Here is a 57671-nt window from a genome sequence, read left to right as displayed (position 1 = left end):
TGGGTTACCCGGCAGAAACATTAGGCGACCTGGAAGGAATCTTGACGCCGGGAACGGTCTCGGAGAAGAACAGCTACCGAATCAACGGTCCTTTAAATAATCAGTTCGAGGTATTAAACGGCAAGAAATCGGAAATCGTCAAGGTGCTCAAAGCCGAAACGTTCATTGCGGTACCCGCAACCTACGGCGAGACGCTGGTCGTATCTGACCGCTTGTACGAGGATGCGTTGCAGGCACAACAGAATCAGGAGTACGGTTATGCGGCATACCATACGTTTTACGTACAGGATTGGAAGAATACAGGGGATGTATCCAGAGCGATTCTGGATCGTCTCAACGAGAATGAGGACTACAGTTATTATGTAAAATCATTGTATATGGATTGGAAAAGCGCCCAGCAGCAGAACGGCATTCTGCTTATGGTTAGCGGCCTGGTCGGCATTGTGTTCTTCACCTTCGCGGCAAGCTTTGTTTATTTCCGGCTGTATGCGGATCTTGCTCGGGACGAACAGCAGTATCGCATGATTGCTAAGGTCGGCCTCAGTAAAAAAGAGCTTGGCACCATCATTACCAAACAGCTTGTCATTATGTTCTTTTTGCCGATGCTTATCGCACTCATTCATAGCGGCGTTGCCTTCGTAGCCTTGCAGCAGCTGGTAGACTTCTCAATTGTTGGGCACAGTTTGAAGATCTTTATCTTCTTCCTGAGCATACAGGTCATATATTTCTTTATTACTCGGTGGCGTTATCTGGACCGACTCAACAAAATCATTCAGTAAAAATCGCTATTTCTTCGTTGAAAAGTGCCAAAACGGGTATGTTATTACAAGAAGCACTTACAACGAGAAGTGGGGGCGATTCCATTATGAATGATCACAGCATGTTAAAGACGGGTGCAGTAGAGACTGAAGAGATTACCCCGGATATTCTATCCTTGCGTACTGTTATGGTGAACGTACAGATGATCGGTACGCCGGGGACGGGCGACTGGGTACTGATTGATACGGGACTCGGAAATTTTGAAGGGTCCATTGTAGAAGAAGCTGAGAAAAGATTCGGAAAGCCGCCGGTTTGCATTGTGCTCACCCATGGCCATTTCGACCATGTCGGGAATGTGAAGGAATTGGCGGACCGCTGGAGCGTACCTGTCTACGCTCATCGGGATGAACTCCCATTCCTTACGGGAAAAGAAGACTATCCACCAGGAGATCCAAGCGTAGGCGGCGGATTAATGGCCCGCGTTGCCCCGATGTATCCGAACAAAGCCATCGATCTGGGCTCCAGGATACAACCGCTGCCGGAGGACGGCAGCGTGCCTGGGCTTCCCGAGTTCAAATGGCTGCCGACACCGGGCCATAGCCCCGGCCATATTTCTCTGTTCCGCGAAAGGGACCGGGTCCTCATAGCTGGAGATGCGGTCATTACGGTGAAGCAAGAGTCGGCGCAAGCCGTCATCGGACAGGAGAAGGAGCTGCATGGTCCGCCGATGTATTTTACCCCGGATTGGGATCTTGCGCGGGAGTCTGTTCGCCGCCTGTCAAGCTTGAATCCCGGAGTTCTGATCACGGGACACGGAGTTTCGATGCGGGGTGAGGAGCTTACGGCTTCACTCGAACGGTTAGCTCGGGACTTTGACCGTTTGGCCGTTCCCGAGCAAGGTCGGTATGTGGATGAGGAACCAAATTGAATGAGAACGGATCAATCATCCGTTTCATGATATGAACGTTTTATAGGCTGAACGAGACACCGTGAGGGCGATGACCTCGCGGTGTTTTTGTTATATGATGAATATTCAATATGGAAATGATTAACGGAATTATGCGAAAATGAAGGAGACAATAGCAAGTTTTTTTGTAAAATAATGAACTTGCGTGAAGGTTAGTCAGGCATTTCGATACTATTAACAGATCATGGGGTGTGGCGGCTTGATGGAAACGAAACAGAATGTGAGATTGATGGACAAATCGGACCTTGGAGCATGCTCCGAGCTGATGCTCAAGGTCTTTAGCGGCGAACCCTGGTTCGATCAGTGGGACTCCGTGCAGCATGTGCAGCAATATCTCGGGGAATTTATGGACAATCCGGTATTCCTGGGATTTGTTATAGAACAGGATGGTAAGATACTGGGAGCTTCTTTTGGTCATACGAAGAGCTGGTATAGCGGTAAGGAATACTGTATCCAGGAGTATTATATCGATACCGATCTGCAGGGCGGCGGACTAGGTTCGGCATTAATGCATGGCATAAAGGAGTATTTGAAATCGATTAACATTCATTGCATGGTGCTGCTTACGGAAAAGGATCTTCCGGCGGAAAATTTTTATCGGAAACACGGTTTTGAAGAGAAGAAGGATATTATTTTTATGGCCAGCAGGTTTTAGTCGGCGGGATTTATATTGAAAATAGGGGAGCTGTCTTGATGTCGGTGCGTGTTCTTAACTAACCAAATTGTATAGGACTCTGGCTTGTGTTTTGGCAAAAACCCACTTTTTGTGAGGTTTATTTGTCATGGCGCGATGGCCCTACAGTCCACCTGGTTAAGAACACAACAGCCATCCCTTATATATTGACTGTACAGCCGTGCCCCGGGCACGGCTTCCCGCTTGGGGGACAGAAGGTGGACGATGGTTCATGGACTTCTGTCCTTTTTTTATTACTGCAGCACATATGGGGTTACGTGTGTTCTTTTCCAGGGGCAATGCAACTTATGATTATTCTACGATCGAGGATTTGAAAAAGCGTGGCTGTCCGGTATGTGCCAATCCTACGTTCACAAGGCTGGCTAAGAAAACGATCTGACTTATCTTTGTGGAAACAATCGAGGGGAGGTTATAATAGGGGGACAGAGGAAGGGGAGGGCTATGAAAGTATTAGTATTGGCTGAGAAGCCGTCCGTTGCAAAGGAAATTGCCAGAGTAATGGGCAGCCGCGAGAAGCAGAAGAATTATTTTGAAGGACCGAAATATATTGTGACCTGGGCGCTTGGACATCTGGTAGGACTTGCCGAACCCGAGGACTATGATAAGAAGTACCAGACTTGGGTTCTGGAGGATTTGCCGATCCTCCCGGATAACACAAGGCTTAAGGTGCTGAAGGAAACAAGCCACCAGTTCAAGACGGTTCAGCATCTGATGAAGCGCCCGGACGTCGGTGAGATGATTATTGCCACCGATGCAGCCCGTGAAGGGGAGCTGCTTGCACGCTGGATCCTCAAAATGGCGAAGTGGAACAAGCCGTTCAAGCGGCTGTGGATTTCTTCCCAGACGGATAAGGCGATCAAGGAAGGTTTTGCATCACTCAAGCCGGGGCAGCAGTTCGACCGGCTGTATGAGTCCGCACGCTGCCGGGCGGAAGCGGATTGGATGGTTGGACTGAATGTGACGCGTGCGCTGACGACCAAATTTAATGCACAGCTGTCGGCAGGCCGGGTTCAGACGCCAACGCTCGGGATGATCATGGACCGGGAGAAGGAAATCGTAAATTTCCGCTCTCAGGAATATGAGACGCTGCAGGCGGATCTTGGGAATTTTGAGGTTTCGTGGCGTCCGGCCGGCGGAGACGGTCGTCTATTCGAAAAGGATAAGGCGGCCAAGCTGAAGCAGAAGCTGGAGGGCAGCACCGGTAAAATCGTCAGCGTGAAAAAGAGCGAGAAAACCGAGCCGCATCCGCTGGCCTATGATTTGACCGAATTACAGCGGGATGCCAACCGCCGATTCGGGTTCTCGGCCAAGCAGACCTCGAACGTGCTGCAGCGCCTGTATGAGCAGCATAAGCTAGTCACCTATCCGCGTACGGACAGCCGTTACCTGACATCCGATATGGTCGGAACGTTGAAGGAGAGGCTGTCGAGCATCGCGATCGGGCCCTATGCCTCCATTGCACGTCCGCTGCTGCGCAAGAATATATCGCCGGGCAAACGGCTCGTGGATGACAGCAAGGTTACGGACCACCATGCCATCATTCCGACCGAACAGACCGTGCTGCTGAATCAACTGTCGGTGGATGAGCGCAAGCTGTACGATCTTATCGTACGCCGGTTCATCAGTTTGTTCTATCCTCCTGCCCGCTACGATAACGTATCGGTTACCGTTCAGATTGAGGGGGAGCAGCTCTACGCGAAAGGGACTACGATCAAGGACAGCGGCTGGCGCGAGGTTTACGGCGGCGATTATGATGATGACGCTGACGACGAGCAGGACGATGTTCAGGGCCAGTCTTCAGGCAAGCTCCTGCCGGAGCTGCGAGAAGGAGAGTCGGTGAAGGTGGTCCGCTGCGTGCTGAAACCGGGACGCACCCAGCCGCCGAAGCGTTATAACGAGGCGGCGCTGCTTTCCCAGATGGAGAAGCACGGCCTTGGAACCCCTGCGACTCGGGCTGATATCATCGAGAAGCTGGTTAGCTCGGATACAATCGAACGGCAGGGGCAAACCCTCCATCCGACAGGCAAAGGCAAGCAGCTGATCGAGCTTGTCGCTCCAGAACTTAGAACACCGGAGCTCACGGCACGCTGGGAGGCCGAGCTCGAACGGATCGCGAAGGGGCAAGGCAAGCCGGAACCGTTCTTGCGTGGAATCCGGGACATGACCAAGAAGCTGGTCACGGATGTGAAGGGAAGCGAAGCGGAGTACAAACCGCATAATGTCTCGAACAGCCACTGTCCGGATTGCGGGACAAGACTGCTGGAGAAGAAGACCAAGCGCGGCAAGCTGCTTGTCTGCCCGAGTGACGATTGCGGATACAAGCGTTCAGGCGAGAAGCGTCTGTCCAATCGCCGCTGTCCGCAGTGCCACAAGAAGATGGAGATGAAAGAAGGCAAGGCGGGGCTGTTCGTGCAGTGCCTGGGCTGCGGCATTACGGAAACGCTGAAGAAGGATGCCAAGCATGTGAACAAACGCGAGGAGCGGAAGCTCGTTCAGCAATATAGCAAACAGGAGTCGATCGGTTCGAACCTGGGTGACCTGTTAAAGGCGGCCCTTGAGCAGAAGGGGAAGGAATAATCTGCATAAGGCATCTCCCAATTGCTTGAAAAGCGATTTTCTTGCCGTCGCTAGCATAACCTCGGGTAGAATGGCTCATTCTACGGACAGGGGGTGATTTGCATGCCGAATCATAAAGCAAGAAAAAGCGAAAACCAGCAGAACAAATCAAGCATTCTTGAGGAGAGCAAGACCCTCAAACCGAAAAAGGCTGCAGACTATGTTCCGAGCCTGAATGAAATATCCAAGAATGAATCATAAGTTTTGAGTAGTGGTTGAGCATGGCCTGGTTGTCATTATGCCGGACACGGGTTCGTTGGAATTATGACGTCGGCCGTGTCCTAATAATGGCATTGATCGATGGGCATGATCTAAGATTACTTAGCCGGCATTGTCTTCATTAGCCTGCGGTTTTATAATAGCGGTAGAACGTAAAGCGAATGGCTGATTGGGGAAGATCGATCAGTTGGAATGGGGGTGCGTGAACCAACGTGAGACCTGCACTGATCGTTTGGTTTATTTTTATCAATGCGGTAGCCTACCTGGTCATGTCGGAGGATAAGCGGCGTGCCCGAATGGGGCGGGATCGGGTTCCGGAGAGAACGCTGTTTCTGCTGGCTGCCATAGGCGGGGCCTTGGGGGTATGGATTGCCATGTACCGCAAGCGTCATAAAACGAGGCATTTATCATTTAAACTGGGCGTGCCGCTGTTGTTAGTCGTGAATGTCGCGCTCTACACGTACTTCTGGGGATAAGTCTGTTTAATTTGAACTACATAGGAATATCTCAGCGAGTCAGCAAGCTCGTTTCATATCGGTATGAAGTGGTTTAATAATAAGTAGTAGGTCTTTTAACTGTAGTAGGTCTCTTAACTATAGAAAGAGGTGGCCTGTATGCTTTTTACTAAAATTCTTCTAGCTTACGACGGCTCCAAAGCAGCGAATAAAGCGCTCGGAGGTGCGGTTGAACTTGCCAAGGTAACGCCGGGAGCTATGCTGGATGTCATTCATGCTTACGATTTTCCGCGTTTCTTCGTTGGGGAAGGGCTTGCCCCGATTCCAGCTTCACTTAATAAAGATGTCTACGATCTTGCTGTGCAGACGACAGAGGAAATCCGCGAGCGGATTGAGAAGTCAGGCGTCACCGGCCAAGTGGAGATGATCCAGGGGCCTCCGGCTGAAGTCATTCTGGAGTATGCGAATCAGAACGGCAATGACCTGATTATCATCGGCAGCCGCGGTCTTGGCGGCATCCGCGAGTTCGTACTGGGCAGCGTCAGCCATAATGTAGTGCAGCATGCAAAGATTCCGGTACTTGTAGTAAAATAAATTGTTGGGACGCTTAGGCGTCCCTTTTTTATAGAGATAAGAAAGTTTAACGTCAGAGGCTCCCTATTCTTAACTCGGAGAATAAACTTCCGTTAAAGCCATTTTCAGAGAAAGTACGTCGAGGACATATTTCTTTTAACAGCGGTTCGTGAGGAGGGTAGGTGCTTTGTTGTTAGAGGAGGTTCGTATGGAAATTTATGTTCTAATTATATTAGTTGTACTGGTCGGTCTTATGGTCTCCAGCCGAATGACGGCGATGGAGAAGCGAATGAAACAGCAGCAGAACACGTTAAATCAAATCGCAAACCAACTAGGAATACCCGAGCCGCCGGTTCATGATCATGTCAGACAGCTGCTGGCCGACGGGCAGGATATTAAAGCGATTAAAATTGTAAGGGAAGAATTAGGATTGTCTTTGGTTGAAGCCAAACAATATGTAGATACAATCAAGTATGGCGAGCAGTAAACTATGCTTTTTTCAGTGAACAGGGCGTGATGGGAAAGGCAGTTTCTTTCGGTTATAGATGAGGTGTTGCATTCTCCAGGGTAAGTTCCCAACGCCCGCCGCGGTATTCAATCTTGTGCAGCCCGGTATTTGCCGCCGGGAAGAACGGGTTCTTATTACTCCATGCCATATCCTTCATCATATGGTAAATGATATTGATAACCCCGCCGTGAGTGACAACCAACACATTCTCATGATCGTTAACTGCAAGCTGATCCTGGCATAACCTCGTGAAGGTTTTCTTAATCCGCGCAAAATTCTCCCGGGGGCTCTCACCGCCAGGGTATCTTTCGTCCATCCGTAAGCTGGAAAAATACAACCCGGGAAATTTTTCTTCCGCTAAAGAGTTGGGTATTCCAGCAAGCAGACCGTTATTCATTTCCCTCCAACCCTCAGAGTTACGAAATGGGAGGCCAAGCTTATCGGCAATGATGGCAGCAGTCTGATAGGCTCTCTGCAGATCGCTGCACACGATCCGGTGGATATTAAAATCATGTTTGTATTCGTTCAAGTATTGCCCCAGCTTCTCCGCTTGCCTGATCCCTTCGTCTATGAGCCCGCGCTGACTCCACCCTCCACGGTCCCCTTCTTCATCTTGACCATGCCTTACAAGATAGATCGTCATCGGTTCCTCCTAAGAAATAGATTCTGTTTGCGCGTTCAAATATAAATGTCGGACAATAAGATTTCGACATCCGCCCTCATCTTCCTTGTAAGTAATTACAATTAAAGAGCAGAATACGGTCTTATTTTATTCTGCGATAATACTTTTCCCTTACCCTCTATGCAGCAGCAAAAAAACTCGTTGAATATGCTCCAGCGGAGCGGACGAATCGTGGATGGAGAAGCGCCAGCGTTCGCCTTTAAACACGGGAAACAACCCTGTATTGTTCAATCCAGTTTCCCGTGTTTAACAGCGATCGGAATCACGATGCGTCAGCGCAGCGACCGCCAGTGCTCCACATGCACAGCTTGTCATCTTCGACAGATGCCCACCCCAATCTCCAAGAAGTTTTTGCTGCTGTATGCTGACTCCCTAGATACGAACATTAATTTTTCAGTAAATCCGATTGTTCGTGTTTAGGTTGACATTTGGTGTCAGAAATTGATAAACTGAGGATGTTGAGGTTCAAAACAACTTATAAAGCGTGATTGATGAAATTTAATATTTCTCGTATAAAGCCGGGGATATGGCCCGGAAGTCTCTACCCGGAAACCGTAAATTTTCGGACTACGAGGGAATACAAACGGTGCGGCTACGACGGGGCTTGGTTTTATGTTTGCCTCTTTGGCGGCGGATGCGCAAGACTCTTCTGCTTGACGCAGGCAGCAGCGTTCGTAATCCTTGTATGTCCGAGACCTGCACAGCTTTTGTGTTTACGGGATCGGACTTTTTTTTCAGCAGTTAACCATACTATAGTCGAATTTCGAAGAAAGCGGGGGTAACTCATGAGAGCACAAGTAGGAGTCATTATGGGAAGCCAATCAGATTGGGATACGATGTCCCATGCATGCCAGGTGCTAGACGAGCTTGAAATTCCATATGAGAAAAAAGTCGTATCCGCTCACCGGACGCCGGACCTGATGTTCCGTTATGCCGAGGAAGCGGAAGGCCGGGGGCTTCGCGTCATTATCGCCGGAGCTGGCGGGGCCGCTCATCTGCCCGGAATGGTCGCTTCGAAGACGGTATTGCCGGTTATTGGCGTTCCGGTTAAATCGAAAGCGCTGAAGGGGCTGGATTCATTGTTGTCGATCGTGCAGATGCCGGGCGGCATTCCGGTAGCAACCGTAGCGATCGGTAAAGCGGGAGCCACTAACGCCGGATTGCTCGCAGCCCAGATTTTGGGCACTTTGGATGCAGGGATTCGGGAAAGAGTGCAAGCGCGCCGGGACCGTATCCGTGACGAAGTGCTGGAAAGCAGCGATAACCTATGATGGGGAACGGAGCACAGCAGACGAAGGTCTCTAGCAAAAAGCTACTGCCAGGTTCCGTCATTGGCGTGCTTGGCGGCGGCCAGCTCGGACGAATGATCGCGCTGGACGGGATCCGGATGGGATATTCGTTCGTCACCCTCGATCCGACGCCGAACTCCCCGCTTGGCCAGATGGCTGAGCAGGTTACGGCCCGTTATGACGATGTGGAGGCTGCCCGGCAGCTCGCGGCGAAAGCCGATGTCATTACGTACGAATTCGAAAATGTCGATGCGGGCGTGGCCCAGCTTCTGGAGGAGCAGTCTTATGTTCCCCAGGGAAGCAAGCTGCTGTACACCACGCAGCACCGCTTGCGCGAGAAGGCCGCGATTGAAGCGGCCGGTGTGCCGGTTGCGCCGTATCGTGAAATAACAAGCTTGGAAGATTTACAGTCCGCCGCCTTTGAACTTGGACTTCCGTGCGTGCTTAAGACCGCCATGGGAGGTTATGATGGTAAAGGGCAAGCGGTTCTCCGCAGCGAAGATGAGCTGGAATCAGCCTACAAAGAGCTGGCTGCCAGTGGGACGGAGCTGGTATTGGAGAAGTTCGTGAAGTTCGCGTGCGAGATCTCCGTGATTACGGCGCGTACGCCCAGCGGCATCGTGAAGAGCTTTCCCCCGGCAGAGAACGTGCACGTCAACAATATTTTGCACTTGTCGATTGTGCCTGCTCGCGTGACGAGCGAAGTAAAGCGCAAAGCATGCCAGCTCGCGGAACGCGTGGCTGAAGGTTTGGAAGCTGTTGGCCTGCTGGCTGTCGAGATGTTTGTGACCGAGGATGGGGAACTGTATGTGAATGAGCTTGCACCTCGTCCGCATAACTCGGGTCACTACACGATGGAGGCATGCTCAACCTCTCAATTCGAGCAGCATGTGAGAGCGATCTGCGATCTGCCGCTCGGGGACACAACGCTGCTGAGCCCGGTCGTTATGGTGAACCTCCTGGGACAGCATCTGGAGGAAGCGGTACGGCGTTTTGGAGAGCACGACGCGCTTGCAGAGTCTCTCGGCGTTGTGCCTAAGCTTCATCTATACGGCAAGAGCGAATCGAAGTTTAACCGCAAGATGGGACATATCAACCTCTTGTGCGGGGATGTCGATGACGCGCTCGAATGGGTAGAGAAAATGAATATTTGGAGGCAGGATTAAACGATGATTGAACGTTACAGCAGACCGGAAATGCGGGCGATTTGGACCGAGGAGAACAAATTCAGAGCATGGCTGGAAGTGGAATTGTGCGCATGCGAGGCATGGGCGGATCTCGGCGTCATTCCGAAGGAAGATACCGTTAAGCTGCGCCAGAACGCAACCTTTAATATGGATCGGATTTATGAAATCGAGCAGGAAACCCGCCATGATGTCATCGCTTTTACCCGTGCGGTGTCGGAAAGTCTTGGCGAGGAGCGCAAATGGGTCCACTACGGTTTGACTTCGACGGATGTGGTGGATACCGCGATGGGATATCTGCTCAAGCAAGCCAACGATATTTTGGAACAGGACATCCTGCGTTTTATTGGCATTTTGAAAGAAAAGGCACTGGCCTACAAGCATACCCCGATGATGGGCAGAACGCATGGCGTGCATGCAGAGCCGACAACCTTCGGTTTGAAAATGGCGCTGTGGCATGAAGAAATGATCCGCAACCTGGAGCGCTTCCGCCATGCGGCCGACGGCGTGCAGTACGGCAAAATTTCCGGAGCCGTTGGAACGTATGCCAACATCGATCCTTCGGTTGAAGAATTCGTCTGCCGTAAGCTTGGCACGAAGCCGGCGCCGATCTCGACCCAGACGCTGCAGCGCGACCGTCATGCGGAATACATGGCAACACTTGCGCTCATCGCTACTTCGCTCGAGAAGTTCGCTACCGAAGTTCGCGCACTCCAGAAGAGTGAGGTTCGCGAGGTCGAAGAGGCATTCGCCAAGGGACAAAAAGGCTCCTCTGCGATGCCGCATAAACGCAATCCGATCGGTTCGGAGAACATTTCGGGTCTTGCGCGCGTCATTCGCGGCCACATGGTTTCCGCTTACGAGAACGTGTCGCTCTGGCATGAGCGGGATATTTCCCACTCCTCGGTAGAACGTATCATCCTGCCGGACGCTACGATGCTGCTGAACTACATGCTGAACCGCTTCGGCAACATCGTGAAGAACCTGACGGTCTTCCCGGAGAACATGAAGCGCAACATGGCTCGCACGTTCGGCGTTCCTTTCTCGGGCCGGATCATGACGAAGCTGATCGACAAGGGCTTCAGCCGCGAGCAAGCGTACGACACCGTTCAGCCTCGGGCCATGCAGGCATGGGAAGAGCAGCGTCAATTCCGCGAGATCGTGGAATCCACGCCTGAGATCACCGAGGTGCTCAGCGCCGAAGAGATCGAAGATGCATTTAATCCAAGCTGGCACCTGAAGCATGTGGATACGATTTTTGCCAAGCTGGGGTTGGAGTAGGGTTAGAAACGGATTAATCCACATTCATATAAGCTCTAGAGAAGATCATTTTCTACAACGGAGAAGGCGGAATTGTTTTGGAGAAGCGCCAGCGGTCCCCTTTGCCCCCGGATTTCAATCTTTGTATCATATTTTCAAGGAAATCTGGGGGCAACAGGGATCGGAAAAATAATCCGCATTCGTAGTGATGAACAAGCCACAAACGCTCTGTTGAGATAAAATCATCCGTCAGAAATATAGGGAGCGACAGTTAATCAAGCAAGCTAAGCTAAATGTCGTCCCAAGGGGAGGAACACATGACATTACCGGCATTATCGACCGCCACTCATCTGGTCAACGTACCGCTGCTGTACAAGGGCAAGGTTCGTGAACTGTACGACCTGGGCGAGCACGTACTCATTGTAGTAACCGACCGCATTTCCGCTTTTGACTATGTGCTGGAGCCGCCTGTACCGGCCAAGGGAACCGTGCTCAACAAGCTGAGCGCCTTCTGGTTTGAACAAACGAAGCAGCTTATCAGCAATCATGTCGTGCACACGGACGTGAACCTCCTAGGCGATGCCATCAAAGACAAGGAGCTGCTGGATGGACGAATCATGGTGTGCCGCAAAGCCGAGCGCATCGATATCGAATGCGTGGTGCGCGGGTACATCACCGGCGGAGGCTGGAGGCAGTATCAGTCCTCGGGAGAGGTCAACGGCATTAAACTGCCGGAGGGCCTGCGCAAGAATGAGGCTTTTCCGGAGCCGATCTTCACGCCGGCGGCCAAGAACGATATCGGTCATGACGAGGACATCCCGCTATCCCGCATGAAGGAGCTTGTCGGCGAGGAGATGGCGCTGCAGCTGCAGGACAAAAGCCTGATGCTGTACAAGTTCGCCCGCGATTATTGCAGCAAGCACGGCATTATTTTGGCCGATTGCAAGTTTGAGTTCGGTTTAATCGATGGAGAGATCATTCTGATCGACGAGATCTTCACGCCGGATTCCTCCCGTTTCTGGGATGAGAAGAATTACGCGCTAGACATTGAGATTGACAGTATGGATAAGGAGCCTGTCCGCACGTATCTCGCTTCGTCCGATTGGGATAAGAACAGTGAGCCGGATCCCCTGCCGCAGGCCGTGGTGGAGGAGACGACGCGCCGCTACAGCGATATTTACAGTCGAATCACGGGTGTAAGCCTGTAAAGCTTTTATAAACCATTTCATTCATATATACCGAGGAGGAACAGGATACAATGTTGAAAGCAAAGGTCTACGTCACGATTAAGCAGAGCGTATTGGACCCTCAAGGGGTAGCGGTGCAAGGTGCACTTCATTCGATAGGGTACAAGGAAGTGGAAAGCCTGCGGATCGGTAAATATATGGAACTTGAGCTGGCTACGGACAACCGTGAGGAAGCCGAGCTGCGAGTGAAAGAAATGTGCGAGAAGCTTCTGGCCAATACGGTGGTTGAGAACTACCGTTATGAATTGGAGGGCTAAACCAATGAGATTTGCAGTGCTGGTCTTTCCTGGCTCCAATTGTGATATTGACTGTTATAAGGCGGTAGAAGAGACGATTGGTCAGCCGGTGGATTATGTGTGGCATACGGCTACGGACCTTTCTCCATATGATTGCATTTTGGTACCCGGAGGATTCTCCTATGGAGATTATCTCCGGTGTGGTGCGATTTCCCGATTCGCCCCGGTTATGAGCGAAGTGGCAAAGGCGGCGGAAGAGGGCAAGTATATTCTTGGCATCTGCAACGGATTTCAGATTTTGACGGAAGCCGGACTCCTTCCCGGAGCTCTGCGCCGCAACGATTCGATGAAATTCCGCTGCCATGACACGGTGCTCAAAGTGAACAATAATACAACGCCGTTTACGCGCGATTACGCGGAGGGGCAAGAGATTGTCATTCCGATCGCGCATGGCGAGGGCAACTATTACTGTGATGAAGAAACACTTCAAAAGCTCCGGGACAACCGGCAAATCGTATTTACGTATCAAAACAATCCGAACGGCTCGATCGAGGATATCGCAGGCATCTGCAACGAGCGGGGCAACGTAATCGGCATGATGCCGCATCCGGAGCGCGCAGTCAGCAGCCTGCTCGGCTCGGATGACGGGAAAGCAATGTTTACATCCATATTACAGGCATGGAGGGATACTCATGGCGCAGCAAACGTCCGTTAAGGAACCGACAGCAGAACAGATCGCAGAGCATCAGATTTACAAGCAAATGGGAGTTTCGGACAGCGAGTATGAGCTGATCTGTTCCTTCATGGGACGCAAGCCGAATTACACGGAAATCGGCGTATTCAGTGTCATGTGGTCCGAGCATTGCGCCTACAAAAATTCCAAGCCGCTGCTTCGTCGTTTCCCGACAAGCGGCCCGCGCGTCCTGATGGGACCGGGCGAGGGTGCCGGGATCGTTGATATCGGCGACAACCAAGCGGTTGTATTCAAAATCGAAAGTCATAACCATCCGTCCGCTGTAGAGCCTTATCAAGGCGCAGCCACGGGCGTTGGCGGTATTATCCGCGATATTTTCTCCATGGGGGCAAGACCGGTAGCAATTCTGAATTCGCTTCGTTTCGGCAAGCTCGAGAGCGATCGCGTTAAATATTTGTTTGAGCACGTGGTATCCGGCATTGCCGGTTACGGCAACTGCATCGGGATCCCGACGGTAGGCGGCGAGGTTGTATTCGACGAAAGTTATGAAGGCAATCCGCTGGTCAATGCGATGTGCGTCGGCGTTATCGACCATGATAAGATTCAGCGCGGCGTTGCAAAAGGGGTAGGCAATCCGGTCTTCTATGTCGGGCCTCCAACTGGCCGCGATGGCATCCACGGCGCAACCTTCGCTTCCGTTGAGCTGACGGAGGAATCCGAAGCGAACCGTACGGCCGTTCAGGTCGGCGATCCGTTCATGGAGAAACTTGTGATGGAATCCTGCCTTGAGCTGATTGATTCCGGCATCGTGCTGGGCATTCAGGATATGGGCGCGGCTGGATTGACTTGCTCCAGTGCGGAAATGGCAAGTAAAGCAGGCAACGGCCTTGAGCTGTACCTGGACCAAGTGCCTCAGCGCGAAGAAGGCATGACGCCTTATGAAATGATGCTGTCGGAGTCCCAGGAACGGATGCTGTTCGTGGTTGAGCCGAAGCATGAGGAGCAAGCGCGTGAAATCTTCGAACGCTGGGGCGTTATCTGCGCCAAAGTCGGCAAAGTGACGGACGATGGCCGCCTGAAGCTGATCCACCACGGTGAGGTGGTAGGCGACATGCCGGTTAAAGCGCTCGTAGACGAATGCCCGATCTATAACAAACCATCCCAAGAACCGGCTTATTACAAAGAGCAGGCTGCGGTGGATACGCTTCGTTATGAAGAAGTGAAGGATCTGGGTGGTGCCCTCAAGAAGGTGCTCGGTTCGCCAAGCCTTGCAAGCAAAGCATGGGTATACAACCAATATGATTATATGGTTCGCACCAGCACGGCCGTTCGTCCGGGTTCGGATGCTGCTGTCGTAACGGTGCATGGAACGCGCAAAGCCCTGGCGATGACAACGGACTGCAACGGACGTTACGTCTACCTCGACCCTGAGCTTGGCGGCAGAATCGCGGTTAGCGAAGCAGCGCGCAATATCGTATGCTCCGGCGCGGAGCCGCTGGCGATTACGGATAACCTGAACTTCGGAAGCCCGGAGAAGCCAGAAATTTTCTGGCAGATGGAAAAAGCCGTGGACGGCATGGCGGAAGCTTGTAATGTGCTTGAAACGCCGGTCATCGGCGGAAATGTGAGTCTCTACAACGAGAATGCCAAAGGCGCGATTTATCCGACGCCTGTTGTCGGCATGGTCGGTCTGATCCATGATACGGATCATATTACGACACAAGGCTTCAAGGCGGAAGGCGATGCCATCTACGTTCTGGGTGATACCCGTGCGGAACTGGGCGGCAGCGAGTTCCAAGCGATCATTCACGGAGTGTCGGAAGGCAGACCGCCTGAACTGAACCTGGGTACTGAGAAGAAATTGCTCGGCGGCGTACTGAAGGCCATCCAGTCCGGTCTGGTACAATCCGCGCATGACGTGTCGGAGGGGGGACTTGCAGCCGCGCTGGCGGAGAGCTGCATCAGCGGCAACGTTGGGGCGAGCGTGCAATGGTCAACCGATCTGCGTAACGACGTAGCGCTCTTTAGCGAGAGCCAATCCCGGATCGTGCTGTCGGTGTCCCCTGATCATAAGAACGCGCTGGAGAAGCTCCTGCAAGAAGCGGGCGTTCCATTTACCGCGCTTGGCGTAGTCGGCGGAAACAAGCTTAGCATTAACATTAACGGTGCTTCTGCGCTGGAAGAATCCGTGGAGGCTTTGAAATCCGTCTGGGAGGATGCCATTCCATGTCTCATGAACTGATACCCGAAGGACTGTGGACAGGGGATTACTACAATGAGGGAACAGGTCAGAGCGATATTTTCGATACTTTAAAAGAAGAGTGCGGCGTATTCGGGGTGTTTGGGCATCCCGATGCCGCCTCCCTTTCCTATTACGGGCTTCACGCCCTCCAGCACCGCGGCGAAGAAAGCGCAGGAATCTGCGTAGCCGACGGCGAGAATTTCAATTATCACCGCGGGATGGGACTTGTAAAAGAAGTGTTTGATAAAGACAAGCTGGAATCGTTGAAGGGCAGCATGTCGATCGGGCATGTCCGTTATTCGACCAGCGGGGACAGCAGACTGACGAATGCGCAGCCGCTTGTTTTTAAATATCGTGAGGGCAATCTGGCGATTGCTACGAACGGAAACATCGTCAATGAGCCGAAGCTTCGGCGCGAGCTGGAGATGGAAGGCTCCATTTTTCAGACGACCAGCGATACGGAAGTCATTGCGCATCTGATCGCACGTTCGCCGAAGGATTTTGTCGAGGCTGCCAAGGATGCCTTGCAGCGTCTGGTGGGCGGGTTTGCTTTTCTGCTCATGACCAATGACAAGCTGCTCGTCGCCTCGGATCCGAACGGACTCCGTCCGCTCACGATGGGTCGACTGGGCGATGCGTATATCTTCACTTCGGAGACCTGCGCGCTTGAAGTCATCGGGGCGGAAGCGATCCGAGATGTTGCTCCCGGGGAGCTGCTGATCCTCGATCGGAACGGGCTTCGGGAAGAACGGTATACGGAAGCGGGACGCAAAGCGTTGTGCGCCATGGAATATATTTATTTCTCCCGTCCGGACAGCGATCTGAACGGCTCCAACCTGCATTCGGCCCGCAAACGGATGGGCAGCAAGATGGCCCTGGAATCGTTCGTGGATGCGGATGTCGTTACAGGCGTACCGGATTCCAGCATCTCGGCCGCTATCGGTTATGCCGAGCAAACGGGCATTCCTTATGAGCTGGGATTGATCAAGAATAAATATACGGGCCGGACGTTCATTCAGCCGAGCCAGGAGCTGCGCGAGCAGGGCGTGAAGATGAAGCTGAGCGCGGTACGGCGCGTGGTCGAAGGCAAACGTGTGGTCATGATCGATGACTCTATCGTACGGGGAACCACGTCCCGCCGGATCGTCAATCTGCTTCGCGAAGCCGGCGCAACCGAAGTGCATGTGCGGATTACGTCGCCGCCGTTCAAAAACCCTTGCTTCTACGGCATCGATACGCCGGACCGCAGGGAGCTGATCGCCTCCGAGAAAAGCGTCGAGGAAATCTGCCGGGAGATCAACGCGGATTCCTTGTCGTTCCTGAGTCCGGAGGGCCTCATATCCGCCATTGGCGGTTATGATGAGCACAGCCCGAAAGGCGGCTTGTGCATGGCATGCTTTGATAATGATTACCCGACGCAGATTGATTTTAACGGGGAAGAGAAGATGGGCTGCAGCTGCTGATTCTGCGCAGCGGACAGCCATTTTTTCTCGGATACACCTCTTTAAGCTGGTTATTGATTAAGCCCATAAATGATGTGTGAACAGATACTTTCGTCATAACGAAAAAGGAGTGTTGAGCGCGTGTCGGATACTTACAAACAAGCAGGCGTGGATATCGCTGCAGGCAACGAAGCGGTAGAGCGTATGAAAAAGCATGTCAAAACGACTTTCAGACCGGAAGTCATGACCGACCTCGGGGGTTTTGGCGCACTGTTCAAGCTGAATAAAGACCAATATGAAGAGCCGGTACTCGTCTCAGGCACGGATGGCGTCGGCACAAAGCTGAAGCTCGCATTCGCGATGGACCAACACGATACCATCGGCATTGATGCGGTAGCGATGTGCGTGAACGATATTGTGGTGCAAGGCGCAGAACCGCTCTTTTTTCTCGACTATTTAGCGTGTGATAAGGTCATTCCGTCCAAAATCGAATCCATTGTCAAAGGGATCGCCGACGGATGCAACCAAGCGGGCTGTTCCCTGATCGGCGGGGAAACGGCGGAGATGCCGGGCATGTACAGTGAAGGCGAGTATGACATCGCGGGCTTCACCGTAGGCATTGTCGACAAAAGCAAAATGATCAACGGGTCGAATATCGCGGCAGGCGATACGGTGATTGGTTTAGCATCCAGCGGTGTGCACAGCAACGGCTTCTCGCTTGTCCGCAAGCTGCTTCTGGAGGACGCAGGCTACTCTCTGCAGCAAGAGCTTCTGGAACTGGGCGGACGTCTTGGCGACGTGCTGCTCGCACCGACCAAGATTTATGTGAAGCCGCTGCTCGGACTGTTGAAAGAGATCGAAGTAAAGGGCATGGCGCACATCACGGGCGGCGGATTCATCGAGAATATTCCGCGCATGCTGCCGGATGGCGTCAATGTCGACATCGAATACGGCTCTTGGCCGATTCTGCCGATCTTTAAGCTAATGCAGGAAAAAGGCAGCATTTCGAACAAGGATATGTTTACGACATTTAATATGGGAATCGGCATGGTGCTTGTCGTCAAAGAACAGGATGCAGACGGGGTGCTTCAATATCTCCGCTCCGCAGGCGAAGAGGCTTATGTGATCGGCCGGGTCACCGAAGGCGAGCGCATCGTAACCTTTACGGGAGCTGAGGTGTAATGAGGCCGTTTCGGATTGCGGTTTTCGCTTCCGGCAGGGGCAGTAACTTTCAGGCTTTGGTAGACGCGCAGCACAGGGGAGCGCTTGGCAGCGTGATCAGCATCCTGGTATGCGATAAGCCTCAGGCTCCCGTCGTGGAGCTGGCACAAGCGGCGAATGTGGATGTATTCGCCTTTCAGCCGAAGGATTATGCCTCGAAGGAAGATTACGAACGTGAAATTGCGGTAGAGCTTCAGCAGCGCGGTGTCGAATTGATTGTTCTTGCAGGATATATGCGGTTATTGAGTCCGTCCTTTGTCGAGTTCTATAGCGGCCGGATCATCAACATTCATCCATCGCTGCTGCCTGCTTTTCCAGGAAAAGACGCGATTGGCCAAGCGCTGGACTATGGTGTGAAGATGACTGGTGTCACGGTTCATTTCGTGGATGGCGGCATGGATACCGGACCTGTTATTGCTCAAAAAGCCGTAGAGATCAAGGAAGGCGATACGGCAGAAGTGCTGGCAGAACGCATTCATGCCGTGGAGCAGAAGTTATATTCTGAAGTCGTTTCATGGTTCGCCCAAGGGCGAATTTCGCTGAACGGGCGGAATGTGACGATTACCGAATAGGCTTTTGTAATAAAAGCGGACAAGGTCTTTCGGTGAATCGACATGTTCGATATTTCTCGGGAAATAATTTGCAATTATGGATCTTCGACAGCATCTACGGAATCAAGACAGGCTTACTTAGTTGATTTTCATTCAAAATAGGGGGTATGAACGTGGGTATCAAAAGAGCTTTGGTCAGCGTTTCGGATAAAACCGGCATCGTGGAATTTTGCCGCGAGTTGTCTTCATTGGGTGTAGAGATCATTTCGACAGGGGGAACGAAGAACCTCCTCGCCAAGGAAGGAGTTCCTGTCATCGGCATCTCCGATGTGACCGGATTCCCGGAGATTCTTGACGGACGCGTCAAAACCCTTCATCCAGCCGTGCACAGCGGCCTGCTTGCCATTCGCGACAGCGAGGAACATCAGCGTCAGATGCAGGAGCTGGGCCTTGATTACATCGATATGGTCGTGGTTAACCTGTACCCATTCCAGGAAACAATTGCGAAGCCGGATGTCGAGTATGAAGATGCAATTGAAAATATCGACATTGGCGGTCCAACGATGCTGCGTTCGGCTGCGAAAAACCATGCTTTTGTGAGCGTGGTTGTCGATGCGGCGGATTATGGCAGCGTGATTGAGGAAATCCGTGGCGGCGGCGACACGACGTTGGAAACCCGCAAACGTCTTGCAGCCAAGGTATTCCGTCACACGGCGGCCTACGATACGTTGATTTCCGACTATTTGTCGAATGTAACGGGCGACCCGCTTCCTGAGCGCTTTAGCGTGACCTACGAGAAAATTCAGGACCTTCGTTATGGCGAGAATCCGCATCAAAAAGCGGCATTTTACCGTAAACCGCTGGCACCAGCGGGCACTTTGACAACCGCGGAGCAGCTGCACGGCAAAGAGCTCTCTTATAACAATATCAATGACGCGAACGCAGCCCTACAGATCGTGAAGGAATTCGACGAGCCAACCGTGGTGGCCGTGAAGCATATGAACCCTTGCGGCGTTGGCATCGGGAAGAATGTACTGGAAGCTTACCAAAAAGCTTATAACGCTGATCCGACATCCATCTTCGGCGGCATCGTGGCGGCGAACCGGACAATTGACGCTCCGACGGCCGATCTGCTGAAGGATATTTTCCTTGAAATTATCCTGGCACCGGATTTCACGCCGGATGCGCTGGAGATCCTGACGAAGAAGAAGAACATCCGTCTACTGAAGATGGGCGAGTTCGGTTCGGCCAAGGAGCGCCAAAGCACGCTTGCCGTGACAACGATTGAAGGCGGCATGATCGTACAGGAAAGCGATGTGTTTTCCCTGGACGCCGCTGACCTGAAAGTTGCAACGGATCGTAAACCAACGGAGGAAGAGCTGAAGCAGCTGCTCTTTGGCTGGAAAGTGGTCAAGCACGTGAAATCTAATGCGATCGTATTGGCTGCAGACAACATGACCGTTGGCGTTGGCGCAGGCCAGATGAACCGTGTCGGCTCGGCGCGCATTGCGGTGGAACAGGCGGGAGAGAAAGCCAAGGGAGCCGTTCTCGCTTCCGATGCGTTCTTCCCGATGGGCGATACCGTGGAGCTTGCAGCGAAAGCCGGCATAACCGCCATCATTCAGCCGGGCGGATCCATTAAGGATGAGGAATCCATCAAGGCAGCCAACGAATACGGAATCGCCATGGTCTTTACCGGCGTACGGCATTTCAAGCACTAATTCATGAGTTTAAAAAGGGAGCTTCGTTGCAGCCATCAGGCTGGAGTCGAAGAGTGATCTTACATCCAGCACATCTATAGAGGCGACGCCGCGCATAGCGCGCGCCGCCTTTAAGTTTAAGGGGCAAGAGGGTGACCTTATCCTTTGCCCTGTAAATCATTTATGTGATGAAAAGATATCGGGTAACTTGAAATGAATCGGGAGGGAATACCATGGATATTTTGGTTATTGGAGGCGGCGGAAGAGAGCATGCCATCGTATGGGCACTGGCAAAGAGCCTGAAAGCGGATAAGATTTACTGCGCACCCGGCAACGCCGGTATCGGACAGCTGGCCGAGTGCGTACCGATCGCGGTATCGGAGTTTGATAAGCTGGCGGCATTCGCCGTGGAGAAGCAGGTGGGACTCATTGTTGTCGGTCCGGATGATCCGCTGGCTGACGGCATCGTAGATGCGTTCGACGCTACAGGCATCCCGGTATTTGGTCCACGCAAAAATGCAGCCGAAATTGAGGGCAGCAAAACCTTTATGAAGGATCTGCTTCATAAATACGACATTCCAACGGCAGCTTACGCGAAGTTCGACGATTACGAGAAGGCGCTTGCTTACTTGCGCCAGCAAGGGGCGCCGATCGTCGTGAAAGCGGACGGGCTCGCAGCCGGCAAGGGTGTTACCGTTGCGCGGACGATCGAGGAAGCAGAGCAGGCGCTCAGCGACATTATGCAATCGAAGGTGTTTGGCGATGCCGGAAGCCGGGTGGTCATCGAGGAGTTCCTGGAAGGCCAGGAAATGTCGATCCTCGCCTTTGTGGATGGTGAAACCGTGAAGCCGATGTCCGCAGCGCAGGATCACAAGCCGGCCTACGATGGAGACCAGGGGCCGAATACCGGAGGCATGGGAACGTATTCGCCATTGCCTCATATTCAGCCGTCCATCATTGAAGAGGCCATTGAGACAATCATCAAGCCCACGGCAAAAGCGATGGTTGCCGAAGGACGTCCGTTTCGGGGCGTGCTCTTTGCCGGATTGATGATCACGCCGGACGGCAAACCGAAGACCATCGAATTCAACGCCCGATTCGGCGACCCGGAAACGCAGGTCGTATTGCCGCGTTTGAAGACCGATCTGCTCGACGTCTTCCTTGCTGCCGTAAATGGAAACCTGGCCGATCTTGAGCTGGAGTGGAGTGACGAAGCGGCGGTATGCGTCATTCTGGCTTCTGGCGGTTATCCTGCCTCGTATCCAAAAGGAATTGCTATCAATGGGCTGGAACACGAGCAGGACGGGACGATTGTATTTCATGCGGGCACCTCTCGCGATGCTGACGGAACGTGGAGAACGAATGGAGGACGTGTCCTGGGCGTTGTCGGTTTAGGGGCAGATATCGCTTCAGCACGTACGAAAGCCTATGAACGGGCAGAAGCAATTACGTTTGAAGGCAAGCATAATCGGACGGATATCGCGTTGAAGGCGCTGCAATAACGGAGCTTCAATAGGTATCAGCCATATACGATAGAAGGACTGCCGCTGATCTGTATTCAAAGATCATGAGCGGTAGTCCTTTTTTGCTGTTATCGGAAACACATGGGGAAGCCAAACAAAAATTTAAGGTCACCTCTTGGCATGTTGAGCTAATGGTTTCTAATAAATATAAGTGTGCAAACGTTTGTTCAACTAGCAACCATTTATGTTGGACTCTTGTCTCAAATAACGTGCGAAATGACTGAATTGCACAGCATATGCACAACTATTTTTATGATAACTTACGAAATACAGTGAATAGTGAAGGTAACAAGAGATTATATGCTCAAAACGGGTAAAAATGATCTGTGCAAACGTTTTTACATTCGATAATAAATGTTGTATGATGTTTTCAGTGAATGAAGCGCTTTCTCAACGGGATTTTTCCTGAGTATCTCGCCAGATGTTACATAGAAAAAGAGACGCTGAAAATTTCTGAAATCGTTTGCGCAGATTTCCAACATTTTCTGATCATTTATTTGAGAGGGGTAATCATGGAATGAAGATGAAGAAACTACTTACGCTAGCTGCAACCTTCACGTTGGCGTTCTCCATTACAGCGTGCGGAGGAAATTCACCTGCTCCTGCTGCTGAGGCACCTGCTGAGAATCCACCGGCCCAGGAGACGCCGGCCGAAAATACAGAAGCACCGGAACTTAAGCCAGAGGAAGGCGCTAAATTGATCGTATGGGAAAGTAGAGACGAAAGAGCCTACACCGATGCGGTTGCTAAAGAATTTACCGAGAAATACGGCGTTGAAGTAACCATCGAAGAATTGTCCCCAACCGACCAAGTTACCAAGCTTCAACAAGACGGACCATCCGGATTGGGCGCTGACGTTGTATTGTTCCCTCACGATAACCTGGGTAAGGCCGTAGCTACAAACCTGGTTCTGCCAAATGATTACTTCGAAGAAAAAACGAAGAGCAGCAACACGGAAGCCGCTATCCAAGGCGTAAGCTATGACGGCGTTCTGTACGGATACCCGCGCGCTGCTGAAACATACTTGATGTACTACAACAAAGACCTGGTAAAAGAAGTTCCAACAACGATGGAAGAAGTTATTGAGTTCAGCAAAACCTTCACAGATAAATCCAAGAACAAATATGGAATCATGTTCGAAACAGGCAACCTGTACTTCGCATATCCATTCCTTGCTTCCAATGGCGGCTACATCTTCGGTAACGGCGGCGCAGATGTCAACGATATCGGCCTCAACAACGAAGGCGCAGTCAAGAGTATGGAAGTGTATGCAAGCCTGAAAGAAATTCTTCCGGTTAAATCCGGCGACATTACGCCTGATATCAAACGCGGATTGTTCACGGCCGGCGACTTGGCTATGGACATTAACGGACCATGGGAGCTTGGCGGATACAAAGAAGCGCTTGGCGACAAGCTTGGCGTTGCTCCAATCCCAACCATCGGCGGTCAGCCTGCTGTATCGTTCTCCGGTATCAAAGCTTGGTACGTAAGCTCGTTCACGAAATATCCGCAAGCAGCTCGTTTGTTCGCTGACTTTGCAACAAGCAAGGAAGCTCAATTGAAACTGAGCGCACTGGTTGGATCGGTTCCAACTAACAACGAAGCTCAAGAAGACGATCAAATCAAGAATGACGAGTATGTATCGGCATTCACAGAGCAGTTCAAATCTTCCCAACCGATGCCATCCGTTCCTGAAATGGCTAACGTATGGTCTCCTGTAGGCGCTGCACTGGCTGAGATCTGGGATAACAACAAAGACGTGAAAGAAACGCTTGATAAAGCTGTAAGTCAAGTGAAAGATCTCAACAGTGGTGGAGCTGGCGAGTAATTACGTTCTTATATAATGCGAGATAGATGAAGAAGTTCACCCGCCGAACAACCGGCGGGTGATTCCTCGATTATATGGAGAGGAGAATGGAGGGAGCATGCGTCAACATCGTACGACAGCAGCCGTATTATCAGCCATCTGTATGGGTCTGGGTCAGCTTTACAACCGGCAATGGATCAAAGGCGTTCTTTTACTTATCGTAGGTATATTCAGTCTGTATTACTTCATCAACAACCTGGGTGATGCCATCTGGGGAATGACAACTTTGGGGGAACAGGGAAGCCATTTAGAGAAAGTCAACGGTTTAACCCAAATGGTAGCAGGTGACCATTCCATTAATCTCCTGATTGAAGGACTTATCACCATGATTATGTTTGCGATTTTTCTTATTGGGTATTATGCCAATATCAAAAACGCATATAACGCTGGAAAACTAAGGGAACAGGGTGTAAAACCCAACAATTTCAGACAGACCCTTTATTATATTTTTGAATGGAAATTCGCGCAATCTTTCCTGACACTGCCGGCGATCGGTATTTTATTTTTTACGGTCATGCCGATTATCTTCATGGTTATGCTGGCGTTTACGAACTATTCCGCTCCAAACAATCTGCCGCCGGCAAATTTGGTTGACTGGGTCGGTTTCAAAACCTTCACCAATCTCGTTGCATTGAAATCATGGAGCCATACTTTCTTCGGCGTCCTGACCTGGACGATCATCTGGGCGGTGCTGGCAACGGTAACGACGTATTTTGGCGGTGTGCTCGTTGCACTCCTTATTCAACAAAAAGGAATTCGTTTCAAAGGCGTATGGCGTGTCATTCTGATCATTCCATATGCGATTCCGCAGCTGATTTCCTTGCTCGTCATGCGTAATATGTTTAACGGGCAATTCGGACCGATCAACCAGTATTTAAGATATTTCGGTTTGGAAGGCCTGCCATGGCTGACCGATCCGGTCTGGGCTAAAGTGACCGTTATTATCGTTAATATGTGGGTAGGTATCCCGGTATCCATGCTTCTCGTCATGAGTGTCCTGACCACGATTCCGAAGGATCTTTATGAAGCGGCCGATGTGGACGGGGCGACCGGATTCCAGAAATTCAAGATTATCACCCTGCCGATGATTTTGTTCTCGACGGCACCGGTACTGATTACGCAATTTGCCGGTAATATTAACAACTTTAACTTGATTTTCCTACTGACGAACGGTAACCCGGTTGTGGGTGACTATCAATATGCGGGGGCGACGGACCTGCTGGTAACCTGGCTCTATAAACTGACCCTGGATCAGCAGCGCTACAGCATGGCATCGGCCATCGGTATCATCATCTTCATGATTATTGCGACCTTCTCGATTTATAATTATCGCAGAACCAGATCCTTTAAAGAGGAGGATATGATCCAATAATGGGAATTAAAATGAGAAATGCGATTCGCCTGACGGCAAGTTACATTACGCTTGTCATCATCGCGATCGGTTGTATTTACCCGGCGCTCTGGATTGTTCTGGCCTCTTTCCGTCCCGGAAAGTCGTTGTACAGCAAGTCCTTGATTCCAGAATCTTTTACGCTCAGTCATTATAAAGAATTGTTTACGTCCCAGAGCTTTCTGTTTGGCACATGGTACATGAACACGTTGAAAATTGCGATATTCTCCATGATTATCGGGACCATTCTTGTCCTGCTTACAAGTTATGCGGTCTCCCGATTCCGGTTTAAAGGCCGGCAGAATGCGCTATCGGTCATTCTCGTGCTGGGGATGTTCCCGGGCTTCATGAGTATGATCGCGCTGTATATCCTGCTGAACTCCCTGGATCTGCTGAACACGCATGCGGCGATGATTATCGTGTATGCGGCAGGGGCGCCGTTAGGTGGAACCCTGATCATGAAAGGCTTCCTGGATACGATACCGCGAAGTCTGGATGAAGCGGCGAAGATCGACGGAGCTACCAACTTCCAGATATTCCGCAAAATCATTCTGCCGTTGTCGAAGCCAATGATCACGTATATGGGCTTGACGCTGTTCGTTGGTCCATGGGTAGACTTTATCTTTGCGAGACTCGTGCTCCGGACAAAAGAAAACTGGACGCTCGCCGTCGGCCTATGGGATCTCGTCAACTCCACCCAGGACAGTAACTTTACGCTGTTCGCAGCCGCATCGGTACTGATCGCACTGCCGATCACCTTGCTGTTTGTCTTCCTGCAGCGTTTGCTGGTTGATGGCATGACGGCTGGTGCAAGCAAAGGGTAAGGTACGGATAGTTAATCGTATGAATTCATCATAAGACAGATAGATAGAGAGAACAGCGAAGAGACACAGCCGGTAACCGCTAGCTGTGTCTTTTTGCATTCAAACATGCGATGCAGGGGGACATATACATATGAACATAATGAGACGTTTTCAATTCAAAGCGGTTGGGATGAAGCTGTTTGTTATCTTTTTTACCACGATCGTGCTGTTATCTTCGGCGTTAGGGTTATTATCGTATTTCATCTCCAAAGACACGGTGATGGATCAGGTGTCAGAAGCGACTTCGGGGCAGATGATGCAGGCGGCGGACAAGCTGGATTTTCTGCTGGCCCAATATGAAGCCGCTTCCCGTCAGTGGGCCTTGGACACGGTGCTTCGCGAGGACCTCATTACGGTGAGTACTGCGGATATCGGCATTCGGGACAAAACGCAGGCCGAGAACCGAATCCGTGAGAAGCTGAACGGGATGGCATCTTCGGATAAACGTCTGCAGGGCATGCGCCTGGTTGCGCCCAATCTTCAGGCTCAAAGCTCCTATAATTCCACGGGCTTATCGGGAATGTCATCCGGAGATGGCGTGAAGGCGAAGATTGACCGGATTATCCAGGCCGATGGCGAACCGGTATGGTTCCCGACAGAGGTCCAAGGCTTTATGGAGAACGAGAAAACCGCCACCATGACGATGGGGAGATTGCTGAAAAACCTGAAGAATCCGGATGCGCAGTATATCCTGCTGATCGATATCAAGAACGAGGCAGTCGGAGAGGTGCTGGCCAATTTAAAAATAGGGAACAACGGCCGGATGCGAATCGTTGCCGATGATAACCGGATCGTACACGACATGGACACGGCCCAGCTGATGCAGCAATCCACCATTACGGTTCCTCAAGCTGCCGAAGAAGGAGGGATTTATTACACCGCCGACGAGCAGATGGTGGTGTATACGCCGCTGAAGACGGCTCCTTGGCATATGGTCGGCTTTGCTCCCATCAGCGATTTCGTACAAGCCACGGACAAACTGCTGGCCGTGACGCTTGTGGTCATTGTGGCCGCGATCGTTATTGCGGTACTGATCGGCTACTATATGATGCGTTCCATCGGCCGCCCGCTGAACCAGATGTGCAGCCTGATGGAAGAGGGGGAGCAGGGGAATCTGAGGGTTCGGACCGAGTTTCGGCGCGCGGATGAAATTGGCCGTCTCGGCCACAGCTTCAACCGGATGATGAGGCAAATCTCGGCTTTGGTCGATCAGACGAATGCTTCCGCGAAGGAAGTGCTGGCTACGGCGGAGGAATTGGCGGAAGTTTCGAAGGGAACCTCGCTAACGGCTGGTGAAATTGCATCCGCCATGGAGCAGATTGCACAGGGAAGCGGAAGCCTGGCGATGGAGGCCGAACGGGAGAATCAGTTGGCTGAGAACATTGGCGTTCAGATGAGTAAAGTATCGGATTCGAATCAAGTGATGGAGGCCGCGGCTGATCGCGTGCTTCAGGTGACGGGAGAAGGCGCACGGCATATGGACAATCTGGTGGAGAAATCCACGCGGATTAATCAGGTGAACCGGGCCATTGTCCAGAATGCGGAGAAGTTGAAGGAGAATACCGCGTCGATTCACAAAATATTGGAGCTGATGTCGGAGATCACGCATCAAACCAACGTGCTGTCCATTAACGCGACGATTGAAGCGGCACGTGCGGGGGCAGCAGGCAGCGGCTTCATGGTCGTAGCCAATGAAGTGCGCAGCTTGGCGGATCGTTCCAAGGAATCGATCCAGACCGTTGGCGCGATGATCAGGGATATCCGCTCTGAAGTACAAGGCTCTGTTGATGCACTGACGTCGGCATCACCGCTCTTTGACGAGCAGCTGCATTCGGTACAGGAAGCCCAGGGCGTATTCGATCATGTACGCCACGAGATGGATGCCCTTTTAACCGAGATCCGCGAATCGACCCGTTCGGTAGAGGTACTGATCGGTTCCCAGCTTACTCTGACCGACTCGATCTCGGAGGCGAGCTCGATCGTGCAAGAGACCAGCGCCGCCACGGAGGAGGTCGCTTCGATGTCATCCGAGCAGTTCAAGGTGAGCGAAAAGCTGGTTGGCCTTTCTTCACGATTGGAGGGGCTGTCGGAGGGATTGCGCAAGTCATTGGTGATGTTTAGGACGTAAATGGTTTTCGATTGCTGCGTGAAAATGATGTGGGCTATGCAGCACTCCGCATGCGGATCATGCTTCCGATCCCTGTTACCCCCGGATTTCTATTGGAATGATATTTATGGTTGAAATCCGGGGATAAAGGGGACCACTTCGTTTCTCCACCATGATTCCGCCTGCTCCGTTGAAGCTTGCGGGGAATCGATTCGTCCTCTTTCGCTAATGCGTTTTTGGGCGAGCTACAAGCCTTGTCCCCCTTCGTTTGTCGTTCCGCTATTCTTCGACTCCGCCCGGTCTCCGTCCTGTAACCGGATGGACGCGCCCGTGTCTACGCCAATCACAAATTTTTGCGAAACGATGATTGACTCTCACGCTTCGTGATACTTTATAGTGAGTGTTGAAGGGAGGAGGGATACAGGATGCGGGTAAAGGAAGTGGCGGATCTGGTCGGCATTAGCGTGCGCACGCTTCATCATTACGATGAGATAGGACTGTTGGTCCCCGACGAGGTAACGGATTCCGGTTATCGCATCTATTCCGGTCGGAATCTCGAAATGCTGCAGCAGATTTTATTTTTTCGGGAGCTCGACTTCCCTTTGAAGAAGATTAAGGAGGTCGTACAGAGTCCGTCCTTCGACCGGAAGGAGGCGCTCGAACTTCACGGGAAGCTGCTGCTGGAGAAGCGGAGCCGTCTGGACAAAATGATCGCCGTTATCGAGAAGACGATTCGGCACGAGAAGGGAGAGCTTGAAATGACCGATAAAGAAAAATTCGAAGGCTTCGACTTCAGTCATAATCCGTACGAGCAGGAAGCGCGGGAGCGCTGGGGAGAAAAGGCGGTCGACGAGTCGAACGCCAAGCTGGCGCAGCTGTCGAAGAAGGAGCAGGAGGAACTGCAGAATCGGATCAACGTAATTTTTGCGAAGCTTGCCGCGCTTCGCCATGTCTCGCCGGAGTCGGCGGAAGCGCAGGAGGCGATCGGCGAGTGGTTCGAGGAGCTGAACCGGAAGGGCAGCAGCTATTCGCTCGAAGTGTTCAAGGGGCTCGGTCAAATGTATACCGACGATGTCCGCTTCACGAAGAACATCGACAAGTTCGGCGATGGCCTGGCGCTGTTCATGCGCGACGCGATGGCGGCGTATGCTGACCACAACGCCAAGTCTTAACGGGATTTACGCTTAAATGGATCGGACACGAGTATCGACTGGTTTGGCGGAAGAGGCGCATGGTTCTATGAACAATAAACATTTACCGCTCGAGTGTGGGAGGGCATAAAGCAAAAGAGCTGATGAAGGGGATGATTTCATCGGCTCTTTTGTTGGTGAGTGGGCTAACCAATAGCTGCAAGAGTGAAAAACAGCTCTGGGAATTGTCCCGGAGCTGGATTTATCAGGATGCTCGCTTATGAGCCGAAGCTTTAGGGGCTTACGGCTGCCAGTTTACATTAATCGTGGCTGTGCCGCTCGTTGGAGCGGTGAAGGAATGGTTCGATCCGCCTTCCCACGTTACTGTCGAACCTTGTTTTTTCAGGAATTTGAATTCGATGGTTTTGCCGGCCGGTACGCTGACGTCATAGTACCAGGTCGGGTACTGATAGATGACCTGATTATATAACGGACCGATGGCTTTGGCAGGATCCCAATTGCCGAGCTCGCTAACGCTGCCAGCCAGGTACACGTTTTGTCCGAGCGCGGTGGTGGCATTGTTCACCACAAACCGGACGCTGACTTGATCCCCGGTCAGCACTTCGAAGTTGTCGTGTACATTGCTTGAAGTGCCAGCGCTATTGGCGACTTTGATGTTATATACGCCACCGGCTACCGCAGGGATCTTCACTTTGATCTGCGTGTCCTCCCATGCCGTAATGTTAGCGCCTGTTACGGCCGTTGAGCCGAAGTATACCGTGCCTTTGGTTGCGCCGAAGCCGCGACCGTCAATGGTGATGGTTGCGCCTGGTTTGGCCATCATCGGTCCTACGTGCCCGATCGTTGGCGAAGTCACGGCGGTGGTATACTGCCATACGGCCGTACCGCCGGCAGCCAGCGTAAAGTTGGAAGCTGCTCCGCCTGTACCAACGGTCAGGCTGTTACCGTTCAGGAGACCGCCCAGCACGTCGGCATAGCTGCCGGCAGGCAATGAAGTCGCCAATCCGGTAATGGAAGCCGGCGTGTTCACGTTGCGGTTTACAGCGATAAGCGCTACGTTGCTGCCGAATTTGCGTTCATAGATCAGCACATCATTGTTGATCCAGCGCTCCTGCGTCGTTCCATAGGCGATGGCCGGATTGGATTTACGCAATGGCGCGAGCTTTTTAATTACTTGGTAAGCGGTAGTCGTCGTAGAGAATGAAGGAATCCGTGCCCGGTTGTTAGGATCGTTCCCGCCGGACATATATTGCTCGGTTCCGTAATAGATGGCTGGCACCCCGCGTGAGGTGAGCGTGAAGGCCAAGGCCTGTTCCAGCTTCCGGCGGTTGGCGCTGTTATCGTGGAAACGTTCCATGTCATGATTATCAATGAATGTGACCTGATCCTCCACTTGGGCATAGTCGGTTGCCGAGCCCTCCAGCATGGACTTCAGACCGTACATATTGTCGGTATTGTCCCTGAATACTTGGCGTACCTTCTGCGCGAAACGGAAGTCCAGCAGGCTCATGCCGGATTCGTTGGCAAACTTATGGTTCTCTGCACTTACTTCGTTCACGCCGAGGAACCATTCGCCGAAGGTGAAGACCGGCTTGTAGTTGTTGACGGTAGCCATGAAACTCTTCTGCCAGCCAAACGGCATATGCTTCACCGCGTCCATTCGAATGCCGTCAATGCCCAGATCGAGCCACATTTTGATGGCGTCCTTCAGGTAGGTATCCACGGTGCTGTTATTGTGATTCAGGTCGGCAAGGTCGTACAGGTTTTTGTAAATTCCGTTCTCTGTTGTTGAGAAATCGGTGCCTCCGTTATGATGGAACAAATTCTGTGTATCGTTCGTGTATCCGCCGAGCAGGGTGCCGTTGTTGTATAGCTTGCCGTTCTCCGCGAATGAAGGCTGGTCCGAGGAAGCGGGAGAGGTGTGGTTCGGTGCGAAGTCGATGATGACTTTGATGTTCTTGGCATGAGCGGCTGCGATGAGATTCTGGAAATCGGCGATCGTGCCGTAAGCCGGGTTCGTTTTCTTGAAATCTCTGGCCCAATAGCCGTGATAAGCGGTGTTGTTCACGCCGGAATAGTTGATGACGCTATAGATGTTCTCGACGGGCTGGGAGATCCAGATAGCGGTAACGCCCATGCCGGTCAGGTAGCCGTCGTTGATTTTGTTAATGATTCCTTGCCAGTCACCGCCGCAGTACAGTCTCAGATTGGTACAGGTACCGTCAAAGGCAGGTCCGGTCGGGTTGTTGGCCGTATTGCCGTCGGAGAAACGGTCCGTAAAGATTTGATAAATGACATCCGTGCTGAAATTTTGTTTATTGGATACCGAAGTATCCGGGGCCGCATGAGCAGGGCCGAGAAGGCTCAAGGCCAGGGACAAGCTAAGGGCAAGAGCAGTTGTCAGTTTGTAAAACTTTTTCATCGTAATTCCTCCTATGTAGTTGATAAAGAGAAGGTTGGTTTTACTAGCTTATCGGCTGCTTGAGCATCACCTCCCATACTAAATCGGGCAACAAAAAACCCCGGCATCTCCTGTAGAGAAACCGGGGTTGTTCCATACCGGGTGTGCGGTGACGGAATGCATGGCCCTTAAATTATGCGAGTGTTTGATTTCAACATTATTGTAAATGGAAGCGCATTCAAGTGTCAATAAGTTATATCCATATAAAAGGAAAATTTATGTAGGATGTGATGAAATTAAATTTTATAATCATTATTTATTATTGAAACAAAATTTTACAGGCCATATAATAGGTTTAGCAAACGTTTACATTTTCAAAGGCGCTGTGGATTTAAATGATGTCTGTTATTCAGTATTCCAAACTTAAGGACTTGCAGCAAAGGAGGGAAGATGGATGGCGAGCAGCGCGGAAATCGGTGCAGAGCAGCTGGGCTTGGCAATCAAGGGAGTGAAAGCGGCGTGCACCGCCATTGAACACGAAATAGCAGCGGGTACGACGCCGGGTGCCGTACTGGGCGTTGTGTATGAAGGCAAGCAGTGGTTTTATAGTGCCGGTTATGCCAACCCCAGGCCGAAGCAGGGTCAGCCTGTGCCGGTCAGCGAGGATACGTTATACGATTGTGCGTCCTTAACGAAGGTGGTGGTTACGCTCCCGTTGATTCTGCAATTGATCGATGAGGGAGTCTTGACCTTAAGCACAAAAGTGAGTAACATCCTGCCTCCATTTGGAACGGCTGGCAAAGAAGAGCTTACGGTAGGACAGCTGCTCGCGCATACCTCCGGGCTTCAGGCTGATATGAACCTGCATTCGCAGGGCTGGGATAGGGAACAGATGTGGGATGCTGTTCTTTCCGCACCGCTCGTGACCAAGCCGGATACCGAGGTGATTTACAGTGATCTGGGATATTTGGCACTTGGCTGCATGATTGAGAAGGTACTGGGAATGTCTTTAGAGCAGGCAGTAAAGGAACGGGTGTTGGATCCGCTCGGCATGCGTCATGCGACGCTGACTACTTCGCCTGAGCAGGTCGGCCGCTACGCCGCAACGGAGTATGAGGATACCATCCAGGATCATCTGTGCGGAATTGTGCATGACGAGAAGGCACGGGCCTTGGGTGGTGTATGCGGCCATGCCGGCTTGTTTGCCACCGCAGGCGATCTGCTGCAATACGCCCGAATGTGGCTGGTACAAGGGGCGATCCCGGGAACGGTGGGTCCAGCAGGAGTCGGCGAATCCCGCATCTTATCTAGGGCAGCAGCCATTGCGGCCACTCGTACCCATACGGGGCATATTCATGGCTCCAATCGTGGCCTGGGGTGGGTACTGAAAGGGGATAAGATGGACGCTTCGGGTGATTGGATGGGTCCGGGCTGTTACGGACATACCGGCTTTACCGGAACCAGCATGTGGATCGATCCCGAGTTAGATCTTGCGGTCGTTCTGCTGACAAATCGCGTATTCGGGGGGCGGAGCAGCAGCGTGGCTCAGCTGCGCGCACAGGTCCACAACGCGTTGACGGGAGCCGTGGCATGGTGAGATGGGAATGAGTCGTCGTTCGATTCGGCAGCGGCAGCCGTCCGGAGGCGATGTGACGCCTGGTCGACATCCGTCCAAGTATGCCCGGACCCCGCACCGTGCGCACAGGGAGCAGTGCGCACGATGTACAAAATAGCCGTTTTCGTTTCGGCAGCAACGCGGGAGCGATATGACCCCGGGATGGATAAGCAATGACCAATTGAGCCGGTACATTTCATGGGAGCTTTACATAGAGGTCGCTTCCAGTATATAGAATTGTTTGTTGATTAAGGTGAACCGGTCTCATTTGTTTCGCGGCAATGGAAGCGAATCCTAGCAAATCTGGAGAATTACGACAATAAGGAGGGAATACGTAATGACAAGTTTAGCCTACAGGGCTTACCGGCCTGGAGACGAAGACGCTATCACTACCCTGTGGAATGCCTGCTTACCAAGAGATCCCATGACTCGGCTTCGCTTTCGGAACTTGGTGCTGCTCGATCCGAACTTTGATCCGCAAGGACTGCGGATTGCGGAGCAGGAGGGCCGCATAGTAGGCGTCCTGTATGCGGTACGCCGGAGGCTGCCGATGATCGGAACCGAGCTGGAGCCGGATCGCGGGTGGATCACCTTCTTTTATACCGATCCATCCGTCCGGAGACAGGGTGTGGCATCGCAGCTGCTGCAGGACGGCGAAGACTATCTTCGCGGTCATGGACGCAGCAAAGTCTTTTTCTCCTCGTATGCCCCGAATTATATCGTTCCGGGAATCGATGGCGAGCGCTATCCAGAGGGCTTGGCATGGCTTGCAGCAAGCGGCTTTACCCGCAATTACACGGCGGTTGCGATGGATCGCTCCCTGGTCGATTTTCATATGCCGCCGGAGGTAACAGAGATGAAGCAGCAGCGTGAGCAAGAAGGCTTCACCTTCATGCTGGCTCAGGACAGCGATTTGGTGGAGCTGATCGATTTTGCGACGGACGTGTTTAACCCGGATTGGGGTCGGGCGATTCGCGAGGGACTGCTGCAGCGATTAACGACGGATCAGATTCTGATCGCGCGCGATCAAGGAAAGCTGGTGGGATTCTGCCTGCATAACGGTTATGAAGGCGTGGCTGAACGCTTTGGTCCGTTTGGCGTGGACCCGTCGATGCAAGGGAAGGGCCTTGGCAAAATCCTATTATATGATTGCCTCGCCCTCATGCGGGCGCAGGGGCTGCATGGAGCCTGGTTCCTTTGGACGGGCGAACACAGCCCGGCAGGGCATTTGTACCGTAAGGCCGGATTTCATGTGACGCGCCGGTTCGATATTATGAGCAAAACGCTTCAATAGATTCTACTACTTTTTATACAAAAGGGGAGATCCGATTTGACGGAAGCAAAGCAGCATCATATTTTGGCGATTGGCGGACATGCGGGCGATATGGATCTAACGGCAGGAGCCGTAATTGCTAAATACACGCAGGCTGGCCACAAAGCAACGTTTCTTCATTTAACGCCAGGGGAGAAGGGACACCCTCGTCTCACGCCGGAGGAGTACGCGAAGCAGAAGATTGACGAAGCTCACCAATTTGCCGATATCGTTGGCGCCGATGTCCGATTCCTTGCTTACAAGGATGCCGAGCTGCCGCTGGACGATGAAGTGAAGTATCAGGTTGCCGACGTCATACGGGAAGTGAAGCCGGATATCATCATCACGCATTGGAAGGAGAGCATCCATAAGGACCACTCCAATACCCATTACATTGTGGAGGACGCCCGCTTCTATGCAGGGCTGAAGACGATTGAACGTGAGCTTCCGGCCCATTATGCCCAGCATTTATACTATGCGGACAATTGGGAGGACCCGTACGATTTTCACCCCGAGGTGTTTATCGATATTCCGGACGAAGCCTATGAAACTTGGGTGAGAGCCATGAACGTGTATGCTTATGCGCGTGGGGAAACTTACGGCTTCCCGTTTATCGAATATTACAAAGCGCTCACGATTGTGAGGGGAGCTCCGGTGAACTTCAAGCGGGCACAAGCCTTTGCCGTGCCGAGAGGTGCATTGACTAAACGATTACAGTTTTTCTAAATATATGGTTTTACATCCAGACAACTGGAATAATACCTAATGAAATCACAAAAAAATTGTGAGAAATGCCAAAACATCCACTGACATTATACCTATCTTTTGATATAATGAGTGATGTTACGGGGGAACACGTACGGAATCATATAGAGAATACAAACAGGAGAGGAAGTCTTCCATATGGAGGCATCCTCTCTTTTCATTTGTCAAAGGCTGAGGAAAAGGGCGACAAAGCATTTCCGAGTGCAGCTCTGAACGGATGCGGAAGGGATGCTGTTGCATTTTTATAATTCCGTGGTATTATGTATTTAAAGAATCTTAAATTAAAGATATTAATAAAGGATACTTGTGCAATCTCTAATGGGATTGCAGCCTAGTTTATAATGTGGTTTTTAGGGTAGCCTATGGTCCTATTGGGCTATTCAGTGGAATTCTAACATTCATGGTTGTAAAACGGAATCTAACCATATAACCAATCGAAAGGAGACAATATAAATGGAACATACTCATATTTACCGCCAGGGAACCACTCCCGAGGCACCAACCTTACTATTGCTGCACGGTACCGGGGGGAATGAGGAGGATTTGCTGCCGCTGGCCGAGATGATCTCGCCCGCATCGAATGTGCTCGGCGTCCGCGGAAATGTACTGGAGAACGGCATGCCAAGATTTTTCCGTCGTCTCGCTGAAGGCGTATTCGACGTAGAAGATCTCGTGAAACGCACGCAGGATCTGAATGAATTCCTGAATTGGGCAGCCTCCGAATACAGTTTTGACCGCAGCCGTATCGTAGCGGTTGGTTATTCGAACGGCGCCAATATTGCCGCAAGCCTGCTGTTCCACGAGGGCGATGCGCTGCAAGGGGCAATCCTCCACCATCCGATGGTTCCGCTGCGGGATAAGACCTTACCGGATTTGACTGGCGTTCCCGTCTTCATCGCGGCCGGTCGTCACGATCCGATGTGCACCCCGCAGGAGAGCGAGGACCTGAATGAACTGCTAAGTGCGGCAGGGGCGGACGTGAAGCTGCATTGGGAGAACGGCGGGCATCAGCTGAGCCGTGCAGAGGTCGGGATGGCCGCTGCCTGGTTTAAGGAGAAGTTCCTCTAATACCAAGGACGCCAAGATAAACTAGCACCATGGATTCCTTCCTAAATAAGTAAAAATGAAAGCGAATATGATCAAAATACCGTCAAAACGTTGGCGGTATTTTTTTTATACTTAACCCATCGAATAAGAATCGAGGGGGTCCGACATGGCACAGACAATGGAGACGATGAAGAAGCATGGCACCCAGCCTTCGCGGGGACACAGATCCCGGGGATCCTTGCAGCGGGGAGAGAACCTATGGGGGATCGCATTCGTAAGCCCGATGCTGATCGGCGTTATCATTTTGGTGCTGTTTCCGATATTGGCTACGCTCGTGCTGGGTTTTGCCGATTGGAATTTCGTGCAAGGCTGGGATGGCATCCAATGGGTCGGGTTTCAAAACTTCCGCCAGCTGCTGGAGGATGACATGTTTATCAAGTCGGTGCGCAACAACATCTTGTTTCTCTTGACGGTTCCGGTCTACATGATAATCTCGATGGTGCTGGCCATCCTGATCGACCGGTTTGTCTATATGAAGGGCTATTTTAAAGTGGCTTACTTCATGCCCTACATATCCAACATCGTGGCGGTGGCCGTCGTATGGCAGGTGCTGTTCCAGCCGTCCTACGGGCCGATCAACGAAATTCTTCGGACGCTCGGGATGTCCAATCCGCCCAAGTGGATCGCGGATCCGAATTTCGCGCTGATTTCCATTATGCTGATATCGATCTGGATCTCCATCGGCTTCAATCTGATTATTTATATCGCCGGGCTGCAATCCATTCCGAAGGATCTGTACGAGGCGGCGGACATTGATGGAGCGAACGGGTGGACCAAGTTCAGACGCATTACGCTGCCCCTGCTGTCGCCAACGTCATTTTTCCTGCTGGTGACGGGCGTCATCTCCACGTTCAAGGTCTTTGATATCATTGCCGTCATGACGCAAGGGGGACCGATCGGCTCGACGACCATGATGGTGTGGTACTTGTACGATACGGCATTCGTCAACCTGAAGGTCGGTTACGCATCGTCCATTGCCGCGGTTCTGTTCGGCTTTGTCATGCTGATTACGCTGGGACAGTGGGCCGCTCAGAAGAAGTGGGTCAACTACTAGGAGGGAGGGCGCTATATGGGGACAAGAGTCGGCGTCGACTGGCGCAAGCTTATCGTCACGATCGCGATGTTCGTGGTGAGCATTCTGTTTCTCCTTCCTTTTATCTGGATGCTGGTTACATCCTTTAAGGTGGAGAGAGACGTATTCGTATATCCGATCCAGTGGATTCCGCGGGAGTGGAACGCGATTCAGAATTACAAGGAGGTATGGTTCGGCGATTATCCCTTCTATCTCTATTATTGGAACTCGATCAAGGTCAGCATATTGACCACGATCATCTCGGCCATGGTATCCGCCCTGGCGGCCTACGGCTTCTCCAAAATCCGGTTTGCCGCGGGCAATTGGCTGTTCATCATCGTGCTGGTGACCTACATGATTCCGGGCCAGGCCATCCTGATCCCGCAGTTTATTCTGTACCGCAACATCGGGCTGTTCGATAACCATTTCGGGCTCATTATGCTGGGAAGCTTCAGCGTGCTCGGAACATTCATGCTCAGGCAATTCTTCATGGGCGTGCATCAGGAATTCATCGAATCCGCCAAAATCGACGGCGCGAACCATCCGCGAATCTTCTGGTCGATTGCGCTGCCGCTGGTGAAACCCGCTGTTGCCACGTATGCGATCCTGCGATTTATCTGGACGTGGAACGATTATCAGAATCCGCTCATCTTCCTGCGGACGGACCGGCTGTTCACAATTCCGCTGGCGATGCAGAAATTCACGTCCTTGAGCGGAGAATTCTATTCCCTGATCATGGCGGCTGCCGTGTCGGCGATCTTCCCGCTGCTGATCGTTTTTATCATCGGCCAGAAGAGTGTCATCGAGGGCATCGCGCTGGGCGGGGTCAAGGGTTAGGAGCCCCGGGAATGAATGGGGTAAAAATAGTTCCAACATCAGTAAAGATTGTTTTATGGTTAAGATGTAAGCGCTCTATATAATGGGGATAGTTACAGCTAGAATCGTCACGACCTTACATACCGATATCAATGGGGAGGGTTATAGACAATGATGAACAAGAAATGGTGGTCAGGCGTTCTCACGGTCGCGATGGTGATCGGCCTGCTGTCCGGCTGCGGCGGCGGAGCGAAGGAGAATGCGGCGCAAGAGGGTTCCGAACAAGGCGGGGGCAAAACCAATCTGAGGCTGTACACATATGGCACGGAGGAAGCTTACAATTGGAAGAAAACGATCCAGGCCTATGAAGAGGCCACGCCGGGCGTGACCATTGAGCTGGTCCAGCTCAGCGAGAAGGGGGATACGCAGGAGGCGTTCAAGAAGCTCGACCTGGAGGCGGCATCCTCGGCCCAGATGGACATTCTGATGTTCAGCGATCCGGCGGGTTACGCGCAGCGGGTGGCGCTCGGCATGGCCGAGCCGCTGGATGACTTTATTGCGAAGGACGGCTACAGCGTGGAAACGGATTATAAAGTAGATACCCGCCTCGACGGCAAGGTCTACGCGCTGCCGGGCAAGTTCAACCCGTGGTATGTGCTGCTGAACAAGGATCATCTGGAGGAAGCGGGACTGCCGGTTCCGACGGACTGGACCTGGGACGAATATGCGGATTATGCCAAAAAATTGACCCAAGGCGAAGGAGCGTCAAAGCGCTACGGGACATACTTCCATGGTCCGCAAGGGGGCGGATGGCTGGAGTTTCTGAAGCTGATGATGGCGAATCAGCCTCAAGATACCGATTATTTGAAGGCCGACGGCTCTTCCAATCTGGATAACCCGACCTTCAGGCAAACGCTGGAGCTGCGCGTGCGGATGGAGAAGGAGGATCAATCCTCGGTGCCTTACACGGACATGATCTCCCAGAAGCTGAATTACCGGACGCAATTCTTCAATCAATCCGCGAGCATGATCACGATCGGCAGCTGGATGAACACGGAGATCGGCGGAACGGATAAAGTGCCGCTGGACTTTAATGTTGCCGTAGCCCCATTCCCGAAAAACGAGGAAGGCGATCCGACGGGACTTACGCCGGTCACCACGGATTACGTGGCGGTGGCGGCCAAGTCTAAGAATAAGGAAGAGGCTTATAAATTCGTCCGCTGGTATACAACGGAAGGGCAAATCGTGCAGGGCAAGAACATTCCGGCCTGGCAGCAGGTGAAGACCGAGCAGGTGGAAGAGATCATCGACACCATTCTGTCGGCCACGAAGAGTCCGGAAAAGGTAGACAAGAAATCGCTCGTGGACACCTTGGTCGCCTCGAAGGCTTCGGCCATCGTCCCTCCGGCGCCTTATCAGGCGGAAGTGTACGAGGCGGTGAACGAGGAATACGAGAAGCTGATTCTGGGCAATCAGGATATCGACCAGACCATTGCGAATTCGCAGGAGCGAGTGAACAAAATTATAGAATCCAACAAAAAATGATCTGGTATAATAGACAAAAAAATCGGGACGGAATTTTTCGTCCCTTTTTTTGAATTCGCGTACATCATTCCCGTCACGCCATACCCGAGGTGGATCTTATGCCCGCACGACTCAAGAGCCTGATCCCGAGCTCCATCAGGCATAAGCTGATATTGGCTGCCATCACCTGCATCGTCGTTCCCGCCATAGTCAGCTTGATTCTGTATAATTCGTTAACGAAGGAAGCCTTGAGGCAGCAGGCGGTATCCAATGCAAGCGATGCCCTTCAGCTGGTCCGCGGATCGGTGACGAATCTGCTCTTAAGCAAAATCAATATCGCCAACTACATTCAGATGAATTCCGGGTTGAATTCTTACTTCAAGCAGGTGGTCTCCGGCAACGAAGACCCGGACCCTTACCGCAGATTCATGGACTCCAACCGGGTTTTGGAGCACCTTTTCAGCTTGACGGTCGTCGGCGAGAAAAGTTATGTGACCGTCATACTAGAGAACGGCTCCTATTACATGAATTATTCCGTAAGCGATTACAATCCGCTCGATTACAGGCAGCGGCCTTGGTTCAGCCAGATATCGGAGCTGCAAGGCTTGGAGTCTCTGTGGACAGGACCGGAGGCCACGCTGTTCCTCCCCGACCAGATCGATCATCCGACACAGCTATCGGTGGTGCGCACCCTCCGGCTGCCGGATTCCGAGATTTACGGCTACGTGATCGTGACGTTCATGGAGGATCAGATCAGCGGGATCTTCAACTCCCTTTCGGAAGGCAACGATATGGTGCTGCTGGATGCCAAGGGAACCATCGTTTCCGGCAGTCATCAGAACCAGATCGGAACGACCTTTGCTTATCTCGATGAGTTGGATCAAGATAAGCCGTATTCGATCGTACCGATGAAGGGGGAAAAACAACTGATGGTACACCAGGACATTCCGTTTGCCGGATGGAGATTGGTGCTGATGCAGCCGTACAAGGATGCGATCGTCAATATCAACTCGATTTTTAACCGGGTGTTCTGGTTTCAGATGTGCTTCTTTCTGATCTTCCTGCTGCTGCTCATTGCCCTTGTCCGCGCGTTTACGAAGCCGTTAGTCAAGCTCGGCAAGGTGGCAACCGCCGTGCAGCGCGGAAATCTGGAAGTAAGGTCGAATGTTCATGGCAATGATGAGGTTGGTCGGCTCGGTCATTTATTCGACGACATGCTGGACCGGTTCAAAGCCATGATTTCGGAAATATCCGAGAACCAGGCGAGAAAACGAAAAGCGGAGCTCCGAATGCTACAAGCCCAGATCCATCCCCATTTTCTGTTCAATGTTCTGAATTCGATCCGGATGAAGGTCATGAAACGGGGGGATCCCGAAAGCGCCAAGATGATCGGCTCCCTGTCCGTGCTGCTCCGCATGACGATCAGCCGCGAGGAGGACGAGATTGCGCTTCACGAAGAAATCGACCTGATCTCGCATTATGTGGCCCTGATGAACCTCCGGCAGAAGGAGGAGGTCAGGCTGGAGCTGGATATCGCGCCGGAGGCTTTCCTCTTTAAGGTGCCGCGCTTTTTCCTGCAGCCGATCGTGGAGAATGCGTTAATCCATGGGCTCAACCAGCAGGCAGGGATGATCCGGATTGCCGCCGTCATGAAGGGCAGGCACCTCGTGCTGGCGGTGAAGGACGACGGCATCGGCATGGATGAAGCTATCCGGGAGTCGATTGCCCGCAGAATCCAGGGCAGCTCCGCCGGGTCCTCGACGCAGGAAGAGGCAAGCGGAGGCAGCTTCTCCCATATCGGTCTTCAGAATGTGATGGAACGGATGAGGATGGTGTTCGGCGAGGCTTTCCAATGTCACGTCTACAGCGAGCCTGGCCAGGGAACGGTGATCGAGATGTTTATACCGGAAAGAGGGAAAACGGATGTATAACGTGATGCTGGTGGACGATGATTATCCCGTCATCGAGCTGTTGTCGGAGGCCATATCGTGGAATGAGCTGGGTTTGAATCTGATGGGAAGTTATGAGAACGGCTTGAGTGCCTGGGAGGATGCGAGGTATACGCCTCCGGACATCCTGATTACGGATATCGGCATGCCCAAAATGAACGGGCTCGAGCTGTCCGCACGCATCAAAGAAGTGAAGGCCGATGTGCGGATCGCCATTCTGTCCTGCCATAACGAATTCCAATATGCCCAGCAGGCTATGCGCCTGAACGTGCAGGATTATCTGCTGAAGGATACGCTCGACCCCGAGGAGCTGGCACAGCTGCTGAGGCGCTTCAAGCAGGCAATGGACGAGGAGGCACAGAAGGGCTGGGAACGGTCGCGGATGATCCATCTGGTGGACGAATCCAAGGAGCTGCGGAAGGAGCAGAGCCTCAAAAATTTCATACACCAGCCCCTGCTGTCACCCGAAAAATGGCGGCATGAGCTGTCGGAGTACGGGATATTGAAGCCGGGTTCTCACTGCCTTCCCGTCGTCGGGCATCTGGAGGATGTCCGGGATATCAAGCACCGCTTCGCCTCCAACCAGACGCTGCATTTTGCCCTGGGCAACGTGCTGCGGGAGGTGCTGGAGCAGCTGAATCCGAGTGCGGTCCATGTCATATATGATGCAAAGTCTTCGCTGCTCCTGTTCTCGTACCGACCCGGCTTGGGCAGCAACATTTACGATGATACCGCTGCCTGCCTGAAGGAGGTGCAGCGGACGCTCGAGCGCGTGCTGCGAATCCGCATGTCGTTCCTGATCGGCCGGGGGTGCGCGGAGCCGGAGGGCTTAAAGGCAGGGCTTAATGAACTGTTGGCCAGCCGGCAGCAACGATTCTATCTGGAGCCGCAGGAGATATCGAAACTGAACGGAGCGCTTGAACAGAAAAGTCTGCATGGGGATCCCGATCTCTTCGTTTATTATGACCGGGCCAGCTCGGAGCTGCGGGAATCGCTGCTCGGCAAAGAGGGCTTCGGCGCGGTGCGCGATACGGTCGATCGGTGGATCACATGGATTCAAGGCAAGCGGTACGCACCGGAATCGGTTAAGGACTGGGTGTTGAAGCTGCTGCTGGATCTGAAGCTGAGGCTTCATCTTCTGCATTCGCTGTCACCCGCTTATACAGCGGATGCGCTGCACAAAGAGATCATGGACATGGATTCCTTGAACGAGCTGAAATCCTGGCTTCACGATTATTTGGAATCCACCATGCAGGCTATGGATCGGGGATTCGGGGGCAGCAGAAGATCGGAAGTGGCGGAGGCCTGCAAATACGTGTCCCTTCGGCTTGATCAGAGAATCACGCTGGATGAAGTTGCGGGCTGTCTGCACCTGAATCCGAGCTATTTCAGCCGCATGTTCAAGAAAGAAACCGGGGTCACCTTCATCGAATACGTCACCCGGATGAAGATGGAGCGAGCCAAGGAGCTGCTCCGGCAGACGGACCGCACGGTCGGGGAAATCTGCGAAAGTCTGGCTTACGACAATGTGAGTTATTTCAGCAAGACATTCAAGGCTTATGCGGGGGTGACCCCTGTAGAGTTCCGGAACGGTTGAACGGGAGTTGAAACGGGCGTCTGAACGGGCGTCGAAATGGGGAGGAGGTTTTAGTCCGATGAACAGGATGCAGGAGCTGACAACGATTGCGAACGGGATGGCTCCCGCCGATCTGCGGATGTATTACCTAGGCGGGGACCAGAGGTCCTTCTGGGAAGGGATCCGCCGAAGCAAAGATTACGAGCAGGACATATCCGAGATTCGGGAGGAAGGGGAGCGGCTGCTGTCTGTCCCGAACCCGGCGCTGACGTATGACTTATTCACCCGGTTTGCCCGGCAGGGAACGAGGCTGGATTATGAGAAGGTGTATTTCGAGCGTAGGCGCCGGCTGAATACCTTTGCCCTGTTGACCCTTCTCGAGCCGGATAAGGAAGCGTACCGGATGGCTCTCCAGGAGATGATATGGTCCATCTGCGATGAGTATACCTGGTGTCTGCCGGCGCATCTGAACGCGGAATCGCCGGGCGGCATCAAAGGGACAATTGATCTGTTCAGCGCCGAGACCGGGTTTACCCTCAGCGAAATCCGCGTGCTGCTGCGGGACCATCTGCCTCCGCTGCTGATTTCAAGAATCGAGGAAGAGGTTGAAGCTCGATTGTTCACCCCTTTCCTAAGTCATGAGCACGGCTGGGAGACCGCCACGCATAATTGGTCTGCGGTCTGTGCCGGTTCCATCGGCTCCGCCGCGCTGCTGCTTATCGAAAGCGGGGAATCTCTTGCGAAGGTTCTGCTGAAGACGGAGCGGTGCATGGACTATTACCTGCAGGGTTTTGGCCCCGATGGGGCCTGTCTGGAAGGGCTGGGATATTGGAATTACGGGTTCGGGTATTTCGTGTATTATGCCGATTTGCTGCGCAAGCGCACCCGAGGCGAGATGGACTGGTTCCACGCGGAGAAGGTCGGCCGCATCGCCTCGTTTCAGCAAAAGGGCTTTTTGGGAGGAAAAGCCGTCGTCAACTTCTCCGATTCGCAGCCCGAAAGCACGGTACATATCGGCTTGTCTCATTATCTGGCCGGATTGTACGCAGACTTCGAGTCTCCGCCGCAGTCTCTCCGATCGGGATATCGCGATGATCATTGCAGCCGCTGGGCTCCGGCGCTGCGTAACCTGATCTGGCGGGACCCCTTGATGCAGGGAAGCGATTGGGAAGAGGCAAGTTATTACTTGCCCGATGCCCAGTGGCTCATCTCCCGCGGCTCATATGGAGGCGAAGTATATGCGTTTGCCGCCAAGGGCGGCAGCAATGCCGAGCCGCACAATCATAATGATCTCGGGCATTTTATTCTGTACGGCGCCGAGGAAGCCTGGTGCTCGGACCTCGGCTGCGGCGAGTACACAGCGGAGTATTTCGGCGAAGGACGGTATGGCTATGATTGTAACGGTTCCCAAGGCCACTCCGTGCCGATCATCGACGGCCATTTCCAGCAAGAGGGCCCGGATAGCGCCGCGGTTATATTGGAAGCGGTGACGGGCGAAGCCGTGGATCGGCTTGCGCTTGAGCTGACCTCGGCCTACCGTGTTCCGGCGCTTCAGTCATTCACGAGGACGCTGGAATGGAACAAGGAGGGGCTTCGGCCCGAACTGACGCTGAGCGACCGCTTCATGTTCGATTCGCCCCCAGGCAGCTTGGTGGAGCGGATCGTTACCAGGATACGGCCCGAGCTGGTACTGATCGATGGCCGCTGGGTTGTTGCGTTAAGGGGAGCGGGAGCCCCAAAGCAAGGAGTTATCCCGGATGGGAAAAAGACGGAGGAACTGACTATCGCAGCAAAAGAATGGGCCCTTAAGCAGCAACTGGTACAGGACCGAGAAGGCAATCGGGAGGGGCAACTGGCACAGGGCCGAGGAGGGACCCGGGAGCATTCGGCAGTTCGAGATATGCAACCCATTCGGGAGCGGGTTCTTTCCATGGACGACAGGCCCGGTCTACTGATCCACTATGACAGCGGGATTGTCGAGCCTGAGCTGACAAGGCATACCTTCCAAGATCACTTTGGCAAGGAAGCGGTTTGGTATGCCGTGGATTTCAAAGTGAAGGCACCTGGCTTGCATGCAATTATCGATTTCAGATTTCAATTCATATGAACAGAGGAGTGGAGAAGTATGAAAACAGAGATCGCTTTGGATTGGCTGACGGAGGCCTGGGAGAAATCGCTTGTGAAGACGCAGCGGAATGTAGCGCGGATTGGAGCGGGATTCCCGCATGCCAGCCAGAATGGAGTCTATCAGTTGGAGCCGCCGCATTGGTGGACGGCTGGTTTCTGGCCTGGGATGCTTTGGCTTCTGTACAATGACAGCGGCCTAGCGGTGCTTAGAACCACCGCGGAGCAGTGCGAGCTCATTCTGGATGAGGTGCTGAACGAATACGTGCGACTGGACCATGATCTCGGCTTCATGTGGACGCTGACGAGCATGGCTTCCTACAAGCTGACCGGGAGCGAAGAGTCCAAGGTTCGGGCACTGAAGGCAGCCAATTACCTTGCGGCACGCTTTAACCTGAAGGGCCAATATATTCGAGCCTGGAATCCGTGGTTCGAAGGGGAGGACAATGCAGGGCTCGCCATCATCGATTGCGCCATGAATACGCCCCTGTTGTTCCTGGCATCCGAGATTAGCGGCGATCCCCGCTATCGGCATATTGCCGAAGCGCATATGGATACTGTGGTCCGGGACTTTGTCCGGCCGGATGGTTCCGTATATCATATCGTCCGATATGATCCGGTTACCGGTGAACGTGTCGGAGGTATAGGAGGGCAGGGCTTTGCGCCGGAATCCGCTTGGTCCAGAGGAACGGCGTGGGCGATTTACGGCTTGACGCTTGCCTATCATCATACGGGCAAATCGATATACCTCGACACAGCCAAAACAGTTGCGCATTTCTTCCTGGCGAACCTGCCGGAAGACCATGTGCCGTTCTGGGATTTCCGAGCGCCGGATGAGGCTCGGATCTACCGCGATTCGTCCGCCGGAGCCTGTGCCGCCAGCGGGCTGCTGCTGCTGGCCGACAAGGTGGAACCGGGACAGGCGGCCGTATACCGAACATCAGCTGTCCGGATTCTGGAGTCGCTGTACCGTAATTACGGCACGTGGAACAACGATGGGGAGGAAGGCTTGATTCTCCACGGAACCAGTCATTATCCGGAGGGCAAGAATATCGACGTGCCCCTGATTTACGGCGATTTTTTCTTTGTGGAAGGACTGGCGCGTCTGAGAGGGAAGGGGCCGTTTTACTGGGAATGATCGAGATTGAAGCGAACGAATCGGGTACAAGAACAAGAACAAGAACAAGAACAGAAACAAGAACAGAAACAAGAACAGAAACAAGAACAGAAACAAGAACAGAAACAGACTTAGGAACAAGAAAAAGCAAAGGAAGAGCAGACGTACAGAAAGAGGATAAAAGGAATTAAAAGAATGGAGAAATGGATAGTGATCTAGATTCTCAGGAAGAGAATAAGAGAAGCAGGCGCTCGGAAATAGAATATTAGAAGTAACGCAAGGTAAGAGGATAGAAGTGTAAATGAAGCATTCCGGAAATGGAGTGAGAATAAAAGATGAGCTTACAGGCTACTGAGAATCTGGGGAACGGCTTGATCCATCCGGTTGCCCGGAATCCGCTACGTACAAGAGAGGATGTGCAGGAAGCACTCACCCAACTGCTCGAGCCTCTGAATCAATATTACAGCGAGGGACGCGCACGATTAATCCTCGACCGTTGGGGCGCAGACGCCTATGCCGATATTGCGGAGATGGAGGGCTTCTCGCGCGTGCTGTGGGGACTTGTGCCCGCTGTTGCCGGCGGCTCCCATGACGAACTGTGGGAGCTGTGCCTGCAAGGAATACGCTCAGGGACGGATCCGGAACATGCGGAATATTGGGGTAAGGTGAACGATTATGATCAACGGCTGGTGGAGATGGCGGTGTTCGGATTGGCCTTTGCCCTGATTCCGGATCGCATCTGGCTGCCGCTGAGCGAGAAGGAGAAGGCCAACCTCTATCAGTGGCTCGATCAGATCAACCATCATCCTTGCTATGATTGCAATTGGCTGTTTTTCCATGTATTTGTCAATGTCGGCTTCCGCAAAGCGGGATTGCCTTACGATGCCGGGCAGCTGGAGAACAATCTCCAACGAATAGAGGAGTTCTATCTGGATGCAGGCTGGTACAGCGACGGAATCGGGGGGCACAGCGATTACTACGTGCCATATGCTTTTCATTTCTACGGCCTGATCTATGCGCAGCTGATGGGAGAGGAGGACCCCGAACGCGCCGGGCGTTACAGGGAGCGGGCGGCGTTGTTTGCGCGAGATTTCGTCCACTGGTTTGCCCCCGACGGGGCGGCTGTTCCTTACGGGCGCAGCTTGACGTACCGCTTCGCCCAGTCCGCCTTCTGGTCGGCTGCGGCTTATGCCGGGCTGGAAGGATTTAGTCCGGGCCAGCTGAAGGGGCTGGTCCTGCGAAATCTCAGATGGTGGTTTCGGCAGCCTATTTTTGACCGGGACGGCGTGCTAACGGTGGGGTACGCTTATCCGAACCGAATCATGTCGGAGAACTATAACGCGGCCGGCTCCGTGTACTGGTCGTTAAAGACGTTTCTGATCCTGGCTTTGCCGGAGGAGCATCCATTCTGGACGGCCGAGGAGCAGGAGCTGGCGGAGACAGGACGTATTTCGGTCCAGGAGCCTGCACATCTGGTGCTTTGCCGTGACGAGAAGACCGGTCATGTGGCCGCCTTCAACACAGGCCATCCGTCTACGAACGAGCATACGCATACTTCTGCCAAGTACGAGAAGTTTGTATACTCTACCGCCTTTGCGTTCAGCGTCCCGAGAGCGGAATGGGGACTGGCCCAAGGGGCTTTTGATTCCATGCTGGCGCTTAGCGAAGGCGACCAACTGTACCGGGTCAAGCGCTTGTGCGAGGAGACGGGGATTCAGGAGCATGTGCTTTATGCAAAATGGAAGCCGTGGAGAGACGTGGAGGTACAGACTTGGACAGCGGCAGGGCTGCCATGGCATATTCGCATTCACCGGATCAGTACGGGCAGGATGCTCGATGCTGCAGAAGGCGGGTTTGCTTTAGGCTTAGGATCTCTGGACAGCTCCCAGGCGGGAGAAGGGGCAGCATCGGCTTCCGGAACCTTGGGCACGAGTGCCATCTATGGCATGCTCGGTTACGATACGGCAGAGCTCATCTATCCCCATGCCAATACCAATCTCCTGCGTCCCCGAACCGTCATTCCTACGTTGAGGGCGGCGCTCGAACCCGGAACCCATTGGCTCATAGCGGCCGTGCATGGCAGCCCCAGCGCTCCCGGCACTCCCGCCATTGAGGAGCCTTCCATAGAAGCCGTGAAAAAGGGACTGGGCGTAGAGATAGGCGAGCGTGAGATTAGAATAACGACGCAGACAGGGAAAGTCATCGTGATTCCGATGGACTAACGGGCATGCCTCATTCGTAAGTTGGAGGCGGATTCGTCTCCGTATCAATAAAACCACGAAAGCCGGGGGATTGATAACCCCGGCTTTCGTGCGCTTCATATAAGTACCTCATCCTCCCTGATCGTGGCGATGGGCTGCAGAAATTGATGATCAAAGGGCCGGAGCTCTGTCCCTGTCCGAGCTTTATTCACCCAATCCGGGTTGACCAAGGCGCTGGTGCCGATCGCAACGAAATGCGCATGGCCAGAAGCCAAGATTCGTTCTGCGACAGCCGGCTCGCCGAGTTTGCCGTTCGCGATGACGGGAACGCCGCCGTATGTTGCGGCTAGCTCGGCTAAGGTGGTCTCGCCTTCAGCGAAAGCGGGGGCGTATGCTTTGTACTCCGTCGTGTGAATGTAAGACGGTGAGGCCCCGCTCAATTGACCGAATATGATCTTAGCATCCTCAACTCCCTGAGCCCATTTATGATGAAAATCGTTCACCTTGCCCTGGGAAATCCGCACGCCCACGATATAATCCGTGCCAACGGCTGCCCGAATGGCTTCCAACACTTCAACGACAATTCGAATCCGATTTTCCGTGGACCCGCCGTATTCATCCGTTCTGCGGTTGGTGTAATCGGTTATGAATTGATCGAGCAGATAGCCGTTTGCCGCATGGATTTCAACCCCGTCGAATCCAACGGCCTTGGCGCGGAGTGCCGCTTGCGCAAAATCCTGGATCGTTTGTTTAATCTGAGGCTGCGTTAACTCCCGAGGGGTGGCGAATTCTCCGCTTCCTCCATGATCCTCAAGCATGGCGCCCACCGACTTCACTGCAGAAGGCGCGACCGGGACGAATCGCTCATGCTGAACAAGGCCCCCGGCGTGCATCAGCTGCGCGATGATTTTACTCCCCTCCCGATGAACAGCTTCGATGACAGGCTTCCAGGACGCGGCCTGCTGGTCATTGGCCATGCTGGGCTGGTTGAGATAGCTTTGGCTCTGTACGTCATCCGGATAAAGGCCTTCCGTAATGATCAGACCGAACCCGCCCTTTGCGAATCTCTGATAGTATCGGACCATTCGGTCGTTAGCCAGGCCATTCGGCTCCGCGCTCGTTCTACTCATGGGGGAGAGTACGGCCCGATTGGGCAGTTTCAAGGCTCCTAATGAAGCTTCGGTTAGCAGTTTGGGATATATATGCATGGTTGTTTCCTCCTCATTGGTTGATCAGTCTTATGGCGACCGTCGCTTGTTAGTGGGTATGATCTGATTGTATTTCGCACGGTCTATACTGTAAAATGATAGAAATTAATAGTTATATCAATAAAAATGATACCAAGAAGGTGAGCTGGATGGACTTAACGGATTTGAGGATGATCGTCGTCATTGTGGAGGAAGGCAGCGTATCCGGTGCAGCCGAGAAGATGGGGTATGTGCAATCCAACGTGACGGCGCGCATACGCAAGCTGGAATCCGAGCTGGGTCTTCCTTTGTTCGATAGGCATCCCAGAGGAGTTTCGCCCACGGAGAGGGGGCTCGTTCTCTATCGATATGCCAAGGAGATTCTAGATATGGCTGAGGAAGCCCTTGCCGCCGTGAAAGAGCCGCCCTATCCAAGCGGTCCGCTTGTGATCGGTGTCGTGGAGACGATGGCGACATCGCCATCCTTCATCCAGGCCTTGTCCGATTTTCAACGAACCTATCCGGAGGTCGCGTTATCTCTCGTTAGCGGAACATCTCCACAGCATCATGAAGGCATGCTCAGCCGAAGATTGGACGGTGCGTTCATTACCGGTGATTATGATATGTCGCGGCTTGTGAGCGAGCTGGAAATCCGGGAGGAGGTGTCGCTGCTTGCTTCGTCGGAGGAATCCGAAGAAGAGGGGGCATTCAAGGAATTCGGACTAACAGGTGCTTCTTGGATCGTATTTCCCAAGGGATGTCCGTTCCGGAAGTCTAACGAAGAATGGCTTAGCAGCGAAGGGATCGCCGCAGCGAACATGATCGAAATCAGTACTTTGGAATCGATGCTCAGCTGCGTACGGGCCAAACTGGGCTGCGCGCTTCTGCCGGCATCGGCGATTCCTTGGTCCGATCCAGGATTAAGGGCCTATCCCGTACCGGAAGAGTATCGCAGCGCCACGACCCGGCTGCTCCGTCGAAATGAATCATTTCGCAGCAAGGCGTTTGCCGCTTTCGCGGAATGCGTCAGAGAAGCTGGCGGTCTGAATTCGACTGGAATTCAGGCCTCCTGATCTTGAAAACATCGCCAGTTTCCGAAAGCTTGCCAGAAAAGGGCGGGATATTTTCATGAAAAGTGATACAATGATAGAAATACGTATATGAGGGTAGCGGAAGGATTAACGTTTACCTGGCAGCGAAGTGGGAGTGTGATCGAGAGAATGGAAGAGACGTATACGGCCAAACGGGCAGTCAGCATGGAGGACATCGTACGCGCACACCACGTGCTTCGTGAAGTGATCGTGCGGACGCCACTGCAGCGCGACGCTGTGCTGTCAGCTAAGTATGACTGCGAAGTGTATTTGAAGCGCGAGGACTTGCAGGTGGTTCGCTCCTTCAAGATCCGCGGTGCTTACAATATGATTCGCAGCTTGTCGGACGAGGAACGTGGTAACGGGATCGTGTGCGCCAGTGCTGGAAACCATGCGCAAGGGGTGGCTTTCTCCTGTAATGCGCTGAATATTAGAGGCAAGATTTATATGCCGAGTACAACCCCGAATCAGAAGGTGAAGCAGGTGAAGCGTTTTGGCGGGGGCAGTGTCGAGGTCATTTTGACAGGCGATACCTTCGACGATGCTTATGCTGAAGCGATCAAGGCTTGTGATGAGCATGGCATGACCTTTATTCACCCGTTCGATGAAGCGAAGATCATTGCGGGCAACGGCACGATCGGGATGGAGGTTATGGAGGAGCTGGACTCGCCGGCCGATTATATGTTTGTCACCATTGGCGGCGGCGGTCTTGCCGCAGGCGTGGCAACATATGTCAAAACCGTCAGCCCAACGACGCAAGTCATTGGCGTTGAACCGCTCGGCGCAGCGTCCATGATCGAGGCCAAGAAGCAGGGTGAGGTGGTCACCATGCACGAGATCGACAAATTCGTGGATGGCGCCGCCGTGAAGCGTGTCGGGCAGCTGACGTATGATATCTGCTGTGAGCTTGTTGATGACATCGTGACGGTACCGGAAGGCAAAGCCTGCACCACCATCCTGGAGCTGTATAACGAAAATGCAATCGTTGTAGAGCCTGCCGGGTCGCTGGCCGTGGCGGCGCTGGATATGAACCGGGACCGGATTCGCGGAAAAACGGTCGTATGCATCATCAGCGGCGGCAATAACGATATCGACCGGATGCAGGAAATCAAGGAACGCTCCCTGATTTATGAAGGACTGAAGCATTACTTCATGATCAACTTCCCGCAGCGTGCGGGCGCGCTCCGCGAGTTTCTGGAAGAAGTGCTGGGTCCCGACGACGATATCGCGCGCTTCGAATACACGAAGAAGCATAACAAGGAAGACGGGCCTGCTCTGGTGGGCATCGAGCTGTTAAGGCCCGAGGATTACGGACCGCTGGTAGAGCGGATGCAGCGCAAGGGGTTGGATTACACAGAGCTGAACAAGAACATGAACCTGTTCAATCTGCTGATTTAAGAGGTACACAGGCCACGATAAATAGGCACAGACCACGTATAAAAGCCGGATTCTCCTACAAAACGGGAACCCGGCTTTTTTTCATAGCAATTCATTAGGTTATCGATCTTGTTTAACGTTGGGGAATGGTCTGTGGTTTGTTCGTCTAGTCGAGCGGAACCGCCTTCGCACGGTACTGCTCCACTTCCTGGGTTAACTTGTCCTTGTTGCTCTCAAGCACTTCAGACCAGGATTTCAGCTTTTTCAGGAGAGCACTTTTGGAGACGGCGTCGCTGTCCTTGAAAACGCTATCGAAGGCTTGTCGCACTTCCGGATCAAGTAGATTGTCCTCGTATTTGAATAGCGGCGTATTGTTATAACCGTAGAATAAGCTTAGCTCCGTAAAACGAAGCTTCAGCTTCACGTCCGCAGTCCGATTGGATTTGGGATAAGCGCTGATAAAGGCCTCTTGCGTAAGTCCCCGATCAATGACCTCGCTCCATGGGATTACCAAAGCGGCATCACTGACGGCAGGCTTCTCGGATTCAACGACCATGATGTCGATATAGGCCTGAATATCCTTGTTGATATAAGGCTTGTATGGCTTCAGCGTGGTATAGTCGATAATCGGGAAGACCACGCCCTCGGTTGTATGCAGCCTGTAGCCGCTGTCGCGCAGGTTGATGAGCACCTTTCGGAGCGTTTCATCCTTGGTTTTGTTAATGGTGGTGTTAATCGGCTCCCCGTATTTGTACAGGTTCATCAGTTTATCCTGAATGCCGATTTCATACACCTTGTCGGTTTTTGCCGGGAGCGCATCATTCATCGCGTTCTCCAGCTTAAGCACCAACATGGTCGCCTGATACGAGGTTACGCTGCGGATATGCTTGGTGATGTAAGCCTTCGCATAAGCCACGTCAGTTTCCTTCAGAAGTTTACTGGCTTTGTTGTACACCGCATTGCCGAAGGCGGTAGCTTTGCTTGAAACTGCGGTTGAACCAGCTTGGGATACGGATGCAGGTGCTGCGTTAGCGATGACGCCGGTCTGGATCGATAGAATAAGTGCAAGGATGGCAGCAATCGCGGATTTTTTGGATTTTGACATATATATTCCTCCCTTACCACACATTACCCTTATCCTATCATCTTCTATAGAACATTAGTTTACAATGTACGAAAAAATATTAAAGATTTTGTTATGCGCAAGCCGCGAATTCATGACAAGTTTGTATTATTTGCTCGAAAAAAGAAGCTTCGTCCCGGCGATTCCGACCAGGAATATAACGAGACTGATCCATGGCGCTATGGTCAGAACCGGCAGCAGCCGCCCCAGCCACACACCGGCAACAAGAATCAATACGGTGATGGCGACATAAATCCCCATATTGCGGACATTAATCTTGCGCTTGTCCTCCTCCGGCTTGAAGGTGTCGCTCTTCATCGATCTTAACAATGCGTGGATCAGCACATAGGAACCGCCTGCTATGAGAATCAGGGTAGAAATACGGACCTGCGTCATGCGTTCAACCGGTCCCCCGGCCCACATTGTGATGAACCCGACCAGCGCTTGGACGAAGAAAAACCAGGTTAAAGCAATCCACGGGATCATGAGATGATATTGGAGACTGCTGAGGCCTTTCATTTTGGGCAGCTGTTCTACCAGCTCTTTGCAGTAGGATTCAGGATCGCTTCCGAATACATCCTCGGCGCTTTTGCCTTTGGCTTGGGCGTCCAGCAGATGCTGAGCGATTTCGAGCAGCAGCTCCTCGCCTTTTTGCTCCTGCACTGAGCTGCTGCGGATATAAACCACCATGTCTTGGTAATAGCTCAGGTTGTTTGGCTTCATGGCATCCTGGAGTCGGTTGTTCTCTTTGATCATCTGTTTGGTATTCATCTTTACTGTCCTCCGCGGGTTAAAATGTGGTCCACACTATCTTTAAGCGTTCCCCAATGTTCCTTGAATTGTTGAAGAACCTGTCGGCCTTTATCGGTCAAATTGTAGTATTTGCGGGGTGGCCCCCCGGCACCGGGCGCAGGCCGAAGTGTCCCTTCGATTAACTGCTCTTTCTGCATGCGAAGCAGCAGGGGATAAATGCTGCCTTCGCTCACAAACGTTAGCCCGCTGTCTTCCAGCAGCGTGCTAAGCTCATAACCGTATACCTCCCGATGTTCCATGAGCGAGAGAATGCAGCCTTCGAGAATGCCTTTTAGCATCTGACTTTGGGTGGTCATGAATGGGATTATCCTCCTTTAAGTATATTGCTATGCAAGGTAGTTGGTCGTATGGAGGCTAGGCTGCCAATTGAAAATGATAAATGACGAGTGACAAACTGTCGACTACCTTGTTATGCAATATATCATACCAACAACATACTTGCAATGCAAGGTAGCTTGAAAATTCCATGTCGTATTCGTGAACTAGGTATAATTCCGTCGTTCCTATTTCACAATAATAAGCATTCTGAATCTATAGACGACACCCTAATCACTTTAGGGATAAGAAGGAGGAGTTCTCAGGTGAGTGCTAACTTTTTTGACGATGAATTGCATGGGGGAGACGCTGTGCCGGCCAATGGGCAAGAGGTTGTTGCAGGCAGCAGTACAGCGGATGGGATATTTGGCCAGCCTGAAGGGGGATACGCCTCCAAGGGTGATGAAACAGATCTGTCTGCATCAAGCTTATGGGAGAACGACCCCGTCGGGAAGACCTGGATGAACGATTGGAGCGGGCGCGAAGAGACCCATGCTATGTTTCGCCAGAGCTATGAGTAAGGCTGAGAGTGCGGCGCGAAAGCTGGAAGGAACAATTAATTCAGGCTTGAAGAAATCTGCCATGCGTTGACAATCCATAATCACGATGCTAAGATAAGTTTAATTAATTCATATTAAACTTATCGGAATTATTAATATTATGATTACGGCGTGTTATCGCAAGGAGGAATCGGCATGGAGCGGCAAATTACAATCCGGCATAATCAAGAGGAACTTACGGCAACTATCCATTACCCGATGAAGGAAGCGGCCCAAGGCGGCCGGTGTAATCGGATCCCGCTGGTCATTATTTGCCACGGCTTCGTTGGAAGCCGGATCGGCGTGGACCGGCTGTTTGTCAAAACGGCACGTGCGTTTGCCGAAGACGGGTACATGGTGATCCGGTTCGACTACATCGGATGCGGGGAGAGCTCGGGCAATTATGGCAGCGAAGGCCTCGATTCGATGATTGCCCAGACGCGTTCCGTCCTCGATTATGGACTCAGCTGCACCGATGTCGATCCGACGCGCATCACACTCATCGGACATAGCTTGGGCGGCGCTGTCGCCCTGCAAACCGCCGTTCGGGATCGGCGAGTGAAGAATCTGATCCTGTGGTCTGCGGTAGGATATCCGTTCAACGATATCGTCAAAATCACCGGTCGCGATGTATACGACACATCTGTCAAGTCGGGATCCGCTGATTATTTGGGATACTCGTTTACCCCGGTCTTTTTCGATTCGCTGGCACAGGGTCAGCCTTTCCAGGAAGCGATCAAGTTTACCGGCAATGTGCTGGTGATACATGGTACCTCGGATGAAGTTATTCCGGTAGACTACGCCTTTTTGTATCAAAAAGTGTTCTGGATGCGTCAGGAAGGCCGCTGCGATAAGGAGATTATCTTCCAGGCCGATCACACGTATTCCGCCGGACCACAGCGCGAGCTGCTGCTTCAGCGAACACGGGATTGGTTGAACGAGCAGGAGAACATTCAGCAGGAGTGGCAGCACTGGATGATTTAAGGGAGTTATTTGGCATAATGGGCGATTTAACGGTACAATAGAGTTGTCCCTTGATTTTGAAGCTGGAGGTGGCATCGATGACGTTACCTGCTTTATTTATTGCCCATGGTTCGCCGATGATGGCCCTGGAGGACAACGAGTACACCCGCTTCCTTGAGCAGTTGGGGCGGGAGCTGCCTACACCTAAGGGCATAGCTGTATTTTCTGCCCATTGGGACGATCCGGATCAGCGGCTGACCGAAGATGCCGAGCATGGCACGATGCATGATTTTTACGGATTTCCGGAGGAAATGTACAAGATCACATATCCTGCCCCAGGCAGCGCAGAGCTAGCAACTCAGATTCGTCAGCGTTTTGAGGCTAACAATCTGCATGCCAAAGCCGTGACCGGCCGCGGACTGGACCATGGGGTATGGGTCATTCTGCGCAAAATGTACCCCGATGCGAATATTCCCGTGGTGGCCTTGTCCGTGGACTCCAAGCGCTCGCCACACGAACAATATTCTATCGGTACGATGCTGTCCGATTTGCGTGAAGAAGGCATCCTGATTATCGGGAGCGGCGGTTTGGTGCACAATCTGCGGATGGTGCACGAGAGCGATGTGCCTGATGAATGGGCCGCTGCATTCGATGAATGGATCGCGGAGCAGCTGACGGAATGGAATCTGAATAATCTGTTTGCGTTTGACAAAAAAGCGCCTCATGCCAGTGATGCTGTTCCTTCCTATGGACGGGAGCATTTTGTCCCTTTGTTCTATGCAATGGGTGCTGCCGACAACGGCCGCAAGGCTAAGCGATTGTTTCAATCTTACCAATATGGCAGTTTGAGTCTGAACTGCTGGTCATTCGAATAATGAGATGCCGAGCTTGGATTACAAGCTCGGCTTTTGTTGTGTTTGGGGGATGGTGTTGGGGATTTATGATGGCAGCGAGTCGGGGAAGATATCTGTGGGAAGAAGCAGGAAATAGTGGGGGATGTTATAGAGTAACCCGTGCACTTGGTCAGTCCGTCGGTCGGCCAGGTAGTATCGGACCTCAGATCCGTTATTTTCGCAATACGCTCGCTTTTGATGGGGTTATCGGACACACGATCCGTTAAGTAGTGGATAATCGGCAAAAAGAGGACCTCATATGGTGAATAACGGATCTCTGGTCCGTTCGTGTTAAAGAAAGGGTACTTGTGGTCAAAATAAGGTCCGCTGAGTCCGCTGAAATTGTAAGTG

The 57671-nt window shown here is 52.5% G+C and carries 49 protein-coding genes and 1 riboswitch (1 of these 50 cut by a window edge); of the genes, 43 read left to right on the top strand and 6 right to left on the bottom strand.

All coding sequences use genetic code 11. From position 1 onward, the window contains the following. The 8 genes from ACQKPA_RS26355 to ACQKPA_RS26320 all read left to right on the top strand — a co-directional run. A protein-coding gene (locus tag ACQKPA_RS26355; protein WP_427495442.1) for an FtsX-like permease family protein crosses the window boundary here: on the top strand, positions 1–779 show its 3' portion. The gene continues 1150 nt to the left of window position 1, outside the view; the window shows 779 of its 1929 coding nt (coding positions 1151–1929); its start codon lies off the left edge, out of view; its stop codon occupies positions 777–779. A gap of 86 nt (positions 780–865) precedes the next feature. Then, the gene (locus tag ACQKPA_RS26350; protein ID WP_427495441.1) at positions 866–1687 is read left to right on the top strand and encodes an MBL fold metallo-hydrolase; all 822 of its coding nucleotides are present in this window, start codon (positions 866–868) and stop codon (positions 1685–1687) included. Between the two features lie 241 nt (positions 1688–1928). After that, positions 1929–2381 carry an N-acetyltransferase family protein gene (locus ACQKPA_RS26345; protein ID WP_427495440.1) on the top strand — a complete coding sequence of 151 codons (453 nt, stop codon included), beginning with the start codon at positions 1929–1931 and terminating at the stop codon, positions 2379–2381. A 480-nt stretch (positions 2382–2861) separates the two neighbouring features. Beyond that, positions 2862–4997 (top strand): DNA topoisomerase III, encoded by a 2136-nt coding sequence (locus ACQKPA_RS26340; protein ID WP_427495439.1) that lies wholly within the window; start codon positions 2862–2864, stop codon positions 4995–4997. A 102-nt stretch (positions 4998–5099) separates the two neighbouring features. After that, positions 5100–5237, top strand: coding sequence for a hypothetical protein (locus tag ACQKPA_RS26335; protein ID WP_181469949.1), 138 nt, complete (start codon positions 5100–5102; stop codon positions 5235–5237). A gap of 230 nt (positions 5238–5467) precedes the next feature. Next, the gene (locus ACQKPA_RS26330; RefSeq protein ID WP_076325616.1) at positions 5468–5731 is read left to right on the top strand and encodes a DUF1294 domain-containing protein; all 264 of its coding nucleotides are present in this window, start codon (positions 5468–5470) and stop codon (positions 5729–5731) included. Between the two features lie 138 nt (positions 5732–5869). Then, the gene (locus ACQKPA_RS26325) at positions 5870–6304 is read left to right on the top strand and encodes a universal stress protein (protein WP_427495438.1); all 435 of its coding nucleotides are present in this window, start codon (positions 5870–5872) and stop codon (positions 6302–6304) included. 187 nt (positions 6305–6491) lie between these two features. After that, positions 6492–6770, top strand: coding sequence for a winged helix-turn-helix transcriptional regulator (locus ACQKPA_RS26320; protein WP_427495437.1), 279 nt, complete (start codon positions 6492–6494; stop codon positions 6768–6770). 52 nt (positions 6771–6822) lie between these two features. Here the strand turns inward: ACQKPA_RS26320 and ACQKPA_RS26315 are convergent, their stop codons facing one another. Then, the gene (locus tag ACQKPA_RS26315) at positions 6823–7434 is read right to left on the bottom strand and encodes a histidine phosphatase family protein (RefSeq protein ID WP_427495436.1); all 612 of its coding nucleotides are present in this window, start codon (positions 7432–7434) and stop codon (positions 6823–6825) included. A gap of 527 nt (positions 7435–7961) precedes the next feature. After that, positions 7962–8063, top strand: a riboswitch (purine riboswitch). Positions 8064–8258: 195 nt separating this feature from the next. Here ACQKPA_RS26315 and purE point away from each other — a divergent pair. The 17 genes from purE to ACQKPA_RS26230 all read left to right on the top strand — a co-directional run bounded on the left by purE (position 8259) and on the right by ACQKPA_RS26230 (position 29461). Then, positions 8259–8744: a 5-(carboxyamino)imidazole ribonucleotide mutase gene (gene purE / locus ACQKPA_RS26310; RefSeq protein WP_427495435.1), complete on the top strand. Its 486-nt coding sequence runs from the start codon at positions 8259–8261 to the stop codon at positions 8742–8744. Beyond that, positions 8741–9928, top strand: a complete 1188-nt coding sequence (purK, locus tag ACQKPA_RS26305; RefSeq protein WP_427495433.1) for a 5-(carboxyamino)imidazole ribonucleotide synthase — start codon at positions 8741–8743, stop codon at positions 9926–9928. Before purE ends, purK begins: the two co-directional genes overlap by 4 nt. Positions 9929–9931: 3 nt before the next feature. Beyond that, positions 9932–11227, top strand: coding sequence for an adenylosuccinate lyase (purB, locus tag ACQKPA_RS26300; RefSeq protein WP_113061551.1), 1296 nt, complete (start codon positions 9932–9934; stop codon positions 11225–11227). 296 nt (positions 11228–11523) lie between these two features. After that, positions 11524–12414, top strand: a complete 891-nt coding sequence (locus ACQKPA_RS26295) for a phosphoribosylaminoimidazolesuccinocarboxamide synthase (protein ID WP_427495432.1) — start codon at positions 11524–11526, stop codon at positions 12412–12414. A gap of 50 nt (positions 12415–12464) precedes the next feature. Next, a complete protein-coding gene (gene purS / locus ACQKPA_RS26290; RefSeq protein WP_427495431.1) occupies positions 12465–12710 on the top strand; it encodes a phosphoribosylformylglycinamidine synthase subunit PurS in 246 nt (81 codons plus the stop codon). A gap of 4 nt (positions 12711–12714) precedes the next feature. Next, a complete protein-coding gene (gene purQ, locus ACQKPA_RS26285) occupies positions 12715–13404 on the top strand; it encodes a phosphoribosylformylglycinamidine synthase subunit PurQ (protein WP_100540297.1) in 690 nt (229 codons plus the stop codon). Next, positions 13382–15625 carry a phosphoribosylformylglycinamidine synthase subunit PurL gene (purL, locus tag ACQKPA_RS26280; RefSeq protein WP_427495430.1) on the top strand — a complete coding sequence of 748 codons (2244 nt, stop codon included), beginning with the start codon at positions 13382–13384 and terminating at the stop codon, positions 15623–15625. Before purQ ends, purL begins: the two co-directional genes overlap by 23 nt. Continuing rightward, positions 15610–17088 (top strand): amidophosphoribosyltransferase, encoded by a 1479-nt coding sequence (gene purF / locus ACQKPA_RS26275; RefSeq protein WP_427495429.1) that lies wholly within the window; start codon positions 15610–15612, stop codon positions 17086–17088. Before purL ends, purF begins: the two co-directional genes overlap by 16 nt. Before the next feature lie 120 nt (positions 17089–17208). After that, on the top strand, positions 17209–18249 hold the full coding sequence (gene purM / locus ACQKPA_RS26270) for a phosphoribosylformylglycinamidine cyclo-ligase (RefSeq protein ID WP_427495428.1): 1041 nt from the start codon (positions 17209–17211) through the stop codon (positions 18247–18249). Next, the gene (gene purN / locus ACQKPA_RS26265) at positions 18249–18860 is read left to right on the top strand and encodes a phosphoribosylglycinamide formyltransferase (RefSeq protein WP_427495426.1); all 612 of its coding nucleotides are present in this window, start codon (positions 18249–18251) and stop codon (positions 18858–18860) included. The genes purM and purN overlap by 1 nt, the downstream gene beginning before the upstream one ends. Before the next feature lie 152 nt (positions 18861–19012). Then, positions 19013–20560 carry a bifunctional phosphoribosylaminoimidazolecarboxamide formyltransferase/IMP cyclohydrolase gene (gene purH / locus ACQKPA_RS26260; protein ID WP_427495425.1) on the top strand — a complete coding sequence of 516 codons (1548 nt, stop codon included), beginning with the start codon at positions 19013–19015 and terminating at the stop codon, positions 20558–20560. Between the two features lie 212 nt (positions 20561–20772). Further along, positions 20773–22041: a phosphoribosylamine--glycine ligase gene (gene purD, locus ACQKPA_RS26255; protein ID WP_427495423.1), complete on the top strand. Its 1269-nt coding sequence runs from the start codon at positions 20773–20775 to the stop codon at positions 22039–22041. A gap of 538 nt (positions 22042–22579) precedes the next feature. Then, positions 22580–23890, top strand: coding sequence for a sugar ABC transporter substrate-binding protein (locus tag ACQKPA_RS26250; RefSeq protein ID WP_216532936.1), 1311 nt, complete (start codon positions 22580–22582; stop codon positions 23888–23890). A gap of 97 nt (positions 23891–23987) precedes the next feature. Further along, positions 23988–25301, top strand: a complete 1314-nt coding sequence (locus ACQKPA_RS26245) for an ABC transporter permease subunit (RefSeq protein ID WP_427495422.1) — start codon at positions 23988–23990, stop codon at positions 25299–25301. Beyond that, on the top strand, positions 25301–26143 hold the full coding sequence (locus tag ACQKPA_RS26240; RefSeq protein ID WP_071221547.1) for a sugar ABC transporter permease: 843 nt from the start codon (positions 25301–25303) through the stop codon (positions 26141–26143). Before ACQKPA_RS26245 ends, ACQKPA_RS26240 begins: the two co-directional genes overlap by 1 nt. Before the next feature lie 130 nt (positions 26144–26273). After that, positions 26274–28310, top strand: coding sequence for a methyl-accepting chemotaxis protein (locus ACQKPA_RS26235; protein ID WP_427495421.1), 2037 nt, complete (start codon positions 26274–26276; stop codon positions 28308–28310). 404 nt (positions 28311–28714) lie between these two features. Then, positions 28715–29461 (top strand): MerR family transcriptional regulator, encoded by a 747-nt coding sequence (locus tag ACQKPA_RS26230; RefSeq protein WP_427495419.1) that lies wholly within the window; start codon positions 28715–28717, stop codon positions 29459–29461. Between the two features lie 259 nt (positions 29462–29720). Here ACQKPA_RS26230 and ACQKPA_RS26225 read toward each other — a convergent pair whose 3' ends face one another. Continuing rightward, positions 29721–31862, bottom strand: a complete 2142-nt coding sequence (locus ACQKPA_RS26225) for an alpha-amylase family glycosyl hydrolase (RefSeq protein ID WP_427495417.1) — start codon at positions 31860–31862, stop codon at positions 29721–29723. 433 nt (positions 31863–32295) lie between these two features. On the opposite strand from ACQKPA_RS26225, the gene ACQKPA_RS26220 reads away from it, so the two are divergent. The 13 genes from ACQKPA_RS26220 to ACQKPA_RS26160 all read left to right on the top strand — a co-directional run bounded on the left by ACQKPA_RS26220 (position 32296) and on the right by ACQKPA_RS26160 (position 49040). Beyond that, positions 32296–33438, top strand: coding sequence for a serine hydrolase domain-containing protein (locus tag ACQKPA_RS26220; protein WP_427495416.1), 1143 nt, complete (start codon positions 32296–32298; stop codon positions 33436–33438). Positions 33439–33793: 355 nt separating this feature from the next. Next, on the top strand, positions 33794–34750 hold the full coding sequence (locus tag ACQKPA_RS26215; RefSeq protein ID WP_427495415.1) for a GNAT family N-acetyltransferase: 957 nt from the start codon (positions 33794–33796) through the stop codon (positions 34748–34750). A gap of 36 nt (positions 34751–34786) precedes the next feature. Next, positions 34787–35494, top strand: a complete 708-nt coding sequence (locus tag ACQKPA_RS26210; protein WP_427495414.1) for a PIG-L deacetylase family protein — start codon at positions 34787–34789, stop codon at positions 35492–35494. Positions 35495–35986: 492 nt separating this feature from the next. Continuing rightward, a complete protein-coding gene (locus ACQKPA_RS26205) occupies positions 35987–36601 on the top strand; it encodes an alpha/beta hydrolase (protein WP_427495413.1) in 615 nt (204 codons plus the stop codon). A gap of 145 nt (positions 36602–36746) precedes the next feature. Next, positions 36747–37694: a carbohydrate ABC transporter permease gene (locus ACQKPA_RS26200; RefSeq protein ID WP_427495412.1), complete on the top strand. Its 948-nt coding sequence runs from the start codon at positions 36747–36749 to the stop codon at positions 37692–37694. Positions 37695–37709: 15 nt separating this feature from the next. Further along, positions 37710–38549: a carbohydrate ABC transporter permease gene (locus ACQKPA_RS26195; protein ID WP_427495411.1), complete on the top strand. Its 840-nt coding sequence runs from the start codon at positions 37710–37712 to the stop codon at positions 38547–38549. A gap of 150 nt (positions 38550–38699) precedes the next feature. Continuing rightward, entirely contained in the window at positions 38700–40073 is a 1374-nt protein-coding gene (locus ACQKPA_RS26190; RefSeq protein WP_427495410.1) for an ABC transporter substrate-binding protein, read from the top strand. Between the two features lie 98 nt (positions 40074–40171). After that, positions 40172–41983, top strand: coding sequence for a cache domain-containing sensor histidine kinase (locus tag ACQKPA_RS26185; protein WP_427495409.1), 1812 nt, complete (start codon positions 40172–40174; stop codon positions 41981–41983). Beyond that, positions 41976–43598 (top strand): response regulator transcription factor, encoded by a 1623-nt coding sequence (locus tag ACQKPA_RS26180; protein ID WP_427495408.1) that lies wholly within the window; start codon positions 41976–41978, stop codon positions 43596–43598. Before ACQKPA_RS26185 ends, ACQKPA_RS26180 begins: the two co-directional genes overlap by 8 nt. 58 nt (positions 43599–43656) lie before the next feature. Next, the gene (locus ACQKPA_RS26175; protein WP_427495407.1) at positions 43657–45684 is read left to right on the top strand and encodes a hypothetical protein; all 2028 of its coding nucleotides are present in this window, start codon (positions 43657–43659) and stop codon (positions 45682–45684) included. A gap of 18 nt (positions 45685–45702) precedes the next feature. Further along, the gene (locus ACQKPA_RS26170; RefSeq protein WP_427495406.1) at positions 45703–46839 is read left to right on the top strand and encodes a glycoside hydrolase family 88 protein; all 1137 of its coding nucleotides are present in this window, start codon (positions 45703–45705) and stop codon (positions 46837–46839) included. Beyond that, on the top strand, positions 46836–47009 hold the full coding sequence (locus tag ACQKPA_RS26165) for a hypothetical protein (protein ID WP_427495405.1): 174 nt from the start codon (positions 46836–46838) through the stop codon (positions 47007–47009). Before ACQKPA_RS26170 ends, ACQKPA_RS26165 begins: the two co-directional genes overlap by 4 nt. A gap of 144 nt (positions 47010–47153) precedes the next feature. After that, positions 47154–49040 (top strand): DUF2264 domain-containing protein, encoded by a 1887-nt coding sequence (locus tag ACQKPA_RS26160; protein WP_427495404.1) that lies wholly within the window; start codon positions 47154–47156, stop codon positions 49038–49040. 95 nt (positions 49041–49135) lie between these two features. On the opposite strand, the gene ACQKPA_RS26155 is transcribed toward ACQKPA_RS26160, so the two are convergent. Continuing rightward, positions 49136–50227 carry an NADH:flavin oxidoreductase gene (locus ACQKPA_RS26155; protein ID WP_427495403.1) on the bottom strand — a complete coding sequence of 364 codons (1092 nt, stop codon included), beginning with the start codon at positions 50225–50227 and terminating at the stop codon, positions 49136–49138. 149 nt (positions 50228–50376) lie between these two features. Here ACQKPA_RS26155 and ACQKPA_RS26150 point away from each other — a divergent pair, with 149 nt between their 5' ends. Together ACQKPA_RS26150 and ilvA are read left to right on the top strand one after the other, a co-directional pair. After that, positions 50377–51279, top strand: a complete 903-nt coding sequence (locus ACQKPA_RS26150; RefSeq protein ID WP_427495402.1) for a LysR family transcriptional regulator — start codon at positions 50377–50379, stop codon at positions 51277–51279. A gap of 147 nt (positions 51280–51426) precedes the next feature. Next, positions 51427–52695, top strand: coding sequence for a threonine ammonia-lyase IlvA (ilvA, locus tag ACQKPA_RS26145; RefSeq protein WP_427495401.1), 1269 nt, complete (start codon positions 51427–51429; stop codon positions 52693–52695). A 145-nt stretch (positions 52696–52840) separates the two neighbouring features. Here the strand turns inward: ilvA and ACQKPA_RS26140 are convergent, their stop codons facing one another. The 3 genes from ACQKPA_RS26140 to ACQKPA_RS26130 all read right to left on the bottom strand — a co-directional run bounded on the left by ACQKPA_RS26140 (position 52841) and on the right by ACQKPA_RS26130 (position 54906). Then, entirely contained in the window at positions 52841–53779 is a 939-nt protein-coding gene (locus ACQKPA_RS26140) for a hypothetical protein (RefSeq protein WP_427495400.1), read from the bottom strand. Between the two features lie 126 nt (positions 53780–53905). Further along, positions 53906–54568, bottom strand: coding sequence for a DUF1129 family protein (locus tag ACQKPA_RS26135; protein ID WP_194541004.1), 663 nt, complete (start codon positions 54566–54568; stop codon positions 53906–53908). Between the two features lie 2 nt (positions 54569–54570). Then, on the bottom strand, positions 54571–54906 hold the full coding sequence (locus ACQKPA_RS26130; RefSeq protein ID WP_009592352.1) for a PadR family transcriptional regulator: 336 nt from the start codon (positions 54904–54906) through the stop codon (positions 54571–54573). A 285-nt stretch (positions 54907–55191) separates the two neighbouring features. Here ACQKPA_RS26130 and ACQKPA_RS26125 point away from each other — a divergent pair, with 285 nt between their 5' ends. The 3 genes from ACQKPA_RS26125 (at position 55192) to ACQKPA_RS26115 (ending at position 57302) form a co-directional block, all read left to right on the top strand. Beyond that, positions 55192–55446, top strand: a complete 255-nt coding sequence (locus ACQKPA_RS26125; RefSeq protein ID WP_427495399.1) for a hypothetical protein — start codon at positions 55192–55194, stop codon at positions 55444–55446. 174 nt (positions 55447–55620) lie between these two features. Then, positions 55621–56448, top strand: a complete 828-nt coding sequence (locus ACQKPA_RS26120) for an alpha/beta hydrolase (protein WP_427495397.1) — start codon at positions 55621–55623, stop codon at positions 56446–56448. Between the two features lie 77 nt (positions 56449–56525). Beyond that, positions 56526–57302 carry a DODA-type extradiol aromatic ring-opening family dioxygenase gene (locus ACQKPA_RS26115; RefSeq protein ID WP_427495396.1) on the top strand — a complete coding sequence of 259 codons (777 nt, stop codon included), beginning with the start codon at positions 56526–56528 and terminating at the stop codon, positions 57300–57302. Positions 57303–57671: the final 369 nt, after the last annotated feature.

It is taken from the genome of Paenibacillus sp. NPDC093718, assembly GCF_050279985.1.
GTDB lineage: Bacteria > Bacillota > Bacilli > Paenibacillales > Paenibacillaceae > Paenibacillus_AQ.
The sequence above is the reverse complement of the archived record's forward strand: the minus strand, read 5'-3'. Positions and strand labels throughout refer to the sequence as shown.

What these genes read in the sequence shown, in the direction of transcription:
- ACQKPA_RS26350 (WP_427495441.1), top strand. Translation starts at nt 866, where the DNA reads ATGAATGATCACAGCATGTTAAAGACGGGTGCAGTAGAGACTGAAGAG.
- ACQKPA_RS26345 (WP_427495440.1), top strand. Translation starts at nt 1,929, where the DNA reads ATGGAAACGAAACAGAATGTGAGATTGATGGACAAATCGGACCTTGGA.
- ACQKPA_RS26340 (WP_427495439.1), top strand. Translation starts at nt 2,862, where the DNA reads ATGAAAGTATTAGTATTGGCTGAGAAGCCGTCCGTTGCAAAGGAAATT.
- ACQKPA_RS26335 (WP_181469949.1), top strand. Translation starts at nt 5,100, where the DNA reads ATGCCGAATCATAAAGCAAGAAAAAGCGAAAACCAGCAGAACAAATCA.
- ACQKPA_RS26325 (WP_427495438.1), top strand. Translation starts at nt 5,870, where the DNA reads ATGCTTTTTACTAAAATTCTTCTAGCTTACGACGGCTCCAAAGCAGCG.
- ACQKPA_RS26320 (WP_427495437.1), top strand. Translation starts at nt 6,492, where the DNA reads ATGGAAATTTATGTTCTAATTATATTAGTTGTACTGGTCGGTCTTATG.
- ACQKPA_RS26315 (WP_427495436.1), bottom strand. Translation starts at nt 7,434, where the DNA reads ATGACGATCTATCTTGTAAGGCATGGTCAAGATGAAGAAGGGGACCGT.
- purE (WP_427495435.1), top strand. Translation starts at nt 8,259, where the DNA reads ATGAGAGCACAAGTAGGAGTCATTATGGGAAGCCAATCAGATTGGGAT.
- purK (WP_427495433.1), top strand. Translation starts at nt 8,741, where the DNA reads ATGATGGGGAACGGAGCACAGCAGACGAAGGTCTCTAGCAAAAAGCTA.
- purB (WP_113061551.1), top strand. Translation starts at nt 9,932, where the DNA reads ATGATTGAACGTTACAGCAGACCGGAAATGCGGGCGATTTGGACCGAG.
- ACQKPA_RS26295 (WP_427495432.1), top strand. Translation starts at nt 11,524, where the DNA reads ATGACATTACCGGCATTATCGACCGCCACTCATCTGGTCAACGTACCG.
- purS (WP_427495431.1), top strand. Translation starts at nt 12,465, where the DNA reads ATGTTGAAAGCAAAGGTCTACGTCACGATTAAGCAGAGCGTATTGGAC.
- purQ (WP_100540297.1), top strand. Translation starts at nt 12,715, where the DNA reads ATGAGATTTGCAGTGCTGGTCTTTCCTGGCTCCAATTGTGATATTGAC.
- purL (WP_427495430.1), top strand. Translation starts at nt 13,382, where the DNA reads ATGGCGCAGCAAACGTCCGTTAAGGAACCGACAGCAGAACAGATCGCA.
- purF (WP_427495429.1), top strand. Translation starts at nt 15,610, where the DNA reads ATGTCTCATGAACTGATACCCGAAGGACTGTGGACAGGGGATTACTAC.
- purN (WP_427495426.1), top strand. Translation starts at nt 18,249, where the DNA reads ATGAGGCCGTTTCGGATTGCGGTTTTCGCTTCCGGCAGGGGCAGTAAC.
- purD (WP_427495423.1), top strand. Translation starts at nt 20,773, where the DNA reads ATGGATATTTTGGTTATTGGAGGCGGCGGAAGAGAGCATGCCATCGTA.
- ACQKPA_RS26250 (WP_216532936.1), top strand. Translation starts at nt 22,580, where the DNA reads ATGAAGATGAAGAAACTACTTACGCTAGCTGCAACCTTCACGTTGGCG.
- ACQKPA_RS26245 (WP_427495422.1), top strand. Translation starts at nt 23,988, where the DNA reads ATGCGTCAACATCGTACGACAGCAGCCGTATTATCAGCCATCTGTATG.
- ACQKPA_RS26240 (WP_071221547.1), top strand. Translation starts at nt 25,301, where the DNA reads ATGGGAATTAAAATGAGAAATGCGATTCGCCTGACGGCAAGTTACATT.
- ACQKPA_RS26235 (WP_427495421.1), top strand. Translation starts at nt 26,274, where the DNA reads ATGAACATAATGAGACGTTTTCAATTCAAAGCGGTTGGGATGAAGCTG.
- ACQKPA_RS26230 (WP_427495419.1), top strand. Translation starts at nt 28,715, where the DNA reads ATGCGGGTAAAGGAAGTGGCGGATCTGGTCGGCATTAGCGTGCGCACG.
- ACQKPA_RS26225 (WP_427495417.1), bottom strand. Translation starts at nt 31,862, where the DNA reads ATGAAAAAGTTTTACAAACTGACAACTGCTCTTGCCCTTAGCTTGTCC.
- ACQKPA_RS26220 (WP_427495416.1), top strand. Translation starts at nt 32,296, where the DNA reads ATGGCGAGCAGCGCGGAAATCGGTGCAGAGCAGCTGGGCTTGGCAATC.
- ACQKPA_RS26215 (WP_427495415.1), top strand. Translation starts at nt 33,794, where the DNA reads ATGACAAGTTTAGCCTACAGGGCTTACCGGCCTGGAGACGAAGACGCT.
- ACQKPA_RS26205 (WP_427495413.1), top strand. Translation starts at nt 35,987, where the DNA reads ATGGAACATACTCATATTTACCGCCAGGGAACCACTCCCGAGGCACCA.
- ACQKPA_RS26200 (WP_427495412.1), top strand. Translation starts at nt 36,747, where the DNA reads ATGGCACAGACAATGGAGACGATGAAGAAGCATGGCACCCAGCCTTCG.
- ACQKPA_RS26195 (WP_427495411.1), top strand. Translation starts at nt 37,710, where the DNA reads ATGGGGACAAGAGTCGGCGTCGACTGGCGCAAGCTTATCGTCACGATC.
- ACQKPA_RS26190 (WP_427495410.1), top strand. Translation starts at nt 38,700, where the DNA reads ATGATGAACAAGAAATGGTGGTCAGGCGTTCTCACGGTCGCGATGGTG.
- ACQKPA_RS26185 (WP_427495409.1), top strand. Translation starts at nt 40,172, where the DNA reads ATGCCCGCACGACTCAAGAGCCTGATCCCGAGCTCCATCAGGCATAAG.
- ACQKPA_RS26180 (WP_427495408.1), top strand. Translation starts at nt 41,976, where the DNA reads ATGTATAACGTGATGCTGGTGGACGATGATTATCCCGTCATCGAGCTG.
- ACQKPA_RS26175 (WP_427495407.1), top strand. Translation starts at nt 43,657, where the DNA reads ATGAACAGGATGCAGGAGCTGACAACGATTGCGAACGGGATGGCTCCC.
- ACQKPA_RS26170 (WP_427495406.1), top strand. Translation starts at nt 45,703, where the DNA reads ATGAAAACAGAGATCGCTTTGGATTGGCTGACGGAGGCCTGGGAGAAA.
- ACQKPA_RS26165 (WP_427495405.1), top strand. Translation starts at nt 46,836, where the DNA reads ATGATCGAGATTGAAGCGAACGAATCGGGTACAAGAACAAGAACAAGA.
- ACQKPA_RS26160 (WP_427495404.1), top strand. Translation starts at nt 47,154, where the DNA reads ATGAGCTTACAGGCTACTGAGAATCTGGGGAACGGCTTGATCCATCCG.
- ACQKPA_RS26155 (WP_427495403.1), bottom strand. Translation starts at nt 50,227, where the DNA reads ATGCATATATATCCCAAACTGCTAACCGAAGCTTCATTAGGAGCCTTG.
- ACQKPA_RS26150 (WP_427495402.1), top strand. Translation starts at nt 50,377, where the DNA reads ATGGACTTAACGGATTTGAGGATGATCGTCGTCATTGTGGAGGAAGGC.
- ilvA (WP_427495401.1), top strand. Translation starts at nt 51,427, where the DNA reads ATGGAAGAGACGTATACGGCCAAACGGGCAGTCAGCATGGAGGACATC.
- ACQKPA_RS26140 (WP_427495400.1), bottom strand. Translation starts at nt 53,779, where the DNA reads ATGTCAAAATCCAAAAAATCCGCGATTGCTGCCATCCTTGCACTTATT.
- ACQKPA_RS26135 (WP_194541004.1), bottom strand. Translation starts at nt 54,568, where the DNA reads ATGAATACCAAACAGATGATCAAAGAGAACAACCGACTCCAGGATGCC.
- ACQKPA_RS26130 (WP_009592352.1), bottom strand. Translation starts at nt 54,906, where the DNA reads ATGACCACCCAAAGTCAGATGCTAAAAGGCATTCTCGAAGGCTGCATT.
- ACQKPA_RS26120 (WP_427495397.1), top strand. Translation starts at nt 55,621, where the DNA reads ATGGAGCGGCAAATTACAATCCGGCATAATCAAGAGGAACTTACGGCA.
- ACQKPA_RS26115 (WP_427495396.1), top strand. Translation starts at nt 56,526, where the DNA reads ATGACGTTACCTGCTTTATTTATTGCCCATGGTTCGCCGATGATGGCC.